Genomic DNA, 57,671 nt, shown 5'->3' with positions numbered 1-57,671 from the left:
GAGCGTTTCAACAAGCGCTTCCGTGAAGTATTCACAATTCCTGAAATTCGCATTCCAAAAGTAGGGGCTCGCGTTATGTCACTAACAGAACCTACGAAAAAAATGAGTAAATCTGATCCAAATCCAAAATCAATGATCAGCATGCTTGATGAACCAAAAACAATTGAAAAGAAAATTAAGAGTGCCGTAACTGATTCTGAAGGTATCGTGAAATTCGATAAAGAAAACAAACCTGGTATCTCTAACTTATTAACAATCTACTCTTCATTCTCTGGAAAAACAGTTGAAGACATCGAAGCAATGTACGAAGGCAAAGGATACGGAGACTTCAAAGGCGACCTAGCACAAGTAGTCGTAGAAGCAATTCGTCCAATCCAAGACAAATATAACGAACTAATCAGCTCACCAGAACTAGACGAAATTCTAGACAAAGGTGCCGAAAAAGCAAACCGCGTTGCATTCAAGCAACTACGCAAAGTAGAAAACGCAATGGGACTAAGCAGAAAACGGAGGTAATTTATAAAGCGGAAGCGGCTCGTTCAGAATGTAAGGGGGATGGAGCTCCTGACGTAGAGGCGGGGTTTGCCTCGCAGGAAGGCGCGAAGCCATCGAACATTCTTGCCGCTGGAGCTGGATTTCTATAAAAAGCGGAGGCGACTGCTTAGCCCTGACGGCTAAGGTTCTTTCCCACAGAAGGTGCTTTTTACCTTCTCGTGGGGAAGGTTCTTAGACGCGAAGGGCTAGGAGCCGGAGCTAAGTTGTACCAATTAAAAAAACCGCCAATTGGCGGTTTTTTTAATTTACCTTTTGCTCGTTTTCCATTTCCCATAACTTTTCAAAAAATGGCTGTCCTTTTACGAGACGCTCGCATAATTGTTCGTGCTTCTCAGACCAGCCTGTTTTCGCTTCATCATACAGTTTAGCCCAAATATCTTCAAATTCCATATGTTGTACCATTCCGTATGCTGATGGATCCCACTCTGTGAACCAATAGCGAATTTCTGCTGTGTTTTTCGTTGTATGTAATTGATCTAACGCCATAAATAATAATTGTTTAAGCTGTCTTTCTTTACGAGTTAAGCCATTCATAATGAAAGGTGATGGTGATAAAATATGATGTTCTTTTTCCATTTCTTCTACTTGGAACTCATACTTTTCTGCTTGTACGTTTTCTACCATCTCATATACCATCTGCTCTTGGCGCGGTATAAGTCTGCTCTTTCGAATTGGCACATTGTAACCAATTGTGTCGATCGCAATAATTCCTTTTCCATCTGTAACTACAAAGCAATACTCTTGCTGCAAACGTTCATGATTTTTACGAATATAAGCCTTATGATGTACGTCTTCCAACATTTTTTGCGGAAGCTCTAACAATTCGTCCTCGATGTAATGATATAATGTGGAATCTACTTTTAATAATGGCACTTGATCTAATAGTTCAATCGTATCATCTTTTCGCCATTCGTAAAAATGACAAACGTTATACCCATTCTCTTCACCTTCAAACCAATTTACCCATACATCATGTAGATATAACATTCACTACCCCTCACTTCACTACTGTTTGTATCAATCATTATGTTCAATTTTCCTTAACTTTATTCCACCTAAGGAAATATATTCTAATTATTATTTTTTCTTCTATTAATACGAAAAAAACAGGAAATAGAGCTCCTGTTTTTTATATATGAAATGTATTTGCTTTATTCAATATTTCTTTCGCATCTATAGATAATAAAGAAAGTGTATCTTCTCCTTCAAAAGCTACACAGTCTTTGACAATATGAAATCCAAGTGCATAGCCAAGCATCTTCGGGTAAGAATGAAGTCCATTTAATAAGATGTCGTGCTCCCTTGTTCCTCGTTTTATACTTATTCTTTCATGTACAACGTTTTTCCAATAATACATAGCCTCTTCCTTTGAAAGATACGTCGTCCACGGTGCATTGTATTTTTCTGAATATCTTTCCGTTACTGCTTGCTCAGCTAGCCCTTCCATAATCATCGTATCAAGCAATGTATATTCTGTTTCTTTCGTCTCAATTTGATGTAACCTGCATATGTGGTGATATTCATGCGCCAATAACACTTTTAATTCTTCTACCGAATTCCGTCCACATACGAATAAGAAAATAACGTGACGCATAGATAATCCAGCCCTGCCGTTATACTCTTCTTGTACAGTTCGATTATAAGAATCTGATAATAAAATAAAGACAGGGACATCTGGACCTTTTAACCAACTTTTTAGTTTCTCATACTCCGCACGTAACTCTTTCCAAATTTCCTTTTTCTCTAACTCTTTAATTTCCTGTTCTCCTCGCATAACCGGGCGATACATACCTTTAGAAATTAAAAAGCGATACAACCTTTCTTTTGGCAGCGGGATATACTTCGTAAACTTCTCACAAAGCTTTTCTGGCCGTCCATAATATAGATGTAACCACTCAGCTGTTTCAATAACCCCCATCTTTATCCCTCCTTTTTCTTATGTATATGCAAAAAGAGAAAAAGACGTAAAATAAATAAGGAGTTTTTTCGCAATATATTGCGAAAAAACTCCTTATTCCATCTATTATTTATACGATTTAAATACTAACACTGCGTTATGACCACCGAACCCTAGTGAGTTACTTAATACTGCATTTACTTCTTGTTGTCTCGCTTTATTCGGTACGTAATCTAAGTCACATTCTGGATCTGGCGTTTCATAGTTAATTGTTGGAGGGATTACTCCGTCTGTAATTGATTTAATCGAGAAAATCGCTTCAACAGCACCAGCCGCTCCTAATAAGTGACCTGTCATTGATTTCGTTGAGCTAATCGCTACTTTATACGCATGCTCACCGAACGTTTCTTTAATTGCCATCGTTTCATACTTTTCATTCGCATCCGTACTTGTACCATGCGCATTAATGTAATCGATATCTTCTGGCTGTAGACCTGCATCAGCTAACGCTTGACGCATTGCACGCACGCCTCCTTCACCACCAGGAGCCGGCATTGTAATATGGAATGCATCACCAGTTGCACCATAACCAGCAATTTCCGCGTAAATGTGAGCACCACGAGCTAATGCGTGCTCTAATTCTTCAAGAATTAAAATACCTGAACCTTCACCCATTACGAAACCGCTACGATTTTTATCAAATGGACGGCAAGCTGTTGCTGGATCTTCATTAAATGTTAATGCTTTCGCTGAGCTAAATCCTGCGAATGCCATACTTGTTAACGGCGCCTCTGCTCCGCCTGTAATCATTGCATCTGCATCACCGCGCTGAATTGCTTTAAATGCATCACCAATTGAGTTTGCACCAGATGCACAAGCCGTTACAGAACAAGTGTTAATTCCTTTTGCTCCTGTTGCAATCGATACTTGGCCTGCTGCCATATCTGGAATCATCATCGGTACGAAGAATGGGCTCACGCGGCGCGGGCCTTTCTCAGTAAAAATCTTAAATTGTTCTTCGTATGTTTCCATACCGCCAATACCCGAACCAATCCATACACCAATTCGAGGTCCGTTTTCTTCTGTAATTTCAAGCTTTGCATCTGCAACTGCCATTTTCGCTGCTGCTACTGCATATTGTGTAAAGCGGTCCATACGGCGCGCTTCTTTTTTATCAATATATTTCTCGACTTCAAAGTCGTTAATTTCTGCTGCTACTTTTGCTGGAAACAGTTCTGGATCAATTCTTGTAAGTCGTCCGATTCCAGATACACCCTTTTTAATGTTTTCCCATGCTGTTTCAACATCTGTACCGATCGGTGTAACAGCCCCTAGTCCTGTAATTACGACCCTCTTTTTTTCCATACAAAATACACTCCTTTTTTTCTCTCAGTCCTTATTTACCCCAACGAAGAGCGACTGCTCCCCATGTTAATCCACCGCCAAAACCAACCAATATAATTAAATCACCATCTTGAATACGTCCATTTTGCAATTCCTCTACCATTGCAATTGGAATTGAAGAAGCTGATGTATTACCGAACTTCTCAATTGTCATACTCATTTTTTCTTGTGGTAGATTTAATCTCTCTCTTGCGGATTCCATAATACGAATGTTCGCTTGATGTGGTACTAAGAAATCCACATCTTCTTTCGTAAGACCAGCTTTATCTAAAACGCGAAGGCAAGAATCACCAAGTTGACGCACGGCAAATTTAAAGACTTCTCTGCCATTCATCATAACATACTCGTCTTGATAAAGATGCTTACCGCCACTTCCGTCTGCTCCTAATTCAAAGGATAGAACGCCTTTACCTTCTGAAACAGCTCCCATTACGATAGCACCGGCTCCGTCCCCAAATAGTACTGCTGTATTTCGATCGTTCCAGTCTACAATTTTAGATAGTTTATCACTACCAACTACTAATACATTTTTATAAGTTCCCGTTTGAATAAATTGCTGTGCTGTAATCATTCCGTACATAAAACCAGCACATGCTGCACTTAAATCCATTGCAGCTGCATGCTTTGCGCCAATTGCTTCTTGAATGACACAAGCTACTGCTGGAAAAGCACGATCTGGCGTTACTGTTGCTACTAAAATAAGATCGATATCCTCTCCGCTAATCCCTGCGTTTTCAAGTGCTTTTTTAGAAGCCTCTACGGCCATATATGAAGTATCTATTGTATCATCGGCAATGCGTCTTTCTGCAATTCCCGTTCTCGTACGAATCCATTCATCGGATGTTTCCATTATTTTCTCTAAATCGTGATTTGTGACTACTTTTTCTGGCACATATCTTCCGATCCCTAAAATGCCCACGTTCACACCGCAGCCCTCCGTTTTATATCAATTATTATGACTTGGTACTAATTTTAAAACATAAATGTATTTTTGTCTAGAATATATTTCAGCTAAAACATAAAGCTAGCGCATTATTCACTTTATTGTTCATTAAAAGAAACAGAAAAATACCTTTCCCTGTCTTTTCAAAATATAAAAAGACCCGAACCGCTTATACTTACGGTTCGGGCCTCTCTCCCCTCAAAAAAGAAGGGTTTTATTCTTGATCTGCTTTCCCAAGCTCATATGCTTCGTTCATAACTTTCATCAATAACTCTAACACCGGCTGCGCTTTCTCCATATCAAGCGCAATTCCATTATCATCTAAAATGGCCTTTGCTTCTGGTAAATGCTTCATTGCGATTTGTAAAAATTGCATGCTTTTCTCATTCATATTACGTTCTTCCTCTCCATTAAAACTTTCACATACATAGTGTAACACGCTCGCTATCCTTCGTATAACTCTTTATATTTTTTCATATGTGCCAATTGTTTATTTAAACCGTATTCTAACGGGGTATTTCTTTTTATCGAAATAACCTCTACAGCTTCATCTCTTTCTTCCTTATTCTCTTTATTTACTTTATCCTCTGCACGTAAAAGGTTCATACCTTTTTTCCATAATGACTTTTTACCACTAATTAAATTGTATATGCCAAGATACTCCTCGTTCATTCCATTTTCCCATAAGTATTCACATACATCTTCAACGTATAGTAGATCACTTCCGTTTTCCTCACTCGCATAATGGCACTCTTTCTCACCAAGTTCTGATAAAATAAGCTGATGATACATCATAAAAGATGGTTGCCATGGTCCATATAATGTAGGAACTCGAAATACACTATATTGTACCTCTCCTTTTTTTAACCCTTCTTCCACTCTTGAAAATAGACGTTTATTTTCGGATTCATCTGCGTTTCCTACTTTAATAGAAGAAATTAGATTTAACTTCACTTTATGCTCTTCACACAGTCTTATAATTCGCTTTAAATACTGCAATATAACTCTTTCATTTCGAAAGCCGCTTTGTTGATTTGGTTCATACAAACAAAAGTAAACTGTATCGAACTTCTCTCCTTCTACTGATTTCCAGCCATCTTCATCTCTTATCGAATAATACGTAAATAACGCATTTCGCCCAATTAACAATAACTTCTCTTCATTAATTTTTTTCATATTCTCGAATTCATCAAAATCAAGACCGTACACTTCTACTTCTTCTGCAATCATTTTATTCACAAGGTGATAACCTACAAATGTAAGTGCACCTATAATTAGTACGCGCTCCATACCACCAACCCTTTCTCCTTGAAACAAATAGCTCCTCATTTATGTATATGGGAGCTTCACAATTCTTCTTCATATTTTTTAAAGAAATCAGTCGTTTGCCTAACCATTTTATATTTCACATCTTGCAGATGGAATAAGACAGAAGTATCGCATTGATTAAATTGCCTCATTTTCTCGTATTTACGTAACAGCTGTTTTCTTCCTCTTTTTTCTTGTGTTGATACGAAAACTTTAACAGGTACACAAGACGGAAGAAGCGTAAATGATTTCTTATTTATTTTTGATTCTAATTCTTCTTCTTTGGAATCATACGCCAAACTTAATTCCTTCACGAGCCTCTTGTAAAAAAACTTATGCTCTTTCTCAAACTCCACATACTCTGGTAAATCTAAACACGGATTTAACATAATGACAGAGCGTATACATTCAGGGTATTTGTTCATCATTTCAAGTGCTACAAGCGCACCCATACCATCTGCCATAATGTGCATTTTCGCATTTAATGTCTCTTTTCTCAATACAACATCATATAAGCGTTTTGCTAGACGAACAGATTGGTCGTTTCCCCAGTGTCTTCCGTATAAATTAGAAGAAAAGACCGTGTAGCCTTTCTCAATAAGGCCATTTAAAAAATAAGATCTACCCGCATGCTGTGTCCATAAACTTGTACCATTCTCAATAAAGTAGTTGTAATCACCAAGAAGCATGACAGAAAATCCATTCGGCTTCTCCGGTAAATAAATGACGCATGGTTCTTTTTCTAAGTAAAAAAAACGTTCCGTAATACTCATTTTTCCCCCGCCTTATTTTCTAAACGTATAAAAGTACTCTTTTATAATGTATGAACGGAATGCAAATTTGCGTTGAAAAATCTACAAATATTTTTCTATATTCTTTTTTCAATTGTGTTACAATAAGGACAGATTGAACGAATAGAGGTGTAAAATATGCGTTTCATTTGGGCATTAATTTGGTCGTTCTTGCTTGTACATATGATGAGCTATGTAATCGGCTCTATGACTGGCGGTACATACGATTTTAACCAAGCGTCTATTTTCTCAGTTGTTCTTGCGGTATTGGTACTAGCAATTGCAGCTGCAATTCCAAACGAGCCAGTAGAACAACACTAAAAAAAGAGTCCGGATTTTATCCGAACTCTTTTTTATTTTACTTCACATAAACGACTAACTCATTATTTGCTACATCAACAACTACATGACTATTGTCAGTAATCGTTCCTGCAATTAATTCTCGTGCTAATTTTGTCTCAACTTGACGCTGTACATATCGTTTTAACGGACGAGCTCCGTACATCGGATCAAAACCAGCTTCTACAACAAACTCTTTCGCAGCATCTGTTAATTCTACCGTAATGTGACGATCATCTAAACGACCTTGTAATTCTTTTACAATTTTATCAACAATACCTTTAATTTCATTCGCTGTAAGAGGCTTGAATAAAATAATTTCATCGACACGATTTAAAAACTCTGGTCGGAAATGCCCTCTTAATTGTCCCATGACAAGTTCTCTTGATTCCTCTTTAATTGAGCCATCTGCTTCTAGACCATCTAATAAATGAGCAGATCCAATGTTTGAAGTCATAATAATAACCGTGTTTTTAAAGTCTACTGTACGGCCCTGTGAATCTGTAATGCGTCCATCATCTAACATTTGTAATAAAATGTTGAATACTTCTGGATGTGCTTTTTCAATTTCATCTAACAAAATAACGGAATACGGTTTACGTCTTACTGCTTCTGTTAATTGACCGCCCTCTTCATATCCAACATATCCAGGAGGTGCACCAATTAAGCGTGACACAGCGTGTTTCTCCATATACTCAGACATATCAATACGAATCATTTGCTCTTCACTATCGAATAAAGACTGCGCTAATGTTTTTGCAAGTTCTGTTTTACCAACACCAGTCGGTCCTAAGAAGATGAAGGAACCAATTGGACGGTTCGGGTCTTTAATACCAGCACGCGCACGAAGAACTGCATCTGATACTAAGCTTACCGCTTCTTCTTGTCCGATTACACGCTCTGATAAAATTTGCTCTAGGCGTAATAATTTCTCGCGTTCACCTTCAACGAGTTTTGCGACAGGAATACCAGTCCAGCGTGAAACAATATCAGCAATCTCTTCTTCACTTACTTCCTCACGTAATAAACGATTTTCTTGTTTATTATGCGCGCCCATTTCTTCTGCTTCTTTTAACTCTTTTTCAATAGCAGGGATTTTCCCGTGACGAAGTTCCGCTGCTTTATTTAAATCGTAGTTACCTTCTGCTTCTTCTAATTCACGGCGCAGACGCTCCAAATGTTCACGTAAGTCACGAACTTTGTGAATATCTTCTTTTTCTTTCTCCCATTTCGCTCTCATACCACTTGCAACTTCTTTTAAATCCGATAATTCACGTTGCAATGTTTTTAGACGTTCTTGACTACCAAAGTCCTTTTCTTTTCCAAGAGCTGCTTCCTCAATTTCTAACTGCATAATGCGGCGCGTTACTTCATCTAATTCTGTTGGCATAGAATCAATTTCCGTACGAATTGTTGCGCATGCTTCATCAACAAGGTCAATCGCTTTATCTGGTAAGAATCGATCTGAAATATATCGATCTGATAAAACAGATGCTGCTACAATCGCGCGGTCATGAATATTTACACCGTGATAAATTTCAAAACGCTCTTTTAAACCACGTAAAATGGAAATTGTATCTTCAACAGTTGGTTCTTCTGCTAATACTTGTTGGAAACGTCTTTCTAGCGCTGGATCTTTCTCAATATATTTGCGATATTCATCTAGTGTTGTCGCCCCGATACAATGCAGTTCACCACGCGCAAGCATTGGTTTTAACATATTTCCTGCGTCCATTGCGCCTTCTGTTTTACCAGCGCCGACGATTGTGTGCAGTTCATCAATGAATAATAAAATGCGGCCTTCACTCTTTTTAATTTCATTTAATACAGCTTGCAGACGCTCTTCAAACTCACCGCGGAATTTCGCGCCAGCTACAAGTGCACTCATATCTAACGCAAAGATTGTTCTATCTTTTAATCCTTCCGGTACATCCTTTTTCACAATACGCTGCGCTAATCCTTCAACGATTGCTGTTTTACCAACACCTGGCTCACCAATTAAAACCGGGTTATTTTTCGTTTTACGTGAAAGGATACGAATGACGCGGCGAATTTCACTATCACGCCCGATAACAGGGTCAATTTTCCCCGCTCTTACTTCCGCCACTAAATCACGACCATATTTTTCTAACGCTTCATAAGTTGCTTCTGGATTTTGACTAGTCACTCTTTGATTCCCCCGAATTGTCATTAAAGACTGTAATAAGTTATCTTTCGTAATATGAAATCTTGTGAATAATTGGTTTATATCGCCTTTTTCTTCAGAAAAAGCAAGTAATACATGCTCGACTGAAATATAGTCATCTTGTAATTTCTCTGCTTCTTTTCCTGCTCTTACAAGTAGTTGTTGCAGAGCACCTGTTATATATAATTTGCCTGCTTCTGCACCGCTTCCCGTTACAGAAGGCTTTTTCTTAATTAAACTTTCGGCGCCTTGTTTTAACGCTTCTATATCGACATTCATTTTTTGAAAAATACGTACTGCTAACCCATCTTGCTCTTCTAATAATGTAAACAAGAGATGAACAGTATCTACTTCTTGATGATGATGAGATACCGCTAAAGATTGGGCACTCATAATCGCCTCTTGTGTTTTTGTTGTCATTTGATTTAAGTCCATCTTTACAGTCCTCCAAATGTTTGACTTTCTTTGACCTTTGATTTGATTATACGCCAACTGACTTTTTTATACAATAATTTTGATTATGTATTTTCAAACTTATTATTGGAAAAAGAAAAAGGGAGCATGCATGATACGACTGAAAAATATACGGTAAATGAAATTATAATGTGTGATGACAAAAAAGCCGCAATAACGATTGCGGCTTCTGTTACGGTTTTCTTTTATATGTCCACTGACGGTTATGATTCGTATTATCTGGAAACTTGTCACCGGCAGTTAACTTTACCATTTGCGGATCTTTCACCATACTTCCCGTTTCACCAATTTCTACGTAAATGCCATCATTCGGCGCTTTTTGTCCAGAACGAAACCTGCGATTTTGTCCCATTTCCATTCTCCTTCCATGACGTCTTTGCCTCATTAGTATATCCATTTTAAAAGAAAGCTTTTCTGTCATGTTTAGGAAACAAGTACTACATTTCGTTCTTGTACATATACATGAATGACACAAGCTTAAAGCAGGGATTCCCTTCCTATTTGTAGAAAAAAGAAACCAACCTACTATAGGCCAGTTTCAAAGGAGAGTCAAACATATACGAGAAGATTACATGTTCATTATAAGCATCATCATACGAGCAATGTAACCCTTCTCACAATTTATACATAATGAAAGAAACATTGTTTGAACTTTCTAAAAAGATGTTGACTTTTCTTAATTTCCAGCGAGAAATAGTAGACACCGCAGCACTTTGCGACGTAAGATGGATATATAGTGAACTTTCCATCTTTGGTGGTCTCACTCAGTCTAACCTCTTATTTCTGCATATTAAAAACGGAAATACAGATAAAAACAAAAAATTATTATAAGAGGTGAAATTATGAACAAACAACATTTAATCGCATTAGACTTAGACGGCACATTATTAACAGACAACAAAATAATTTCCACTCGAACGAAATATACAATTGCAAAGGCAAAGGAACAAGGACATATTGTCGTTATTTCAACAGGACGTCCATTCCGCGCTAGTTATGATTACTATAAAGAACTTGGTCTTAATACACCAATCGTAAACTTTAATGGCGCTTACGTACATCACCCTCTTGATTCAAAGTGGGGAACACATCACTCTCCTCTTGAGCTAGCAACAGCCCAAGAAATTGTCCGAGCTTGCTTTGATTTTGGTGTAAAAAATATATACGCTGAAGTAATGGACGATGTGTATGTTCGTGAAATTGATGAAGATAAAAAACATATTTTCGAATTCGGTTCTCCAAAGATTTTTACAGGAGACTTATTAAATATTTTAAACGATCATCCAACTTGCTTATTAATAGACGCACATGACGAGCATTCCAGTGCAATTCGTCAACACTTAACTGATATGCATGCTGAAGTAATTGACCATAGAAAATGGGGCGCACCTTGGCCGATTATTGAAATTGTAAAAAGTGGGTTAAATAAAGCTGTCGGATTACAAAAAATTTCTAGTCATTACAACATTCCACAAGAACGAATTATTGCTTTCGGTGATGAAGATAACGACTTTGAAATGATTGAATTTGCTGGTCACGGCATCGCAATGGGGAATGCAATTCCTGAATTAAAATCACTTGCAAACCATACGACGTTAACGAACGAAGAAGATGGTATTGCACTATATTTAGAAGAGGTTCTTGGGTTGTAATCTAAAAATTCCCTACTTATAGTTTCTCCCCAAAGGCACATACTATGATTAGACGCAAAAGTCAGCGCGTCGATTGTTTCAGCTAAATAAAGGGGGTTTTTCGAATGGGTAAAAAGAACAAATCAAAACGTTTTATCCAACAAGGAGCCGATGCTGTTATGAAGCATGATGCAAGATTCCCGTACCGTGGTACATTAGCTGAGGCAGAAAAAGCGAGAAGCAACTCTTCTTTTGGAGGGGTCTAAATGGGGAACTTACTATTCCAACAAGCTAGAGATGCTGTTGCAAATGCCGTATCTTGTTCAAGCGGTGCTGAGCAACAAGATCTCGTATACAGAGCCAAAAACGCTTTGCACTCTGCTTACGCAAACTCTTCAACAGCTGAAAAAGTTCAGCTACGCGAAATGCAGGAGCAGTTGCAAAATATTACGAATTTACATTAAAAAAGAGGACCAGCTTTGGTCCTCTTTAATCTTTTCGGAACAGTCCAAACACCCCAACAGTTTGCAGTACGTTTGTAAATGCACCTGGGTCCACTTGTTTAATAACCCTCTCTAATTCATACAGTTCATAACGCGTAATAACAATCATTAACATTTCCTTATTTTCATTTGTATAAGCACCTGTTGCCGGTATAGTTGTAATCCCCCTCACTAAGCGTGAGTGAATTGCCTTTCTTACATCTGCCCCATTCTTCGTAACAATTAATGCTGTAATCTTCACATGCCGCGTATGAATCGCATCGATGATTCGCGTTGACACATACAAAGTCACCAAAGTATATAATGCTTTTTCCCACCCATACACATAGCCAGCAGCAATAATGATCAGTGCATTAAAGAAGAAAAAATACGTACCGACAGGCTTATCTTTTATTTTGGATAAAATCATGGCGATAATATCTAAACCACCTGTAGAAGCCCCCCACTTTAACGCGATCCCTACTCCAATTGCCGAAATAAGCCCTCCAAAAATTGCATTCAAGATGATATCATTCGAAACAGCTCGAACTGGGATAATTTCTAAAAACAACGTCATAAATATAACGCACAAAAAACTAAAAAACGTAAAAGCTTTCCCAACCTTTTTCCACGCTAAAATAACGACAGGAATATTAAATAAGCTAAACAATACTCCTGTAGATATATGAATAGATAAAAAATCTCCTAGTATTTGTGATAATAATTGAGACAATCCAGCAAAACCACTCGCGTACACTTTCGCTGGTGTTAAAAATAAATTCATTCCAATCGCATTTAATAAACCTGCAATGATTACAACGATTAACTTCTTTATAAGTTCGGTATAATTCAACTTCAAATCCATTTCTAATCCACCTTTATTATTCATGAATGCACCACTATACATAGTCTTTACGAAAAAGGAAATGATAAACGTACAACGTTTAGAAATGGAGTTGATACATATGCCACATACGAGTGATAACGACAAAAAAGCACGCGATAATAATGCAAAACGCGCACAAAAAAATGAACAAGAACAAAAGAATATAGAGCAAGGTAAGCGTGCCTATTCCAAAAAGACCGATCACCTTTAATTCCATCGTACACCGACAATATTGTCGGTGTACTTTTTTTACATTTTACAGGAAAAAAACATTAAAAATTCACTTCATGTTCACTTCTATATTCTACAATAGCGATAACATATTCGGATGAGGTGTTAGCGTGAGAGGGAAACACATTTTCATTATTACTGCACTAATAAGTATATTAATGCTAGCTGCTTGCGGACAAAAAAATAGTTCAGCTACAGTCGCTACAGCAACAGACTCAACCATTACGAAGAGCGACTTCGAAAAGCAGTTGAAAGATCGTTACGGAAAAGACATGCTATACGAAATGATGGCACAAGACGTTATTACGAAAAAATATAAAGTATCTGATGATGATGTGGATAAAGAAGTACAAAAAGCGAAAAATCAATACGGCGATCAATTCACAGCAGTATTAGAAAACAATCGTTTAAAAGATGAAGCTGATTTCAAAAACCAAATTAAGTTCAAACTTGCTATGAATGAAGCAATTAAGAAAAGTGTTACAGAAAAAGACGTGAAAAATCACTATAAACCAGAAATTAAAGCGAGTCACATTTTAGTAAGTGACGAAAATGAAGCGAAAGAAATAAAGAAAAAATTAGATGCTGGTGCTTCATTCGAAGAATTAGCAAAACAAGAATCACAAGATCTACTATCAAAAGAGAAAGGCGGAGACCTCGGATACTTCAATTCAGGTACAATGACACCTGAATTTGAAACAGCTGCCTACAAACTAAAAATTGGTCAAATTAGCGATTCCGTCAAATCACCAAATGGCTATCACATTATTAAACTAACTGGTAAAAAAGATTTAAAACCTTACGATGAAGTGAAAGACTCCATCCGTAAAAACTTAGAAGCAGAACGTATTGCCGATCCTACATTTGGTCAAAAATTATTACAACAAGAATTAAAAAAGGCAAATATTAAAATAAACGATAGTGAGTTGGAAGATACGTTTACTCTTGCACATGAGCAAGGAAATTAAAAAAGCACCACCTTATATTTTACAAATATAAGGTGGTGCTTTTTATTTACTTTATTTCTTAAAGTACGTCCAACCTTCTTCTTGGTAAACCTTTTCTTCCTTCATCAACTTACCAAGTGCACGCTTAAATGCAGCTTTACTCATATTGAAACGTTCTTTAATATCTTCTGGGTGGCTCTTATCCCAAAACGGCATTGCTCCGCCTCGTTCTTCCATATATGCATAAATTACAGCAGCGTCATCTTCCATTCCTTCTTCTTTACGAGGAAGAAGTGAAATGTTAATTGTACCGTCATCTTTCACGTCAATAATACGGCCCGTTACACGCTCACCGATGCGGACTTGTTCTTTTCTTTCTGTATGGTGTAAGAAAGCACGGAAATGCTCATCCGTTAGTATGAATGAACCAACTTGAAGCGAACGATACACACGTCCATTTACGTTTTTATTACGCATAGATGGCGTCGCATCTACGATAATTTCTTGCATATCACTGTCTCTTGCCGGAAGAGCGATAAGGCGATCACGATTCGTTAATTTTAACGTACAATATAATTCGTCTCCAACCTCTGGCCATACTGGCATATAAATCGGGAACTCATCAGCTGGGATTAGTATATCTTTTGATACACCAATATCAACAAACACACCTAAACTAGGAATAACTTCTACAACCTTTACCCAGTTCCAATCAAAAGTTGTAATAAGCGGCTCCTTCATTGTTGCTGAAACACGATTTTGGTGATCAAGGTATAAGAATACATCAATCGTATCGCCTTCTGCAATTTCTCCAGCTACTTCGTTTTTATGTAGGAAAATTTCTTCTTCTTCATTCCCAACCATATATCCGATTTCCGTTTCGCGTAAAACAGTTACCTGTTCAATCGATCCTATTTGCAAATACATATTTTTTAATTCCCTTCTATATATATAAAATTATCTTTTTTATCATTCCAAACAAAAGTTAATTATAACACGATTCTTTCTTTATTTGTCCAACTGCCTAAAATTCACTATAATAAAATGAGGTTACATCATTATAAGTATGAAAACACTTAAGTCTAAGCTCGTTTTCAGCTATACTTTAGTATGTACAGTACATAAAAAGATTAGAAATTTATTTGGAGGTGCTAACTATGGCAAAAGACAGTTCTTTTGACATCGTTTCGAAAGTAGAATTACCTGAAGTAACAAACGCAATTAACATCGCATTAAAAGAAATCCAAAACCGATATGACTTTAAAGGAAGTAAAAGTGATATTAAATTAGAAAAAGAAGTACTTGTTTTAACTTCTGATGACGAGTTCAAATTAGACCAAGTAAAAGACGTTCTAATTTCTAAACTTGTAAAGCGTAACGTTCCAATTAAGAACTTAGATTACGGAAAAGTTGAGGCTGCTACTGGTAACACAGTTCGCCAACGCGCAACACTTCAACAAGGTATCGATAAAGATAATGCAAAAAAAATTAACAACATCATTAAAGAAATGAAATTAAAAGTAAAAACACAAGTACAAGATGATCAAGTACGTGTAACAGCGAAAAGCCGTGATGACTTACAAGCAGTTATCGCAGCAGTTCGCAGCGCTGATTTACCGATTGACGTACAATTTATTAACTACCGCTAAAAAGAAAAACTCCTCTAATTAGAGGAGTTTTTCTTTTTGTCATGTAGGAACAATATGACAAGGACAAGAGGGTATTTGCGGTGAAAATTGCTGAGCGAACAGAGTCTATTCATACGAATATCTTACAGGTGACCGCGTAGTTAGACTAGGTCTCATTGTAGAATTTTTTTATACATGGAATTGAGCATGCCCTTTTAAAAATAAGGAAAAGACTTCTTAGGACGTTTCCCTTCAACTTGAATCACTTTCCTTATCAATTGAATCCCAAACCAAAGTCACCACAACTACCTCCATAAACCAAAATCTCTCTCCCTAATCAAGCGTAACAATTTATGAGTATAAGAATATTTTCCACCCTTCAATGTAATGTAAAATTAATAAGGGATCTTATTTTGTGAAAAAAAGTTAATTATAAAAGAGTTAGAAGTGGTTATTTGAAGAAATTAATATTATGTTTTTTATTGGCTATATTCTCTCTAAATATTAAAGGATGTTCTAATAATATGACTACACTAAAGGATAAATCTAATTGCATTCACAAAGCTTGGTACAAAAAACCTATGTTATGTAATAATTTAAAGAAACACTAAATAGTTGATGATAAAGGTCATAAAAAAGACACTTTAAGTTGCCTTCCTCTTACTTGAACCATCTTAATTTTAATATGGAAGGAAAAGAAGTATAAAGTGTTAATAAGGATGCAGATTTCAAAATAGAAAGTACGTTAAGTAAACTTTCATTCGAAAATTCATATTAAGTAATAATATTTTAGCATCAAGTTTATAAAAAATATTAAGAGGTTTATAAGTGTAAAACCTACAGGAACTTTTCCTGTGGGTTTTATTGTACTATAAGTATTTATTTAGCAATTATGTTTTTCGAAATATTCTTCTTTAATTATTTGTAATTTTTTTTCGTTTTTTGTTAATTCAAATATAAATAACGCTTTTTTCATGTTATTAGCAACTTTTTCTTTATTAGATTGTTTAAGCTTTAATAAATTCGAACCTTTTTCATAGTATAGTTCACCCAATAAGTATAAAGTATTTAGATTAATAGCTAATTTGATACCCTTATCAATGTATTTTTTTGCTTCTTCGTATTGATATGTGTAACTTAAACATTTTGCTAAATTATAAATGATTTTTAATTTAATTTCTTTATCTCTAGGAAAATCTAGCTTATTAAAATTATTTAAACATCTTTTTAATATATTAATACTCTCTTTATATTCTTTATTTTCTGCATGAAATATAGCCATTGTCTGCATAATATCTATTTCTCTCTCTGTTAAAAAATCAATATTCGTTACAGTTATTTTTAATGCGTTATTTAAAAGAGTTAAAGCCGTTTTTACTGAGTTATTCACACGATATATAGCAATTGCTTCATGCCATATTAGAAATTGTTTATCCTCTTTTATTCGAAAATTATTTAAGTTTTTTTCTTTTGTTACTATTTCATAAAGCTCTTTATATTGATGTTGTCTTATGCAATCCTTCATTACACATTTTACATTTTCTATATATTTAAATTTTTTGTTTTGAGTTAGTGCAAATATATTATTTGGATCAATACCAAGTCTTTCTGATAATTGATATAACAATATGCTAGATGGATAAATCACACCTTTTTCGATCTTGCTAATTTGACTTTGTGAACATATTCCATGACATAATTCGGATTGTGATATATTTTTTTTAATTCTAAGTTCTTTAATGGTAATACCCAAATCGTAAAATTCCATTTTTCCTCCTACTATTTAGTACTGTATTAGTATAAGAGTATTCTCTAAATTTTAATGTAATGTAAAATTAATATAGTTGCAATGATTGTTTATTTCAAAGGTCTTTTCCTCCCACTATAAGAAGACTCTCCCTTCTCTTTTCCTATCGTTGTTGACAAAAAAACTGGCTAGGAAGAAGACTTTCTCCCTAACCTGGAAAACTTCTCTCATTAGAGAAGTTTTTAGATTTATTAAGAGCAACACCATATCGCTTTATCAAATGATTTTTCAGAAATGTATACTTTATCATTTTCGATTTTGTATTTAATATTATTTCTCTTTAGAATTGCTGTGTCAACAGAATGAACACTATCGCCCCACCGAACAAATTCCCCATCGTCACCGTTGTCCCAGAAATACAGAATTACGAATACGATAAGAAGACTCAAACATATAGCGAACAACTTCTTTCCCCTCAAACATCTCACCTCATCACGCACTTTTAATTGCACACAAAAGAGAATGTTCCCTTATTTCCGCCTCTTTTTAACCGCAATTAAAAAAGCAATAAACAATACGTTCACACCGACAATTAAAGAGATAAATAACCAATTCACACCTGTTTCTCCATTAACTTTATACACATTTGATTCTTCGCGCTTTAGAACGAGATAAAACTTTCCTTTTTCTTCTCTTATAATTTCATCTTCTAACAATCCTTTTAACTCTTGTTTTTCACCAATCACACTTACAGGTAAAGCAACTTTTTGTGTTTCTTTCGTATTATTAATCGCTACTAATGTCACTTCATCTTTATACTTCCGTTTCAGTATACTCATTCCATCTCTATCATATAAAAGTTCAAACGTACCACGCCTTAGAGATGGTCTCGTTTGTCTAAGTTCACCAAGTTTCGTTATGTGCTGCATAAATTTTTCATCTGATTTGAAATCCATTAATCGTCTATTATCTGGAGTATCCCCTCCATCTAATGCGATTTCAGTTCCGTAATAAAAATTCGGAATACCTGGTGATGTTAATACATATGTAAGAGCTAGTTTCAAACGAGATGGCGGATAATTCATATTTTCTTTTGCAATACGGGCAAATCTTTTTGTATCTTGATTATCTAAAAATGTAACAGATTCCCCTTCTTTTTTACTCACATCATATAAGGGTTTCACTGATACATCCGCTTTGGAAAACGATTCTACTATTTTTTCGTTATATTCACTATCTTCTTTTGTTATAACACGAAACTCTTTCTTTATCACTCGCATATCTTTTTGCACGTCATCCCAGAAAGCAGGTGACTTTTTTTCACTATGCATTACATAACTTGCATCTAAATCGGCTTCTTTGATCCACCATTTCATCGAGTCGATTACTTGTTGTTCGTTTTCTCTAAGCGGAAATTGAAATATAACTTTCATTCCCCTTGCATGAGCTTCTTTTACAAGTTCTTTCACATCATTTTCTGTTCCGAAATGTTCATTTACCTTTTGAAAATTGCGCACGTCTAACCCATCGTACTTTCCACTTTCAAAAAGGGGTGAAAGCATAACAGTGGTAAATCCCATTTCTTTTATGTAATCTAGTCTCTTGATAATCCCTCTTATATCTCCACCCTGATATCCTTCTAAATTTCCAACTTCTAACTGTTTGTCATTTTTAGGTTCTCCATTATTAAAGCGATCAATCATAATGGAATATATAACTTCGTCTCTCCACTCTCTTTTTTCGTCTGCAAACGTATGTATTGGTACAAATAAGACGACAGCTAAACAAACACAAATGAATAGTTTCCTAGTCCGTATTTTTCCCACACGCATCCCCCATGTTTTTTAATTGTAAGAATATTATACCAATTATCCGAACAAATCGCATATGTTGATTTCTTTCTCCTCAAAATAATTCATGTTAGATTTTCTAACATGAATTATAAAATTTTCTGAATTTTTAGTTGATTTTTATATTTATTTCGAATATGATATGAAACATAACAAATTGATGTTATTTTTTCTAACATTATAGGAGGAGAGAGAATGAATACGGGAGATACGGTTTTTATGTTTGTAGCGACAGTAATGGTCATGTTAATGACACCAGGATTGGCACTTTTTTACGGGGGCATGGTTCGCAGTAAAAATGTACTCAGTACAACAATGCATAGTTATAGTGCAATGGCTATCGTTTCAATTCAGTGGATTGTAATTGGTTATTCTTTATCATTCGGACCAGATTGGCACGGACTTATCGGTACACTCGATTGGTTCGCTTTAAACGGAGTTACCTACGCACCAAATCCAGACTACTCATCTACTATTCCTCACAATTTATTTATGATGTTTCAACTCATGTTCGCCATTTTAACTCCAGCTTTAATTTCAGGTGCATTCGCCGAGAGAATGCGATTTTCAGCTTTCCTTATTTTCATCCTTCTATGGACAACGATCGTTTACAATCCTGTTGCTCATTGGGTATGGGGTGTTGGCGGATGGCTAAGAGAACTTGGCGCGTTAGACTTCGCTGGTGGTAACGTCGTTCATATCACATCTGGTGTGGCCGGTCTTGTATTAGCTATTTTCCTCGGAAAACGAAAAAATATAAACGGTCCATCTCCTCATCATTTACCATTTACGATGCTTGGTGCTGGCTTACTATGGTTCGGTTGGTTCGGCTTTAACGTCGGAAGCGCATTATCTTTAAACGACGTAGCTTTAACTGCATTTATTAATACAAATATAGCCGCCGCTGCCTCAGCATTAACTTGGATGCTTTCAGAATGGTTCTTCCAATCAAAACCAACTGCGATGGGAGCTGCTTGCGGAGTTGTTTCCGGTCTAGTCGCAATTACACCAGCTTGCGGGTTCGTTACACCTTTCTCCGCCCTTCTTATCGGAGCAATCGGCGGTATATTATGCTTCGGAGCGGTCTTTTTCTTAAAAACAAAATTCGGATACGACGATACACTTGATGCTTTTGGATGCCATGGCATTGGAGGAACTTGGGGCGGTATTGCGACAGGACTATTCGCAACTACTACTGTAAACGGCGATGGTGCTAATGGATTATTTTACGGAAACGCTACTTTACTTTTTAAACAACTTGTAGCAATTGGAGCAACCTATGCATTTACAATCATAATGACGTACGCCATTATTAAAGCAATTAACTTCTTCCTCCCTGTTCGCGTCGATGAGCACGAGGAACATATGGGGCTTGATATTTCGATGCACGGCGAGAAGGCTTATGAGTATACAGAGCGAGTAAACTAAAAAAGAGATGCAATCTATTAGTAGTAGATTGCATCTCTTTTTACTAGACTTGTCGGCGGCATACCCTAGTTGGTATATTCGTGAATATATCAGCGATTATTTGGATATATCGACGATTTTTTAAATATATCAGCGATTCTTCCAATATATCGACGTTTCGACACAGGATATCGATTTACCAACAAATTCTGACATGACCTAAACGTAAAATACCCCCGAGTAACTTTACACACAAAAAAGACGACCGAAATCCGGTCGTCTTTCCCTATTTATTTCGGAGCATTTCCTACATATTGCGTAATATCAACATTTAACGCTTGCGCCAAACGCATACCGTACTCTTGATCTGCACGGAAGAAGTTACAAACAGCTAGTAATTTCGTGCGTTCATTTACGTCTTTTAAGTCATTTGTTAAGTTTGCAATTAAGTTTGCTTGCTCTTCTTTAGAGAATGAACGGTAACGCTCACCTGCTTGCTTGAAGTCATTTGGTTTGTCAATTTTTTCACGAGATACATAGCCTTCTACTTTCATAGTTGAATCGCGGTAAGTTGGGTCTTCAACTGGATTTTCAGTATGACGACTCGGTTCATAGTTGATTGTAGATGGGTTTTGATTCATTTGCATCGCACCATCACGTTGTTGGTTATGAACAGCTGCGTATGGGCAATTCACAGGAATTTGTAAGTAGTTTGCCCCAAGACGGTAACGCTGTGTATCTGGGTAAGAGAATAAACGACCTTGTAATAATTTATCTTCAGATGGTTCAATGCCATTTACAGTTGCGCTTGGAGAGAACGCAACTTGTTCTACTTCCGCAAAGAAGTTTTTCGGATTACGATTTAACGTCATTGTCCCTACTTCAATTAATGGGAAGCGATCTTCTGGCCATACTTTCGTTGGATCTAATGGATCGAAATCTAAAGAATCCGTTTCTTCTAGTTGCATCACTTGTACGTGTAAATCCCACTTCGGATAATTTCCTTTTTCAATTGCATCGAATAAATCGCGAGTTGCATGGTTGAAGTCTTTTCCTTGTACTTCTTGCACTTCTTTTGCGCTTAAATTACGCACATCTTGCTGCGGTTTCCAGTGGTATTTAATATAAACGATTTTGCCTTCTGCATTAATCCATTTGAATGAATGGACACCGAAACCTTCCATTTCACGATAACTTGCTGGTGTACCGTAATCAGAAAACACCCATGTCATCATATGTGTAGATTCTGGACTTAACGTCATGAAATCCCAGTAACGATCTGGCGTTTGAATATTTGTATCAGGTGCCGGTTTTAAAGAATGCACCATATCAGGGAATTTAATTGCATCACGAATGAAGAAGACCGGTAAATGGTTACCTACGATATCGTAATTTCCTTCTTCTGTATAAAATTTAACAGCGAACCCACGTGGGTCACGAGCTGTTTCCGGAGAACCTTGACCATGAATAACCGTTGAGAAACGAACGAATACAGGTGTTTCAGTTCCTTCATTTTGTAAAAATGCTGCCTTTGTATATTGCTTCATGCTATTTTTCGTTACGAATACACCGTGAGCACCTGCACCACGCGCATGCACAACGCGCTCTGGAATACGTTCACGATCAAAGTGAGCCAGTTTTTCTACCAAATGATAGTCTTCTAATAATACCGGTCCACGGCGACCAGCTGTGCGAGAATTTTGGTTATCTCCAACTGGAGCACCTTGGTTTGTTGTTAAGCGATTATTTGGATTCATCTAGGGGGGATCCTCCTCTTTATTTCATAGTAATTATTATTTATTTAAAATTATTATAAACTAATTATTATTCAAAACTAAATCTTTGTCAACTATTTCCTTCATTTTTTTGGAAACAATTTCAGCTAAGCATTCGATAAAAACAGATTGTGCATTCGGCATATTTGGTCTAAAATATTTGGCATTTAGTTCATCCGTTACAACTTTACATTCATAATCGTTGTCATATAAAACCTCTAAATGCTCTGCCACAAAGCCAACTGGACAATATATGAAAGATTCATATCCATGCTCTTTATATAAATCTTTTGTTAAATCTTGCACATCTGGTCCAATCCATGGATCTGGAGTATTTCCGGCACTTTGCCAACCAATTGTATAGTTTTGAATATTTGCAGCTGCTGCGATCAAATCCGCTGTATGCTGCAATTGCTCCACATAAGGATCACCTGCTGCAATAATTTTTTCTGGTAAACTATGTGCAGAAAAAATTACGACAGTCTTCTCTTTATCTACAATATTAGTAAACGTCTCTTTTATTTGATTTGCCCAATACAAAATAAATTTCGGTTCATCATACCATTGTTCAATTGGTTCAATAACAGGCCCACCGATTTCTTTTGAAAGACGAATAGCACGGTCATTATACGCTTTAATGCTAAAAGTAGAATAATGCGGCGCTAATACGATACTAATCGCCTGCCCAATTCCATCGCGCTTCATCTCTTCTACTGCATCTTCTATAAATGGAGCAACATGTTTTAAGCCTAAGTAACAAGTAAATTCATACTCTGTAAATATGTTATTCATTGCATCTGTTAATTTATGCGCTTGCTCTTTCGTAATTTTTGCAAGTGGTGAAATTCCGCCAATTGCTTTATAGCGACTAATTAAATCTTGGAGTGCTTCTTCAGATGGCTTACGCCCATGGCGAATATGTGTGTAATACGCTTCTACATCATCTAATGATTCTGGCGTCCCATACGCCATTACGAGTAAACCTATTTTTTTCTTTGTCATCTATATAGCACCTCAATTTTATAAATGAGAATCTTTTTCAAGAACATTCGTTTCCAATTATAACAACTAATAATAAGTACGTCAAAATAATTATTATAAATAAGTATTATTTCTAATATGATTTTAAATTTTATATGACAATTCATTTAATAAAAAGCGACTTACATAAATGTAAGTCGCTTTTCTCCTATTCTTTAATATTTACCCCGTATTCTTTAAACCAAACATGAATTTGCGCTAAATGAGCTAAAAGTTGCGGCCCAGTCATTAATTGACCAAACCAAGGCGTTTGAAATGCACTGCCGCTTGACTCAATTAATCCACTCAGCTGTTCCTTATCGAATAGTTCGTGTAAAATCGAGCCTTTATCTGTTAATAAATCTTGTAGCCATACTGTTACTGCTTTTGTGTAGTGTGGATTATGTGTTTTCGGATACGGGCTCTTCTTTCTATATAAGATGTCATTTGGAAGTAACCCTTCTAACGCTTTACGCAATAGACCTTTTTCGCGGTTTTTATACATTTTCATTTCCCAAGGAATATTCCATGCATATTCGACAAGTCGGTGATCCGCAAATGGAACGCGTACTTCTAAACTTGCACCCATACTCATACGGTCTTTTCTGTCTAATAATGTTGTCATAAACCATACCATATTTAAATAAAATAATTGTCTTCTTTTTGCTTCAATCGGGCTTTCTCCCTCTAAAATAGGAACTTCTTGAATGGATTCTTCATAGCGCTGTTGTACATATTGTTGTAAATTTAATTTATTTCTCCATTCTTTCTTTAGCAATTGTTCACGCGCTTCTGTAGAACGCATCCACGGAAATACACTCGATTGTAAATCATCTTCTCTATAAAACCACGGATATCCACCAAATATTTCGTCTGCACATTCCCCAGATAAACCGACGACAAAATCTTGTTTAATTTCGCGGCAAAACCATAATAATGACGAATCAATATCTGCCATACCAGGTAAATCACGAACGAGTACTGCTTCTGTTAAATACTGTGCTAATTGTTCATTTGAAATGACGCAGCGATGATGAATTGTTTGAAACGTTTCAGTCATCAAATTAATAAATGGTGCATCTGAATTTGGCTGAAACGTATTTGCTTTAAAGTATTTGTCATTATCTTCGTAATCAACCGAATACGTGTGTAATTGACCTTTTCCTGATCTTGCGTATTCTTTCGCAGCAATTGCTGTAATCGCGCTCGAGTCTACACCACCTGATAGAAAAGTGCACAGTGGTACATCAGAAACGAGCTGCCTTGTAATCGCATCTTGTAATAAAAAGCGTGTTTTTTCTACTGTTTCTTCAAAGGAGTCTTCATGCTTTTTACTTTCCACATTCCAATATCTCCATATACATAAACCGTTCTTTGAAAATGTCATCGCATGACCTGGACGTAATTCTTTTATACCAGCATAAATACCGTGACCAGGCGTTCTAGATGGTCCAAGACCGAATACTTCTGATAAACCTTCTAACGTTACTTCTGCCTTTACATCTGGATGTGCTAATATCGCTTTTAACTCTGAACCAAATAGTAATCGTCCACTATCGTATTTATAAAATAGCGGTTTTACACCTAATCGATCTCGTGCAATAAATACTTGTTCTTTCTGTTCATCCCATACCGCAAACGCATATATACCGTTTAAATGATCGACACATTCTTCTTTCCATTCAATATACGATGCTAATAGTACTTCCGTATCAGAATGACCTTTGAACGTATATCCTCTTCTTAAGAGTTCCTTTCGAATATCTTCCGTGTTATACAGTTCGCCGTTATAACAAATTGCATAATTCGTTTCGTCTTTTAAACAAGTCATCGGCTGTTTACCACCCTCAGGATCAACAACGATTAACCGTTTATGCCCAAATGCGACATTGCCTTTAATCCAAACTTTATTATCATCTGGGCCACGCTTCGCTAACGTCTCAGCCATCTTCGTAACGACGTCCCGTTCTCCTTCTAATGAGCGTTTATAATCCACCCATCCTGTAATCCCGCACATATAAATCATCCTTCCATCTTATTTCTTTTCTTGAACGTGCAGTAATCCCCACCCTAAGAGGTGCGGATCAAAAAATGAAAAACTTGACGATAACCTACTATCCACATATGGAATAGCATTTTCACTCAGTAAAACGTGTTTTATTGTATGCCCACCTATATCCAGATGTGTCTAGTTATAAAGAATGCACGAACTGTCTATAACAGGAATAACTACTTTTCATAAAGGAGAAATCGTGTATGATACAACGTAAACATATTTTGTATAACCAGCCTCGTGCTCATACGGTCGGTAATGTAGAATACATAAACAATGAATGGGTATTCTTTGATGATGAAAATGAGGAAGCATTTTTATTAGAAGATATTGCCGAAGATGGATTTGAGATTTTATATAACAATAACTGGCTACCAGCTCGTTTCTATGAACAAGATATATTACAAATCGCCAACGAACAGCACCATTTGCAAAATGGTGAAATGATACGTATTCGTAAAAAATTACTTCTTAGCTATACAGAATGGCTTGAAGAATTACCTGACTCTGTCTTTGCCTTATTAACAGAGGCATTGCAATCACTTCACTACTCTTTATATGATTGCATGTATTGTCATAATTATTTATCTTTCTTACCGAAAGAGGAAGCACGTGCAGGAGTAAATATTCTATTGTTCGATAATGAAGAAATGATTTGTACACTGCAGCACCATTTCGTTCGTCACGCTACGTCAAATAAAAATATGTTTCGTTTTACGAAAGTAAACGGAGAAGAGTTGCATATTGATGCGACATAAAAATAAAAACCACCTTATCTCCCAAACATTTGAGATCATAAGGTGGTTTTATTTTTATTTGAATACGTACCAGCCAATCGGTAATTTTAGTCCTAAGTATAATACCGCTACTAGCGCGACAATAAATAAGCCCCAAACCGCCCCTGTTGGTTTGTTTTTGCTCATTTTTACAAGAACCATTTCCATTCCACCGATAACTAAAATACCAGCTAACATTTTTAAGCCATACCACATGTGCGTGCTACCTGTTGCTGTCTTCACAATACTCATGTACAACATGAAGCCTGTCACAATAATGATAATGTACATTAGGCGAAGCCCCATATGTACACCTTTCCCTTTTCTCCCTGCTGAATAAAGTGAATACGCCACAAAGAATAAAATTAAACCTAACGCCCATGCTGTAATATGCATATGTACCATCGTATCCCTTACCTCCTCTTTTCACACTTTTTCACTCTATATGATAACATGTTCATTTATTTTCAGGAAATGTTTCGCTTTTTTACATTTAAATGATATAATATTTAGAGTATTTACAAACTTCTTGTAATAACAAAAGGGGGAACAATCATGATTCAAACTAAGGATATTATCGAACTTACAGACACATACGGAGCAAATAACTATCACCCACTTCCAATCGTTATTTCTAAAGCAGAAGGCGTTTGGGTAGAAGATCCTGAAGGAAACCGTTATATGGACTTATTAAGTGCATATTCTGCAGTAAACCAAGGTCATCGTCACCCAAAAATCATTAACGCTTTAATTGACCAAGCTAATCGTGTTACGTTAACTTCTCGTGCTTTCCATAGCGATCAATTAGGTCCTTGGTACGAAAAAGTTGCGAAACTAACTAATAAAGAAATGGTACTTCCAATGAATACAGGTGCAGAAGCTGTTGAAACTGCAATTAAAACAGCTCGCCGCTGGGCTTATGACGTGAAGAAAGTAGAAGCAAACCGTGCTGAAATCATCGTTTGTGAAGATAACTTCCACGGTCGTACGATGGGTGCTGTTTCTATGTCTTCAAACGAAGAGTACAAGCGTGGATTCGGCCCAATGCTTCCTGGCATTATCGTAATTCCTTACGGTGATTTAGAAGCATTAAAAGCTGCTATTACACCAAACACAGCTGCATTCATTTTAGAACCAATCCAAGGTGAAGCAGGAATTAATATCCCACCAGCTGGTTTCTTAAAAGAAGCTCTTGCAGTATGTAAAAAAGAAAACGTTTTATTCGTAGCAGATGAAATCCAAACAGGCTTAGGCCGTACTGGTAAAGTATTTGCTTGTGACTGGGACGGTATAACTCCTGATATGTACATACTTGGTAAAGCTCTTGGTGGCGGCGTATTCCCAATCTCTTGCGTAGCAGCAAACCGCGACATTTTAGGCGTATTTGAGCCAGGTTCTCACGGTTCTACATTCGGTGGTAACCCACTTGCATGTGCTGTTTCTATCGCAGCTCTTGAAGTGTTAGAAGAAGAAAAATTAACAGAGCGTTCTCTTCAATTAGGTGAAAAATTAGTTGGGCAATTAAAAGAAATTGATAACCCAATGATCACTGAAGTTCGCGGTAAAGGTTTATTCATCGGTATCGAATTAAACGAGCCAGCTCGTCCTTACTGTGAACAACTAAAAGCAGCTGGTCTTTTATGTAAAGAAACACACGAAAACGTAATTCGTATCGCACCACCTCTAGTAATCTCTGAAGAAGATTTAGAGTGGGCATTCCAAAAAATTAAAGCGGTATTATCGTAATAATAGAGAGGTTGTCCTACATGTTAGGACAACCTCTTTCTTTTTATATTGATTTATACTAAAATAAAATTGTAATTTTCTGTATTTACATTCTGTAAAGGAGGTACGATATATTGTTATTAAGATATGGCAAACATATTAACTATTTAGCTACGTCTTTTATTTTAGTTACATTCTTTGGCTTCCTACTTTCCACAACTTTGCTTAGTCACTACTTAACTTCTACTACATTCACACTACTGAAAGCATCATTTTGGACTGCTGTTATTCTTACTATTATTGGATTTGGCCGAGAAAAAAGCGCACTTACGGTTATACTATTGGGCATTTGCACGCTTGCATTTATTGGTCTTTACACTTTTTCCGTTATCGATTATCTCTATAACCCAAGACCATAAAAAAAGCTATCTTCGATAAGATAGCTCTTTTTTTCATTTCACTATATTTCGCAAAGTACCAATTCCTTCTACTGTAATGACCACTTCATCACCAGCATGCAAAAACTTCGGTGGTGTGAAACCTTTTCCGACACCAGCCGGCGTTCCTGTTGCGATAATATCTCCTGGTTCTAACGTCATTCCTTTACTTATCGTTGAAATAATTTCTTCTATTGAAAAAATCATTTTATTTGTATTTGAAGTTTGTCTTACTTCCCCATTTACTATCGTTTCAATGTGTAACGCATTCGGCTCACTAACCATTGATTTATGAATTAAATACGGTCCCATCGGACAAAATGTATCGAAACTTTTTCCAAGGAAAAATTGTTTATGCTTCCTTTGAATGTCGCGAGCAGTTATATCATTTATAATGGTATAACCAAAAACATGCTCAAGCGCTTTTTCTTTTTTTATTTGTTTCCCACGCTTACCAATGATGATAGCTAGTTCGCCTTCATAGTCTAGTTCATTTGTTGCGTGAGGATGACTATTAATTTTTTCATCCATTCCAATAACTGTCGTTGGCGCTTTCGTAAAGATCATTATATTTTCTGGAATTGACTCTACTCCGCCCATTTCTATCGCATGCTCACGATAATTTTTTCCAACGCAAAGAATATTCTTCCTTGGCCTTGGAATGGGTGCTAATATTTTCACCTCAGTTAACGGATAATACGCCGTTCCTTCATTTTCCTTCGCCCAATTTACAATATCACATATTTTTTCAAAACATTCGGTTCCTCTTTCAATACACTCTAACATTGTAATAGGAATTGTAACCTTTTCTCCCTTTTGCCTTTGCGCTTCCCTTAAGTGCAATACCTTTTCTCTCTCTTCATCTACAATACCTACAAATACCTTTTCTTCTTTTTTCGCCGTTACCAAACGCAATATTTCCACTCTCCATCCTAAAACTCATACCTTTTAATTGTATTCGCATCTGCAAGAAAAAAACCTTCTCATGCACGCTAATTTTCACAATATTCTTCTCATATTCTATTCGTTACTCCTTTATCATTTGGCATAAAATGTAGAAATTTTACTTTTTTTAGCGAAGACGTTTCTTTTTTATGGGATTTTTGTATAATATGTACTACATATATACTAAAAATTTCATTTAGAGATGGAGCCGATTTCAATGTTTGAGCAAGCGATTGAAAAAAAACGTGAAAAAATGATTTATTTTGCTGAACGCTATGGAATGACTTCTCAAAAAACAGTAGATTGTAGCCAAGAACTGGACAGGCTCTTAAATGCAATTTGGCATGTACATACGGATTTTAACACTAATCAAACACTCGATACACACACGCAATAACGTGTGTGTTTCTTTTATTTCAAAAAAATACACATTTTATTGAAAACGCCCATACAATAGTAGAAAAGAAAATTTTAAAAACGAAGGGTGTTTTGTATGCCAGCTATGGTCGGACATATTCGTATCGTCAATATTGGATCAAGTGGTATTTTTCATATTGGGGATGTATTTGCAATTAGGCCTATTAGTTATTCACGTGCTTTCGCCGGGGCCGGCTCTTTTAACGTTGGAGATAACGTTTCTGTCTACAATTATCAAAGCGCAACGACTGTTAATGATTCAGATATCGTTGATCAAGCGATAATTGGTTCAACTTAAAGGAGGCGATTGTGTTGAACTTTTATGTAAACCAAAGCATTATCATCAATAGCATTAAAATCGATAGTATTACAACCTCTTCTGTATTCCAAATTGGTACTGCTGGAAGTATTAAAGCTCTATCTAAATTCTCAAATACTGGCGGATTTACAGAGCCTCTTCGCCCATTACAGTCGAAAGGACAAATTATTTCTATCAAACCATCAACTAGTTCTTCTTAAGACATCCTTGTCATAAATATATAGCAGGAATATATTTACCCTCCCTATTGAAAAGGAGGTTTCACAAATGAATCAAGATATATATACTTACTTACACCAACTTCAGCAAGCTCTTCAAACACAACAAGCAGCCATCCTGAATTTAGAAGATCAAGTGCGCCTATTACAAGAAGAGCTTAATGAACTAAAAAATCGCCCCTCCTCTTCTGTAGGAAAAGTGGAATACAAATTCGATCAATTAAAAGTAGAAAATTTAAATGGTACTTTAAATATTGGTTTAAACCCGTTTTCAGCAAAAGGACAGCAAATTGAGGATTTTCAAGTTGATACAGAAACTTTGAAGGTCAATCCTGAAACTGACACAAATCCAGACTTTTACCAAGGAATTCTTCAAGAAATGCATCGTTACTTAGATGAAGAAGCATATAATCGAATTCTCCATTTTGAACAAGAAGAGAGAACGCCGCTCGATGAAATGTATCGACAAATGATGGTTGATGACATAAAAAAACAGATGGAGCATAGACTTCCTTATTATTTATCACAAGCGCAATCATATGAAGGAATTTCAACAGATCCAGATTATTTACGAGATATCATTATTCAGGCAATGAAACAAGATATCGATAAAGCCTTCCTCTCCTTTATTCAACACATACCGGGCAATTTCCGAAAGGAGTAAGTATGTATGAATGTTAATGTTGTAAATCGCGAGTTAAAAGTCGGACAGATTAAAATGAATGGTGTATCGTCGTCCGCACTCTTTTTAATTGGAGATGCCAATCTTCTCATTCTATCTTCTATTCTCGATACACCATTTGAAACTGTTACAGAGGGGCCATTTGTACCATTAGTAACAGATGTCCCTCCTACTCCAGGTTAAGGAGACTGAGAAATTATGTTGCATCATGTGTCTGTTGTCCAAAATGTTTCTATTATTTCTTTAGGGATTACTGCCGTGTTTCAAGTGGGAGACGCAAATCAAATGGAATTAAAAAGTAGGGCTCTTGCCGTCCACAGGGAATTTCCTTGCTATATAAAAGACGAAGGTCGCTTAGATGCATTTGAAATTTTTACAGATGAACACATCACAATCCCAAAACGTTCGACAGATGTAAAACTAAACATTGTAAATGAATGTCCCTTTATTGAAGTGAAGGATGTTGAATTACGAACACTTTTAAATTCCGGTTGCTTTCAAATCGGAAATGTTGATTATGCTTTCAATAACTCTCGTATTATGCAAATCCGCCAATATATTACGGATGAACCCTCCGCTCAATAATTCATATAGTAATTAAAAAGCTGAGTAAAGTAGGTGGATGGTATGCCTTCTGTTGTTGGAAATCTCGTCGTTCAAAACAGTAATGGCTCTTTCAATTTAGGAGATTTTTATAACGTGTCTCCGAAAGAAAACACGAAAGCGTATAATGGATCTGGAGCTTCTAACGTTGGATTTGTCGTAAATACGTTTAGTGGTGTTAGTGCAACAAATACGTTCGATTCTGATGTGGCCGATCAAGATCAGATTGGAACAGCATAAAAAAAGTAGGAGATATCTCCTACTTTTTTCTTCTTTCTACACGAAATTACAATTTTATTTAAATGATAATCCTTTTTCCTCTAGAACCGCTCTCAATTTAGGTAAAGATGCGGGTCCCATACCATGTAGTTTTAAAATTTCTTTCTCGCTATACTTTGAGAGTTCTTCTACAGTATAAATTCCGTGATGCTCTAGCGCCCTTCTTGCTGGCGCTGAAAGAAGAGAAAGAAAACCTTCTTTTGGCATTTTCTCTTTCTCACAGGTTGGGCAAGTTGGACAATCGCTACTTTTATAGTACTCATGTCCCTTTTCACAAGTTCTTAACGTTTTTTCCGTTGCCATTTGCAAGTCCCTCTATTCTTCAACTTTTATAACGTGATTGCCATCAAAGAAGTATAAACATTTCTCTTTCACAGGATGTTGTAAGCTTTTCTCGAGTGCTTTTGCATATAGCGAAAGCTGCACTTTATATCGCTCTTCTAAAATTGGTTTCGCTTGATCGAATCCACCTGGGAACTTCCCTTCAATCGTATCCGTTTTAAAGTCGATTAACGTGATGCCATCTTCCTCTTCAATCATACAGTCGATAACACCTTGGACAAGAATCGTTTCGTCGCTCTTCCCTTGCCAATCTTGATATGCTTCTTCTGCTGCAAGCATCATCGTAAAGGGTACTTCACGCTCAACACTTTTTGCTGCTAATACCCTTTTACCTAGGTCACTGTCAAAGAATGAAATGACTTTTTCAATCGTAATTTCTTCCGCCTGCTCAAATGTTAATAATTCCTTATTCACCATTCCAGCAATTTGCTCTTGAAGAACTTCAATCGTAATCGGCTTCTTCAAATCAACATGTTGCATAACAGCATGGACTGCTGTTCCGCGCTCTGCGTACGTTAGCCCTTTCTTCTCCATAAAGCGTGGACGTGTTTTAATTGGCGCACGTAGTTTTTTAATAAAGGCGTTATCGCTACCTTCTTCAGATTGATAATTTCTCTTTATTTCTGTAACAGATTGCTTCGCACGATGAGATGTCGCTTCCTCATATCCGTACTTCCACATTAATCTATCGTACACTTCTTCTTTCCGTTCACTTTCTAACGGAACAGCCTTTTTCTCACGAAGTGCTTCTAACAACTCTTGCTTCTCTTCTTGAACTGGCTCTGGTGCAAGTAACGTGTTACCGTCTACAACTTCTACTTTCCAGCTAGTGTCATACCCATAAACTTCATTTGGAATGCTTCCTTGTCCTAATTCAAGAAGCATTTCACTATCACGATGTCTATATAATGAAGGTGCAATCCAGTCTAAATAACAAGATGCTCCGGCACGTATATGATCTGGTAATAACCATTCACTATGCTCCCTCGCATCAAGCCATTTCTCCATTTCCTTAGTTGCATCTTTCACTGTTCCGATTAAAATTAACTTCTCTTTTGCACGCGTTAATGCTACGTATAATACGCGCATTTCTTCCGCGATTAATTCCATTTTCATTTTACGCTTAATTGCTAGTTGCGATAATGTCGTATATTTAATTCGTTTACGGGGATCAATGAACTGCGAACCGAAACCGAAGTCTTTATGCAGTAAGAAACGTTTCATTAAATCTTGTGTATTAAAACGACGACCAAGTCCAGCTACAAATACGACTGGGAACTCAAGTCCTTTACTTTTATGAATCGTCATAATGCGAACGACGTCTTCTTGTTCACCTAAAGCTCTCGCTGTACCCATATCATCACCGCGTTCTAAAATACGCTCAATAAAGCGTAAGAAGCGGAATAACCCTCTAAATGATGTTGCTTCATACTGTCTCGCGCGGTCATATAGTACACGCAGGTTTGCTTGCCTTTGCTTTCCAGCTGGTAAACCGCCAACGAAATCGTAATAACCTGTCTCACCGTACACTTTCCAAATCAAATCAGAAAGTGACTGTTGGCGCGCGAATTCACGCCATCCTTGCAGTAAGTTATAGAACCACTCTAATTTATCATGTAGTTCTTGCTCTTCTTCAAGTGGTGCCCCTTTTAAGAATGAGCTCATTACTTCATAAAACGAACCTTTCTTTCCGTGAGCACGAAGCGTCGCAAGTTCTTCATCATTTAATCCAACGATCGGTGAACGAAGCACTGCTGCAAGCGGAATATCTTGCATCGGATTATCGATAACGCGGAAGACGTTCATCATAATATTTACTTCTGTCGCTTCAAAGTAACCAGTCGCAAGATCAGCGTATACTGGAATTCCTTGCAGTTTTAATTCCTCCATAATTTGCGGCGCCCACGGCATGGAGCGAAGTAAAATAACGAAGTCGCGGTATTGTACAGGGCGCATACTATCCGTTTTACGATCATACACTTCATAACCTGAATCGACCATCGCTTTAATGCGCTGCGCCATAAGACGAGCTTCAAGCTGTGCCTTTTCTACTTCCGCACCTTCTTCACCGTCTAGTACTTCTTCTTCGGTTTGCTGAATACATAATAGCTCAGCCGCTACATCTTCACCTTCTGGGTAGCTAGCACCTAGCTTTAATTCAGCGTCAGCATCGTAATCGATTTCCCCAACTTCTTCGCCCATAATTTGTTTGAAGATGAAGTTCGTGCCTGCTAGCACTTCATGACGACTACGGAAGTTTTTCGCTAAATCAATTTTCATTCCGCCGTCCAATCCTTCTTGCGTGAAACGTTTATATTTTCCTAAGAATAGTCCTGGTTCTGCTAATCGGAAACGATAAATCGACTGCTTCACGTCACCTACCATGAACAAGTTTCCTTCACTCTCTGAATCTTTCGTTACGAATTTAATAATCGATTCTTGTACGAAGTTCGTATCTTGATATTCATCGACTAATACTTCAGCAAATTTATTACGATATTGAAGCGCTACTGCTGATGGCTTCATTTCACCATCTTCACTTTGTTCACTTAAAATTTGTAAACAGAAATGCTCTAAATCTGTGAAATCGACCATGCCTTTATCTCGCTTCATCGCTTGGAAACGCTCTGTAAATACTTTTACAAGCTGTACGAGTTTTTCTAATACAGGATGCATATCTTGAAAATCTCGTAAGAAACTTTCAGGTCTGCGGCTAAATAGCTCTTCTTGCAATTTCTTCACTTCATCTTTCGCTTTATTACGAAGAGAGTCTACTTGTTTTACAACATCCTCGTTGTAATCACTTTTCTTAATACGTTTTAACGTTTGCCACGATACACTTTGCATCGCTTCATACACACTTGTCCATGACTCACGAGCAGCTGATGATAACGTTCCAAGTAAAGCTAAGTCTGTTTGCAGGGTTTCAACGCGAGGTGCTGGACCGTCAGGAAGCATTGCAAGTTCAGTCGCTTTACGAATATGCGCTTCCGCCGTTTCAATCTGGAATTTCACATCTTCTAATAAATACGAAGCATATACTAAATCTTCAATTGTCTTTCCTTCCACATCGTATGCCTCTACTAATTTATCAAGCCATTTTTCCGGATTTGGATGTGCCCTTGATTCTGTATGAAGCGCTAAAATCATACGCTGTAAATCATCGTCACTACGGTCACTCGTATAACGATCAACGAGTTCAAAGAATATCGCATTATCTTCAATTCCATACTCTTCTTCTAATATGTCATCTAACACTTCTTCTTTTAATAATTCGTTTTCTGTTTGATTCGCAATGCGGAAACGAGGATCCACATCAAGCATGTAATAGTATCCTCTAATGACTTGTAAACAAAATGAATGGATCGTCGAAATAGAAGCTTTATTTAATAGGCTCAGCTGCTTTCTTACGTGCTGAGATCCTGGTTCATCAATTAATACTTTTTCTAATGCTTCTCCGATTCTATTTTTCATCTCTTGCGCCGCTGCATTTGTAAATGTTACAACGAGCAGGCGGTCGACATCGACTGGGTTTTCTTCGTTTATAATCTTTTTAATAATACGTTCAACTAATACTGCTGTTTTACCTGATCCGGCTGCTGCTGCGACTAAAATATCACGTCCGTTCGCTACAACGGCTTTCCACTGGTCATCTGTCCATTGACTTCCTTCTGGTTTTTTAGGCCAATTTTCTATCATTCTCCGCCAACCTCCTCTCTAATTTTCTCCATCGCTTCACTATCTTTCATATCTTTTAACGTACGGAATTGATTATCTTCAAGTGATTCATCGAACTGACAAACCGATTTGAAGTTACAGAACGTACACGCCGCTTTATTCCCCTTTTTGTAAGGAGCAATATCGATTACACCTTCTGTAATATCTTTTCCGATATTTTCAAACGTATGGTGTACGTATTTTTGGAGTACGTTAAACTCTTGTTCACTTGCAATGCTAGAACGCGCACTAAAGCTACCGTCTTTTTTCAAACCAGCAGAAATAATATCTGAGCTTCCTGTTGAAAGTTTGTTATCCATTAAACGAACAACGTCAGCATCTCCTAGTACGAGCCCTTTCATTTTGAATTTCTTTAAAATTTCCTTTTCAATTTCTGCTTCAGATGCGTCACCTTTCACCTCAACGATCGGGTTATGAATGTGGAAATACAATACACCAGCTGGTGATGCTGTGCCGCCTTTTTTCATCCACGTCTGTGCATTTGAAGTAACAACATCTAAATACGTTAACATTTGAAGAGCTAATCCGTAATACACTTCCGTTAAGTCTAACGCTTTTGAACTTGATTTATAGTCAATAATACGTAGGAATGTCCCGTTTTCGTCTTCTGCCTTATCAACACGGTCAATACGACCAACTACTTCCATCTTCACACCATTTGGTAATGAGAATTCCATCGGCGGAAGTGATCCTGTACCACCCATACCGAATGGCACTTCTAAATCAACTGGTACGAAACCGCTCGACTTCGCATGTTCACGCAGAATAATTGACGTACGGAAAATAATTTGTTGTAGTTTTTGTTTTAAATAGAAATGACGATTTGAACTTAATAAAATTTGTCTTTGTAATAACGGTGCAATTTCTTCTATTACTACAGCAGAAAGATGTTCACACTCTTTTATTGATAAATCCGCCCAAGTACGGTTCTCACGTAATAGCCTGTCTGCAATTCTCTTCAGCGCTGCATGGAATAATTCCCCGATATCCGGCGCATCCAATTTGAAAATATCACGCTCTCTTAATGATAAACCGTGCTGCGCGAAATGAGCGTACGCACAACGGTTAAATAGTTCCATACGAGAGACGCTTCCCTTAATTGTATCTCCGTATAAATCTCTACTTACAACTGTGCTTAATTTCTGCGCACGATTTCGGTAGAATAAACTTGATAGCACGCGGCTACTTTTTTGCTTCCATTCATCTGAAGTGACGTAGAAATTATATACATCCCACCAAAAGTCTAAATTCCCTTCAAATCCATATCGTTTCCACGTTTGAAGTTGCTGCATAACATATGACAACGTTACTTCTGGCGTTGCTACGTATGAAATTTGTTCCGAACGTGATAAATCATTTACGTCATTCGTAATAAACGATTCTTTCACATCAGGGAACATTCTTTTTATTTTCTTAATAAAGCTAGACGCAAGTAACGTCTTTCCTTCTTCGTCTGCGAGCGGACAGGAAATATATAATTTCTCAGTTGCTCTCGTTACCATTTGGTACATAACGAACTGTTCTTCTAATAAAGTTTGTCTCGTCGTTGGTGCTAATTCAATTCCTGCCGCACCAAGAACATCTCTTTCCTCATCAGAAAGCATACCTTCATCCATAGGTGCTGCTGGAATGACACCTTCATTTACCCCAATGACGAATGTTGCTTTCACATTTGATAACCTAGAACGATCAATGTTAGCAATTAACACTTGGTCTAATGACGGCGGAATGTTTGCGAATTGAAGCGCCTCAAGACCTGTCGACATAACGTCTGTGAACATAGAAAGTGACATTTTCTCTTCGCCAAGCATCTCAACAAACGTATCAAGAAGACTCATTACTTCTTCCCATACTTGCTCATGATCTGTCGCAAATAAGAAATCGCCGCTCTCTTCTGCACGAATACGTAATGCTTCTAGTTTTTTCGGAACATCCAGCTCTTCTAAAAATAAGTAAACAGCTTCACACATTTGCATAACTGTTCCCGCACGCTTCAGTCTTTTTTGCATACGAATAACAGGCGTTCTTACAACGTCGCGCAATCGATTTATTTTCTCTTCCATTTCACGTTCACTGTCTGTAATCATCCCATTCGTATCGTCAAGAGAACGATAGCGTCGGTACATCCACGGATCCTCAGAAGTCCATCTCTTCCCTTGTACACCGTACGCTAAACAGTAGTTTTCAAACTCATCCATCTCTTCGCGCATTGCTTCTTTTCTTACGTCTAATGGATATAAAAGCTCTGTTTTCACGCAGCGAAACACTGCATCATAACGCCAGTTCCCGCTAATAATCTCGAGTGCTGACCGAATGCATTCTACTAGCGGATGATGTGACATCGGTCGTTTTTCATCGATGAAGTGCGGGATATTATAATCTGTAAATAACGTTCGCATCACATCGTAATAACTTTCCCCGTTACGAAGAAGAACTGCAATATCACGGTAACGATAATCTTCGTCCGCCACAAGTCTACGAATTTCACGAGCAACACCTTCTACTTCAGCTCGTAAATTAGCTGCTGTACTAATCGTTACACTTGCTTCACCGTGAAACTTTTCATTTGGACGTGCTTCGTAATGCGTTTCTAAATGCGCTAATGCTTGCGAATGAAAACGCGGCTGTTCCATAAGCGGAATCGTTTTTTCAATTTCTATCTTCTCTTCACGTGCTACTTGTTTTATTTTTTCATACGTTAACGTCGTTTCATAAAATAGATCTAGTTCATTTACTGGCTGTGCTAACGTCTTTTCATCTATCGTTAACGTAATCGTAACTCTCGCTCCGCAAATCATAAGCTGTCTTACAATTTCTAGCTCTTGTGGTGAAAACGAATGAAATCCATCTATATAAATTTCAGCCTGATTTACATACTCAGACTGCGGAAGCTTTTCCACTAGTAATTGCAGGTAGTCTTCTGAATCTAAATACTTTCCAATTAAAGCACGTTCAAAATCATCATATAATAACTGTAAATCATACACTTTATTCGCTAATAGCTTTTGTTCTGCACTGCTACTATGTGCATCTAATTGTTGCCACATTTCATATACGTTAGATGGCGTCACATTATATCGTTTAAACTCCGCAATCATGCTGCCAAGATGTTCAAAAAAACCGTTTTGCTCCGCTGCTTTTTGGAACACCGATAATCCATCTTTACGAGACTCTACAATTTTACGAAGTAACATATGTACGCCCGCTTCATTAATGTGAAGACGACTCGCTCCACCAACTTCTTGCAATACCTTCCACGCTAACCGTGAAAAACTAAAAACTTGTGCCCGAATAGAACCTCTAACATCCTCACTACCAATTAACGCCTGCTGCGTTTGGAATGTCATCTGTTCTGGCACAAGATATAATATTGTTTTCCCTCTTGGACGCTGCTTTAACTCTTCTTGCACTTCGTGTAAACAAAGTGTACTTTTTCCACTTCCCGCTCTACCAATCACAAATCGAAGTGACATGTAACCCCACCTTTCACTTACATAACGAACGTTAGTTTGCTACTATAATTGTATTATAGGACACGAAAAAAGACAAACGGAGTAGTTTGTCTTTTTCTATACTTCTACCTATTATATCAACCTTTTGAAAAATTCGTTTGCACCTCTTGAAGTGGCCAATATCGTAAATCAACTTTACCGACAACTGTATCAGCTTTTACAAACCCAAAGTGTCTACTATCCCAACTCCCGAGACGATTATCACCTACTACAAAAATATATCCCGGTGGCACCGATTTTTCTTTCGTTAACTCTTCTAGTTTAAAATCACCTGTTAGTTGTCGTCCATCTATCTCTTTCTTATACGTTTCTAAATAAGGTTCATCCACGAATTGTCCGTTTATATATAGTTTATCATGCTTATATTCAATTTGATCCCCAGGTAAACCGATAATTCGTTTTACGTAATCCTCTTTTTTATTCGCATGAAACACAACAACATCAAACCTATTCAAGTCCCCCACTTGATAACTCACCTTATTTACAACGAGCATATTGCCATCTTGTAATGTCGGCATCATTGACTTCCCCTCTACAACGTACGTTGAAAAGAAAAACGTTCGAAAAAATACAGCTAATAATACACCAATTAAAATTGTTCGTATCCACTCTATGCCTTCTTTTTTCAAAGTTTTCTTCATCCGCTTCTCCCCTTATCCTTTAATCATGAAGCTTTCCTTTACAAAGAAGACTATTCTTAATGTAGTTCTAACTTTACTTCAATTTTCTTACCGACATACCACAAAATAAAAATACCAATTGCTACAATAACTGATTTCAGCGGATTATGAATAAATGACATTAAATCATGACCGATATACGTTAAAATAAAAATCATCACAAGCTTTCCGAACGCAAGCGCGAGGCCAAACTGCTTTACACTTATGCGAGATAAACCAGCGACAACGTTTATAAGCGCAGACGGTGTAAACGGAAAACAAAATATGACGAAAATCGGTGCGAACCCTTTCCTTTCAATCCATCCCATTGCCTTTCGTACTCTCTCATGCTTATTTACAAAAGAAAAGAAACGACTTCGGCCAAAATGGCGAATAATGAAAAAGACAAGTAAGGCACCCATTACTGATCCAAGCCATGAATAAAGAAAACCGAGCCAAAATCCAAATGCAACAGCATTCGCCAATACAAATACGATAAGTGGCAATGCCGGAATTAGCGCCTCTATCATCGGTAAGCCAATACCAAGAAGTGGTCCGAACGCTTTATAACTTTCAACAATATAATCCATATTTTCTGGTGAAAAATACTCTTTGATTGTCTGAAAATCCATTCTACACTTTACCCCTTTACTCTAAGTACTACCTCTACTGTATCATTGCTTATATGAAAGAGGAAATGGTAGATACGACATATGGAGATGTAATTATTAAGTTTCCATACCTTTCATAAGAATTCCTTCATTATTATGCTATGATAATCTATCAATATTCGACAGGACGTGTCGTACGTTTTGTTATTTAGGGAATGGCAGTTTTTTTGCATGTGCGATTTCTCCAATATATCGACTTACTAACAAATAAAAAGGATGGGAGTTCCCCATCCTCTCACACCTCGTCTTCTTTCACAAAATACACTTTCTCATATGCTGGTCTTAATCTAGATTCTTCATTTTTATCAATCTCTTTAAAACAAGGATTCCCTTGTTTTTTTCTACGATCTTCATATTCAGTACGCAATTTTGCTGTACGATTTTGTTGATTTTCAAAACTAGTTTTAGATATCTCTAACTTCACCGCAAAGCCATTTATAAATCTAATAATAAGGTTTCCATCTTTTAATTCTTTATTACTTTCAATATAAAAGTGCGACAACCACGAGCACTCTTTTCTAGAATAAGAATAGGTAGGGAAAAAATATAGTTGATCGGTCGGACTAATGGCAATCGGCGCTTTATGTGTAATATGAGTTAACTCTTTCGTTCCTTCTTTTCTGCCTAAAAAACTAGAACCATGCTTGCGGCAACTTCTTTCTATAATATCTAGAGGCTTTTGAAATACGAAAAAAGAGTCTTGCACTTCAACAACTCGCGTAACAATTTTCTTTTCACTGAGAATTACAGGAAGTAAGGCCATTGTATTTTTATTAACAACGTAGTTTTCGACATAGCGTTCCACTTTACTTTCCATATTCCACTATCTCCTTTTTTCCATTTATTTTAGCAGCTGCATATATAATTTTAGCATCTATGAAAAGGAAATGGCTTACAGATTCCACTTTTTTACAATACTTTATCATTTATCAAATTTCTTTTAAATTATAAAAAATAAATATAGTGATTAAATAATAAAAATCCACATAAAATGTATTTATACTATTAATAAATATTTACAATTGCTTCCTCATTTCGTATCATTACGACAATTAACTTTGCTATAATTAAAAGAAAAATCCAATATATGGAGGTCCACTATGGAAGAAAAAGAAATTCAACCCACGATTCAAATGAAAAATAGTAGCATAGTGATTGTGAAAAACTCAGCTAGTATTATTTTCGGCTTATTTTTCATACTACTATTCTTTGCAAAACCTTTTCGTAAATCGAAATGCTCTGAATGTAAAAAACGCGAGAAGAAAAAAGTTGAAAAAGAAGAGTAAAAGGCCTTCCATTTTTGGAAGACCTTTTACTCTTCTTCATCCTCAAAAAAACCGACGATTTTTTCTTCTTCATATTCATATTTTCTTCCAAGATTCTCTGTATCTCTTTTAATTTGTAAGAGAACTATATATCGCTCCTCATCCAAAACAGAAGAATGCGATTTCTTCAAATCAATTAAGGTCACTTTATCATGTTCATACGTTTTCGCATATGCTTTTATCTCTTCAATCGTATTGTGTAAGTCTTCTTTATTTCCCCTGCGAACATCGAGTATTACTTCATTTGTATACCTCTCGATCATATATATCCCCCGTTTTCTCCTAATATAATCATTATGCTCGTATATGACAACAAAAAAAAGGATGGCAGCAGCCATCCTTTTTTCCATAATAAACTATAAAATTATAGTTTGATTACGTTTTTAGCTTGAGGTCCACGGTTACCTTCTTCGATTTCGAAGCTAACTTTTTGACCTTCTTCTAGAGATTTGAAACCTTCAGTTTCGATTGCAGAGAAATGTACGAATACGTCGTTTTCGCCTGGAACTTCGATGAAACCGAAGCCTTTTTCGTTGTTAAACCATTTTACTTGTCCTGTTACTGCCATGATTATTTCCTCCTAAGAAAATACATTTTTAATTTTTTTTAGTTTTCCTATCTAAAAAAAGAATCCACACATTATCAAATACGAAACATAAACTAGTTCTCACATACTTTTTCTCGTTCGTTTTCAGCACTTGATAATATATGGATTGCTTAATTTAACTATTCAACTGACATTATCATAGCATATTTAAAATGAAATGTACAATCTTTTTTAAAAATAGAATTTCTAATTTTTAGTATTTCTTTTAAAATATAATCATCTCTATTCCAAATAAGGAGGAATTCATGACAGCCAAAATCACTAAAAAAACATTAAAGAAAATTGAAGAGGATATTGAAAATAATAATCTTGGTAAGGCAAGAGATAGACTACATGGCCTCATCTCTACATATCCAAATGAATTATATCTTCGAAAACAACTCGGAGACATTTATTATAAATTGCAATATCCAGAAATGGCTGGACGTTACTGGTATTTAGAGGAACATAAAACAGACATTATGCATGAATCATGTTTATTATTTGAAAAATCAATGGGAAATGATCCTTATCATATTTCACGTGCTTTAAAATTCAAAGGAGATTCTATCCATATAAAGGGGTTAGATAAAGATCAAAATTTATCTTTAGTACAGAAAACAGTAGTAGAAGAATTAGTTTATGAGTATCAGGAAACATGGCAAGATAGGTTAGTCCCACTTAGCTGTCTAGTATTTCTTGCTTTCCTTCTTTTTTCTGCCATTGTTGGTATATTCACTATATGGAATTGGATTTTTTAATTATAGGAGGAATTTTCACATGTCAAACTACGCTAACGAAGAAAAACTAACTGGCGGAAACGTCTCAAACGTATATCGTTCTGAAAATACTGTGAGGCGAGAATTGAAGCCAGACAGTGCAAAAATTCATAAGTTATTACAGCATCTAGAAAACAAAGGTTTTTATCATGCTCCAAAGTTTTTAGGTATAGATGAGAAAAATAGAGAGATTTTATCTTTTATTGAAGGAGAAGCTGGGAATTATCCTTTAAAAGAATACATGCGGTCTAATGATACGTTAAAAGAAATAGCAAAGATGCTTCGCCTTTATCATGATGCTGTAAGTGACTTCCCGTTATCCAATGATTGGAAAACGATGGATCATACCCCAAATAACATTGAGGTTTTATGCCATAACGATTTTGCCATATACAATATTATTTTTAATCAAGAAAAACCAGTAGGCATTATTGATTTCGATGTTGCTGCTCCTGGACCAAGAATTTGGGATATCGCTTATACGCTGTATACTTGTGTACCTTTAAGTAGAGTGTATTATACAGAATCGGGTGAGGCAGTTCATTATGAATCGGCACAACATGCTGACTCTATAAAAGAAAGAGTGAAATTATTTGTCCAGTCCTACGGTAAAAGTATGAACGAAGATTACTTAGGAATGGTGCTACTACGTCTAGAAGCGTTATGTACATATATGAAAGGAAAAGCACAAGAAGGCGACTTAAATTTCAAAAGAATGATTGATGAAGGACATCTGGAGCATTATGAAAAAGATATGCAGTTTATTCGTGAGCATAGAGCTGAGTGGATTTGATACTATTGTCTTTTTTGTCGGTAAGTCGATATATTAGAAAAATCGTTGATATCATTTCATTTACTCTCGCATCTCAAACAAAATAACAAGAGGCACCCATTCAAAAGGTGCCCCTTCCTTTTATTTCGTAAACTGTGCTTCTTCGGTAGATCCTTTTAATGCTGTCGTTGATGAAGTACCGCCTGTAATAACTTGTGCTACTTCATCAAAGTAACCTGTTCCTACTTCTCGTTGATGACGAGTTGCAGAGTAGCCATGTTTTTCTGCTGCGAATTCTGCCTGCTGTAGTTCAGAGTACGCTGCCATGCCGCGCTCTTTATAGCCTCGTGCTAATTCGAACATGCCGTAGTTTAATGAGTGGAATCCAGCAAGTGTTACGAACTGGAACTTATAACCGTAAGATGCGATTTCTTTTTGGAAGCTCGCAATTGTTTTCTCATCTAGTTTTTGTTTCCAGTTAAATGAAGGTGAACAGTTGTATGCAAGCAATTTCCCTGGATGCTCTTTATGAATTGCGTCCGCAAATCGTTTTGCATCTTCTAAATTTGGTTCAGATGTTTCACACCAAACGAGGTCTGCATAAGGAGCGTATGCTAAACCACGTGCAATCGCTTGATCAAGACCTGCTTTCGTACGGTAAAATCCTTCTGGTGTTCTTTCTCCTGTAATAAACGCTTTATCAACAGGATCTATATCGCTCGTAATTAAATCTGCCGCATCCGCATCTGTTCTTGCAACGATAATTGTCGGCACTCCCATTACATCTGCAGCAAGGCGTGCAGAAATTAAATTACGCACCGCTGTTTGCGTTGGTAGTAATACTTTTCCGCCTAAATGACCGCATTTCTTCTCTGAAGATAATTGATCTTCAAAGTGCACACCAGATGCACCTGCTTCAATCATACCTTTCATCAGTTCAAATACATTTAATTGTCCGCCAAATCCAGCTTCTGCATCTGCTACAATCGGCACGAAATAATCTGTATCACCGCTTCCTTCCATATGCTGAATTTGGTCCGCACGTTGAAGCGTTTGATTAATTCGTTTTACTACAGCAGGTACACTGTTCGCTGGATATAAACTTTGGTCTGGATACATATGGCCAGAAAGATTTGCATCAGCCGCTACTTGCCAGCCACTTAAATAAATTGCTTTTAACCCAGCTTTTACTTGTTGCATCGCTTGGTTTCCTGTTAATGCACCAAGTGCGTTAATGTAATCTTCCGTATGAAGCGACGCCCAAAGCTTTTCAGCACCGCGGCGCGCTAACGTATGTTCAATATCAATTGACCCGCGCAGGCGAATTACATCTTCTGCCGAATATGGACGTGTGATCCCTTTCCAGCGATTATCTAGTTCCCAGCTCTCTTGTAATTTCTCGATTCTTTCGTTTTTCATTTGTTCCATCCCCTTTTCACTTTTTATAAAATTTCATAACCCGGTAATGTTAAAAATGGTACGAATTCATCATTCCGAACGAGATTTGTAAACAACGTTGTCGCCTCTTGGAATCTCCCTTTCTTAAAGGCTTCTTTACCAATCTCTCTTTCTATTTTTGCTAATTCTTCTTCTTTTAGCTCTTCCACTAGTTCAAGCGTAATATTACGGCCATCATTTAGTTTTCCACCTTCATGACGAATCCATTGCCATACTTGTGCCCTAGAAATTTCCGCTGTTGCCGCATCTTCCATTAAATTATAAATGGGTGCTGCTCCCCGTCCGCTTAACCAAGATGCAACATATTGAATGCCTACACTAATATTCATACGAAGGCCTTCTTCTGTAATCGTTCCCACTGGCACTTCTAGTAAATCTTTTTCTGTTACATGTATTTCTTCTCGTTTTCTAAAAATTTGGTTCGGTGTTTTCATAATGTGATTAAATACTTCCATTGCGACTGGTACAAGTCCCGGGTGGGCAACCCAAGTCCCGTCATGACCATCTAAAGCTTCACGTTCCTTATCAGCACGCACTTTTTCAAAAGCAGCTTCATTTGCTTCCGGATTATTTTTAATCGGAATTTGCGCTGCCATTCCTCCAATAGCTGGTGCATTACGACGATGACACGTTTGAATTACTTTCAAAGAATACGCGCGCATAAACGGCGCCGTCATCGTGACTTGCGCTCTATCTGGAAGTAAAAAGTCGTTATGATTACGGAATCCCTTTAGAAAGCTAAAAATATAATCCCATCTTCCGCAATTTAATCCAGCAGAATGATCTTTAAGCTCATACAAAATTTCATCCATTTCAAACGAAGCGTGAATCGTTTCCAGTAATACCGTTGCTTTAATCGTTCCGTTTGGAATACCGATATATTTTTGAGCAAATACGAAAACATCATTCCATAACCTTGCTTCTAAATAGCTTTCCATTTTCGGTAAGTAAAAGTATGGCCCGCTTCCTTTTGCTAAAAGAGCTTTCGCATTATGGAAAAAATAAAGTCCGAAATCTACTAAGCTACCAGACATATTCTTCCCATCAACTTGCATATGTTTTTCTTCTAAATGCCATCCTCTTGGGCGCACAATTAATACTGCTGTTTTACTATTTAAACGATATTCTTTTCCGTTTTCATTTTTATGTGAAATCGTTCCCTTTACTGCATCTCGTAAGTTTATTTGACCTTCAATCGCATTTTCCCAAGTTGGTGAATTCGAATCTTCAAAATCCGCCATAAAAAGATGTGCTCCTGAATTTAAAGCGTTAATAACCATCTTTCTATCTACTGGTCCAGTAATCTCTACGCGGCGATCCTCTAAATCTTTTGGCAATTTAGCAATTGTCCAATCCGCTTCACGTATGCGCTTTGTTTCTTCTAAAAACTTCGGAAACTCTCCTGCATCAATTCTCTTTTGTTTCTCCGCACGCTTTTGTAAAAGTTCTATGCGGCGCTCATTGAAATTTTCATGTAGTTCCTTTAAAAAACTAAGCGCCTCAGGTGTCAATATTTCGTTGTACGCTGATAACATTTCTCCGACGAGTGTAACCCGTGAAGTTTGCGTCGACATATTAGCATCCCCTTCTTAAACTGTTTTATAACAGATTTGATTTTATGTTTTATATTATATAACAAATCTTCAGAAAAGGAAGTTTTTTTTGAAAATTTAATTGATTTTTTATAAAACTGTATTCTGCCACCGGCATTACACATAAAAAAAAGGCCAGTGTTATACAACACTGACCCCTGTTTATTAAAGCGCTCTAAATAAGAACTGCGCATATTGTTCACGTGTTACTTTCATATTCGGAGCGAAGTTACCATTCCCATCTCCTACTGAAATACCATTTGAACCTACTGCATTAATTGCATTTTCTGCCCAATGTCCCTTTGGTACATCTTTAAATCCTGCTGGTCCTTGTACCTTTAATCCAAATGCTCTCGTAAGAACTTGCGCCATTTCTGCACGTGTTAACGTATCTTTTGGTCTGAAGTTTCCTTTCTCGTCACCTGTAAAGATACCTAATTCTGTTACTGCTAACACTTCGAAAGGAAACATCGTTGAGTTATCATCAACAATATCATTATACGGGCTTTCTAATTCCTCATCTTCACCAAATTCTTCATCAAGATCCAGTGCACGATAAATTAAAGCGGCTACCTGTTCACGAGTTACGTTATGTCCAAAACCGAACACACCATTTCCATAACCAAGCATAATTTCTTGTTCTGCTAAAGTTTGAATTGCTTCATAAGACCAATGTCCTGCTGGTACATCCTTAAAGATTGCTTGACTTGCTTGTTGTGGCTTTGCAGCTAATTCAGCTTTTGCTGTAGTCCCTTCAGCACTAAATGCTATTCCACCCATAATTGTTAAAGCTGTTGCTACTTTTAAAATTTTTTTCTTCAAAGTACTCTCTCCCTAAAAACATATTTTTTTCTAATATAAAGAATTAACGAAAGCGTAACAATACAATTCCCATGTGATTTTTGTCTAATTTATGAACTATATTTCATATACTTTTATTTACACTCTATTAATAATAAAGTTACTAAATCGCATATTTAAGCAAGAAAAAGTTACTTTATTCAATCTCTTCTTATCCACTAAATTCCAACAAATAAATTATGAACAGAACATCGATATACTTATAAATAATATAAAACAAGAAAAAAGCGTGGGATTCCCGCGCTTTTTTCTTGTTTTATATTATATTGATATAATTTAAACGTCCTTATATTTTAACTTTCATTCATAATCTTCATCTTTTACAGGAAAATAAAAAACAGCTCTATTTAAAAACGTTGCATATTGCTCACGCGTTACAACTTTACTCGGTTCAAAATTCCCATTTCCTGTCCCTACTATGACATGATTAGACTGCAGTGCACTAATCGCATTTTTTGCCCAATGATTATTTGGTACATCTTTAAATGTATGGTTCTTCTTCATCTCAAATGTAAATGCGTTTGTAAGAATTTGCGCCATTTCTGCGCGTGTCACTGGTGCGGCTGGTCTAAAGTTTCCTTTTTCATCACCTTTAAAAATACCATGCTTTGTCAATACTAAAATTTCATCTAAAAACATTGTTGCCCTCTCAGAAATATCTTTGTATGGATTTTTTAAAGGTCCTTCTTTTTTCAAATTCAATGTACGATACAGTACTGCTGCTACTTGTTCTCTTGTTACATTATCACCTACACCAAACTTACCATTTCCATAGCCTAACATTACTTTATTGTATACTACGTCCATTATATCGTCATATGCCCAGTGGTTTACTGGAACATCATCAAAAACAATCATTTCTGGATATTCTTCTGCTTTTACGTTTGGAACATTTGTACTTACAAACAAGCCGCCCATAATAGTTACCGTTGCCATTATACGTAACATGTTCTTCTTCATTGCCCTCTCCCCTTTATCTCCATTTGAAAAAACGGAAAATAATAGACTGAAATCCTTTCCAATATTACATATGTTGCCTTTGCACCATTTATGCAATATATTACATTTAAAAAATCTATTATTGTGAAAATCACTACTAAAGGAGAGCCAATTCGCTCTCAATTTCAATTTTTATACCGAATTGTACGCAAATCATTTCCCTTTCCTATGGTCATTTAAAGGTGTTTCTATACATTAAATATTCTACTTTTTTCAAAAGAAATCCTTCACATTTTAAAAGTTCATTTTCTAGACAAAAAACGCAAATATATGTTGTTACTCCCTATATATCGACGTTTCGATAAAGGATATCAACTTAGCTGCAAAATAAGAAAATAATAACCTATCTACTAATAAAAGCTCATAATAAGCGGAAGATATCTCTTCTACACATTATGAGCTTTCTCTTTATCTATTCCATTTTCCCTGTAGCATTATCAATTGATCGTTGTAAAAACTTCGCAAATTGCCCACGTGTAACGAGCATTTCAGGCTGGAACTTGCCATCTCCCGTTCCTACCGCTACTTTATTAGACTGTAATGCGCTAATTGCATCCCTTGCCCAATGGTTTTCTGGTATATCTGTAAATGTATGCGGACTCTTCGCTTTCAACTCATATGCTTTCGTTAAAATTTGTGCTAATTCTGCACGAGTCAGTGTATCTTTCGGACGGAAGTTTCCATTTTCGTCGCCTTTAAAAATACCGATATTTGTTAAATGTAAAATTTCGTAAGGAAACATTGTTGACTTCCCGCTAATATCCCCATATGGATTCGCATCAAATACACTTCTTTTTAAACCAAGTGCACGATGTAGTACTGCCGCTGCCTGTTCGCGTGTTATATTATCTTCTGTCCCAAACTTACCATTCCCATAGCCATACATAATGCGATGATATACTAAATTCGTAATTTCATCATATGCCCAATGATCTGTTGTTACATCATCAAATTCTATCATAATATTAGGACCAGATTTTTCGATAACATCTGTATTTGCAGACACACCATTTGCACCTACAAATATTCCTCCCATTAAAGTTAACGATGTCGCTACCTTTACTAGCTTTTTCATCTCTCTCATCTACCTTTTCCTTTATTTTCCTATCTTTTATATTGTACAAAAAATAAGAAAATTATCAATAGAATATGATCTAATTATTTACAATTATGAATACATTTTTTCTTTCAACGCTATTTTTTCATCCTTCGTTTTCCGAAAAGTAAAGGCCATTCCTACAAATATAAGGATAATCCCTACTACTTGCATACTAGTCGGTCTAAATCCGGTAAAGACTGTATCTAATAGTATCGCAACAGCAGGATCCAAAAATACTAATACAGAGATCATTCTAGTCGATAAATCTCTTAAACTGTCAAAAAATAAGTAATATACAAATCCAGTATGTATAAGACCTGTCGCTGTAATCATCATCCAGTTCATCTCTGTTAATCCTTGAAACTTGCCAAAATCTACGAATGGTAGCAATAAAAATATACCTAAAAATGTTTGTAAAAATGTCATCGCATATGCGCTCGTATGCTGAATTCCTTTTCCTAATAAAGTGGTAAAAGCATAAAATAATGCTGCAAGAAGTGCCCATACCATTCCAGACGACATCATTTTTTCGAGCGATAGACTTCCATCTACTCCAGCTACTAAAACGGTACCGATAAAACAAATGACAATGGACATAACCGCAAATACTGTAAGTCTCTCTTTAAATACGATACTACCAATCATTAATACAATAATGGGTGCAAGATGATAAACTGAAATCGCAATTGTAATCGACATAACTTCAAACGCTTTAAATAGAAATACCCAGTTGAAAACGAGAAATACACCGCATGCTAATATTTGTACAACTTCTTTTTTATTCCATTGCTCACTTTTATACTGCCCTGTTACGAGCCAACATAATGCTAAAAATATAGTCGCACAAATGCAACGAACGAATACTAATTCAAAAGACGGTAAACCCGTTTGAACAGAAAAGAATCCAATTGACCCGAAAATAGACATTGAAAGGATCATTTTTATAGCCGGCATTGATTTTGAATGAAACAAAATATTAACCTCCTAAATATTTCACTGAATATTCCATATATTATACACTATAATTTTCCAAAACTCGAATACCCCATAAAAAAAAGAAGCAGTACACTACTGCTTCTTTTCTTTTTCATATTGTTCAAACGTATGAATTCTTTCGAAAATTGGTGGATGTGTGTATAAGAAAAACTTCACTAACGCAGGCGGATTTACTTGGCTTAAACTCGTTTTTGATAAATATTGAAACGTCTTTACACCAGATTTCCCGTCTTTCGTCATGTCTAAAGCATATTGATCTGCCGCTCGTTCTTCTATACGAGAAACATAGTTTGTTGCTGGCTGTGATGCAAAAGAGAGTACAGAAGAAATTAAGAAAAATAAAGGTAAAATTGAGAAACATGCTACTTTTGAAATTTGCAGCGTATCTCCCCATTTTCGAATACACATATTTATAATACGACTAATGAAATACATCCCTATAAACGATAGCAACACATAACTCGCCACGCCCCAATATATATGTTTCATAACATAATGCCCCATTTCATGAGCCATTATAAATAAAATCTCTTTATCTTTTAATTGCTTAAGCGTTGTATCCCACATTACAATACGCGAGTTAAGTCCTATTCCTGTTACATATGCATTTAACGCATTCGTTTTTTCCGACATATTTACTTCATATACATGTTTAGCCGGAATATCGGCTTTGTCTGCCATCTCTAAAATTTTCGTTTCTAATTCTTTATTTTTCAGCGTCGAGAAGTCGTTATAAAGTGGATCAATAACGACAGGCTGTATGAATGTTAAAAAGATTGTAAATGGAACAGAGAGTGCCCACCCTGCTAGCCACCATCTCTTTGGGAATTTACGGATAAGCCATAACAGAACGGTAACTACGATTAACATAGTCGCATAACTCTCCCAAAAACCGATAACATGATCTTTTATCCAGCTTTGTGTACTTTGCGTTGAAATGCCGTAATCAACGGATACTTTTCGGCTAATCCATTGCATTGGCAGGGCAAGAACTGTTGTAAGTAATGATAAATAAAAGAAATAAATCGCAACTTGCAGGACACTTATTTTCGTCGTTTCCTTCGACCATTTCTCAAACTTCTTTGAAATACCGAGCACAAGCACAAATAATAAAATAATCCATTCAAGAGGCGTCGCTAAAAAATACAGTAAATTTTTCACGCGCGAATAATCTTGGCTTAGCGTAAGCTCTCTTGCATTCATAAACGTTTCTGGATCTGCACTCGTTCCTTTATACATGTCCGGAATAAGTTCATGACTCCATCCAAATAAATACCAGTATATAAGCAATGCAAACCCAACGTACAAAAAAAGCGACCACCCAATAACCTTCCTCACGCTATTCCCTCCTCTATGCTGCCTGTCTATTATTATTGTAAGTTCGTACATGCTAAATTAGAACAAGCTTATTACGCGAATTGCTCGAGAGCCTTCTAGTTATATAAAAAAACTCTTCTACAAAAAGAAGAGTTTTACCTACCTTTAGACACTTTCTTCGGTTCATAATCTGGGATAAGAAACGTACTTACAACCCAACATATTAAACCAGCGCCTTTTATATAGCGTATATATTCATAGTCTTGAAAAAATAAAGTCGTTACAATAAGCGTAAAAAATCCAATTAAAACTAGTACGTATCCTATTTGCTTCTTAGATAACATAACGCGCCCCCTTAAGGAAGTACATCCACTAATAAACTAAAATCTTGTAAAGAAAAAGTACTATATTTCATAATACCTTGTACAGCTAATAGTAAAATAAGACCGGTCACACACATATAATTAATACTTTCTTCACTCTTTTTTTCAGCAACTATTCCGCCACTTATACATAAAATCCCTAATAAATGGAGCGCTAAATACATGAAGAAATAAGCTTCCTCCCAGCGAAGAATAACATTGACTGTCGTTATCAGCACAATACTAAGCAAAATCAAATAAAAAAACTTATTTGATGATATTGTTTCATTCATATAATTTTATACATCCCTTTCAAATTTAGAATTAATGATGTTTCAAAGCTATAAAGTAAATGATTGTTTTCATACTATAAAACAAAAGGAAAGCCACTATTACTTTCACGAATACTTTATGAACCCACATATACTTCTCTTCATTTTTTCTGAAGATGCGCTTCATCATTTCTTCTACAATTAGACCAAATATTAGTAAAACCCCTAACACAATAAGAAGAGAAATAATATTTTCTTTTAAATGAGTACTAGAAAATAAGTAATACTCTGAAAACACAATCGTATCTACTACAGGTTGAAGCCAATGGCAAACGTTTCTATCACATATATCTGTAATAGACGTAGAATCTATAATGTCTTTCAATATTTTTCAATCGTCTTCTTCATCTCATTTACTCCCCACTACGTCTGAAAAGCTTTTTTCCTGCTCTACATATATAGCTGGCATTTCTTTACTCCAATATTTGCGGTTAACAAATAAGAAGATGAGTACTAAGTTTAATCCTGTTATAAAAATAATAAGTCCTGGAAAGAACGTCGTATAATTTGAGAAATCTGCAAAACTCATTATCTCTTCTTTATTTATTAGAAAAGAAACACCGATTACAAATGCATTGTTTAACATGTGAATAGCAATTGGCATGAGTAAGCTATTCGTACGAATATATACGATTGATAGTACAACGCTAAATACAACTGCGCCTAGGAAATCAACATGTAACAACGCAAACAACATCGCTACTACAATGATCGCTATACTCGTTCCCCATTTTGCTGCAAAGCGTTGCAGTAAAAATCCCCGAAAAACAAATTCACCAATAATTGGTGCGATGAATACGACCATAATAATTTGATATACATATCCCCCGGTACTATCTATAATCGGTTCACGTAATGCATTCATAATAAATGCTGGTGTAATCCATGCAAAACTATACATGTACAAAATAAGATATCCATAACTAAACACGCATAACATAATCGTAATGTATAAAACTTGCACCAGGTTAAATGTTTCATTTTTATTAATAAATAATGAAAATGAAACACTGTGTTTTCTATACTCAAAAAAAATCCATGTAATCGGAAGGATATAGAATATAAGAATATTTATAAAAGTAGAATTTTGCATATGAAATGTATTTTCTATCAATGCATTACTGGCTCTTGCAACTAACGTTAATAGTGCAAATACAATTAAAAAATATCTAGCTCGCATCGTTTGAAACGGATTCACACTCATCTCCTCCCCTATGTTACTTTTATCATATCATCTGATTCTTAATTTTTTGAGAAAGAAAACCTTAAAATTTCCTTAAAAATTCCATAAGTTACAGAAAGATGATATGATATTCGAGAAAATTAGGAGGGATTTTTTATGTATCAAGCAAATATTTTGCTCGTTGATGATGAAACAGCAATTTTACAATTACTAACTACCATTCTTGAAAAAGAAGGTTTTTCTCATATTACAACTGCAACATCGGCTGAAATAGCATTATCTCTCACTGAGCAAAATGATTACGATTTAATTCTTTTAGATGTCATGCTTCCTGGACAATCTGGTTTTGATATTTGTCCAATCATTCGCCAAAAAACAGATTGCCCTATCTTCTTCCTCACAGCTAAAACATCTGATTTAGATAAAATATCTGGATTTTCACACGGTGCAGATGATTATATTACAAAGCCATTTAATCCACTTGAAGTAGTAGCTCGTATGAAAGCACAACTCCGAAGACATATGAAACAAGCAGTACCACACGAACAAAAAGCACACTCCAGTTCATTTGGCAGATTTGCAATTGATCAACATTCCGCAGAACTTACAGTAAATGGACGTATTGTCGAATGTTCCGCCCAGCTATTTCAGCTATTACTCTTCTTTTGCGAGAATCCGAACTACGTATTTTCGAAAGAAGAAATATACGAAAAAGTTTGGGGAGCACCTGCCTATAATGGCGATGATAATACCGTAATGGTCCACATTCGAAAACTACGTGAAAAAATTGAACAAGATCCAAGTAAACCAGAATATATAAAAACCGTTCGCGGACTTGGCTATAAATTCATTACAAAGTAGGGTGACGATATGAACTTTAATAAACGACTTATTATCCAGTTTATCCTGCAACACGTATTTGTTTTAGTTACATTACTAATTGCTGTAGTAGCTGCTTTCACTTATTTAATTTTTCTTGTTACTAGCACTTCATATGAACCGAACATTCCAGATTCCGATAATTTTATGATTGCAAGATACATCTCTTCAGAAGATGGCGATATTTCGTTAAAAGCTGAAGTAAAAGACTTAATTAAAGAAAAAAATGATTGGATTCAAGTTGTGGAGGAAAACGGAAAAGTTCTCTATCACTTTAATACGCCAAGTGACGTACCAACATCTTACACGAAAGCATCTTTATTCTCATATATACAGAATCATATAGAAAACCCTTATACATTTACATATTGGGAAATTGAATTAGAAGAAAAGAACGTACTCGTTATTTACGGCGGTATGTTAAAAAGCAATGCATTACTGAAAACAATCAAGAAAGAGCACCCTTCTGTATCTACGGATTCGTTCACATTAACAGAAGAAGAACAGCAATTACTTTCTAAAGAAAAAGCAACACTTCAAATTTTTAATAGTAAGGGCGATGAAGTATTCTCCTATCCAAATGGAAAGAAAAAAACATTTTCTGTTATACAAGCCGCTCTTAATGAAAAAGAACCGTGGAATCATAAAGAAAACACGTCTAGCTTTTACGACACAAATAGTAATCATCTTCTTGTTGTAACTGCTAAAAATGAGCACTACTACCCAGATGATGAAATAGACGATGTATTTACTAAAAAGTTTCTAATCGGATGCGGATTAATCCTTCTTATCGTATTTGTTTATTTAGTCATTCTTTCTATTTGGTACGGTAATAAATTCGGAAAACCGTTATTACATGCAATGCGCTGGCTTAAAAACATCGCTGGTGGAAAGTACGAAGAGCCTGTTAGTAAAAAAGGGAAACCTATTAGGTTCAGGAAATCTGGTAAAGAAAAATGGTCATTCCGCTTATTTAGTGATGTTACAAATTCACTAGAGCATCTTTCTATTACACTCAAAAAAAATGATGCAATGAGGCAAGTACTACAGCAAACACGTGAAGAATGGATTACTGGTCTAACGCACGATTTAAAAACACCACTTAGTTCTATATACGGCTACGCATTATTACTAGAATCCAATCAGTACAAATGGACCGATCGTGACATTCAGCAATTCGGCAGCGTTATGAAAGAAAAATCTCAATATATGACTACATTAATTGATGACTTAAGCTTAACGTATCAATTAAAAAATAACAGTCTTCCTGGGCAGCACGTGAACATTGAAATGAATCAATTCGTCCAAAAAGTATTATTACAATTTATTAATAACCCGACACTTGAAAATCAAAATATTGAATTCGTACCAAGCTCAAACAAAATTCAATATTTCATTGAAGAAAAATGGTTCCAGCGTATTATCGAAAACTTACTCGTAAACGCTGTAAAACATAATAATGAAACGACTAATGTCATGGTAAAACTTTCGCAAAACGCTACTTCATTTTCACTCTCTATTTCAGATAACGGAAAAGGAATGGATGATAAAACAAAAGAGCTTCTATTTGAAAGGTATTACCGAGGAACAAATACAGAAGAAAGCAACGTCGGAACTGGACTTGGCCTCGCCATTACGAAACAGCTCGTTCATGCTCATAACGGAACGATTTCTATCGATAGCGAACTTGGAAAAGGAACGACAATTATACTTGTGTTCCCGTTTCGTTCGTAGAAAAGGCGCTATATGGCGTCTTTTCTTTTTCTTTTCTGGGAGAGTTCAGCGGTAAATGAAATTATATCGGCGATTTTCTGAATATATCGGCGCAACTCGAATTATATCAGCGATTTTTCAAATATATCAGCGCAAATCAAAATATATCAGCGATTTTCAAGATATATCAACTTACCAACAAAAATCGACAATACTAACCTACTTCCCCTGCTATACAAATTAAAAATAACCTTCCATAACTCACTATGAAAGGTCACTCCATATTTCAGCTATTTCCCTACTAACACAAATACATTCTCATCAGGCGCTTCCATTTCTGTATAAAAAGAAACTGACCTTTCTATATCCTTCGTATGTATAGATACACATTCTAATTTTTTGAACATCTTCCTATTTCCCCCTATATAAAAAAGCGAACCATCTCCCAATGATTCGCTCTTATCCTATTACTTCCTCTTCACCGGTATCCAAAGTTCTACTTGAGCAAACTCACTCTTATCTTCATGGCAACGCTCATCATA

At 36.3% G+C, this 57,671-nt stretch carries 63 protein-coding genes (2 of these 63 cut by a window edge); 24 read left to right on the top strand and 39 right to left on the bottom strand.

The features are described 5' to 3' along the window. A protein-coding gene (trpS, locus tag ACYVEC_RS08215; RefSeq protein WP_098557372.1) for a tryptophan--tRNA ligase crosses the window boundary here: on the top strand, positions 1-516 show its 3' portion. 474 nt of this gene lie to the left of the window's left edge; 516 of the gene's 990 nt are visible here — the last part of the coding sequence; its start codon lies off the left edge, out of view; its stop codon occupies positions 514-516. A 279-nt stretch (positions 517-795) separates the two neighbouring features. Here trpS and ACYVEC_RS08210 read toward each other — a convergent pair whose 3' ends face one another. From ACYVEC_RS08210 to ACYVEC_RS08180, 7 genes are all read right to left on the bottom strand, one after another. Next, positions 796-1,542, bottom strand: a complete 747-nt coding sequence (locus ACYVEC_RS08210; RefSeq protein WP_063260232.1) for a YjbA family protein — start codon at positions 1,540-1,542, stop codon at positions 796-798. Between the two features lie 142 nt (positions 1,543-1,684). Continuing rightward, complete coding sequence (locus tag ACYVEC_RS08205; RefSeq protein ID WP_199677684.1) at positions 1,685-2,473, bottom strand: DUF2268 domain-containing putative Zn-dependent protease; 789 nt, start codon at positions 2,471-2,473, stop codon at positions 1,685-1,687. Between the two features lie 105 nt (positions 2,474-2,578). After that, positions 2,579-3,817 (bottom strand): beta-ketoacyl-ACP synthase II, encoded by a 1,239-nt coding sequence (gene fabF / locus ACYVEC_RS08200; protein WP_000412643.1) that lies wholly within the window; start codon positions 3,815-3,817, stop codon positions 2,579-2,581. Between the two features lie 31 nt (positions 3,818-3,848). Then, entirely contained in the window at positions 3,849-4,781 is a 933-nt protein-coding gene (gene fabH / locus ACYVEC_RS08195; RefSeq protein ID WP_063224620.1) for a beta-ketoacyl-ACP synthase III, read from the bottom strand. Positions 4,782-5,013: 232 nt separating this feature from the next. Then, complete coding sequence (locus tag ACYVEC_RS08190) at positions 5,014-5,190, bottom strand: ComZ family protein (RefSeq protein ID WP_009879752.1); 177 nt, start codon at positions 5,188-5,190, stop codon at positions 5,014-5,016. Positions 5,191-5,243: 53 nt separating this feature from the next. Further along, positions 5,244-6,116, bottom strand: a complete 873-nt coding sequence (locus tag ACYVEC_RS08185; RefSeq protein WP_142332908.1) for an NAD-dependent epimerase/dehydratase family protein — start codon at positions 6,114-6,116, stop codon at positions 5,244-5,246. 29 nt (positions 6,117-6,145) lie between these two features. Then, positions 6,146-6,880 carry a lipase family protein gene (locus tag ACYVEC_RS08180; protein ID WP_063224621.1) on the bottom strand — a complete coding sequence of 245 codons (735 nt, stop codon included), beginning with the start codon at positions 6,878-6,880 and terminating at the stop codon, positions 6,146-6,148. A gap of 156 nt (positions 6,881-7,036) precedes the next feature. Here ACYVEC_RS08180 and ACYVEC_RS08175 point away from each other — a divergent pair, with 156 nt between their 5' ends. Then, positions 7,037-7,219, top strand: a complete 183-nt coding sequence (locus ACYVEC_RS08175; protein ID WP_063224622.1) for a YjzD family protein — start codon at positions 7,037-7,039, stop codon at positions 7,217-7,219. A gap of 37 nt (positions 7,220-7,256) precedes the next feature. Here the strand turns inward: ACYVEC_RS08175 and clpB are convergent, their stop codons facing one another. After that, positions 7,257-9,857, bottom strand: coding sequence for an ATP-dependent chaperone ClpB (clpB, locus tag ACYVEC_RS08170; protein ID WP_063224623.1), 2,601 nt, complete (start codon positions 9,855-9,857; stop codon positions 7,257-7,259). 211 nt (positions 9,858-10,068) lie between these two features. Beyond that, the gene (locus ACYVEC_RS08165) at positions 10,069-10,248 is read right to left on the bottom strand and encodes a YjzC family protein (protein ID WP_000531418.1); all 180 of its coding nucleotides are present in this window, start codon (positions 10,246-10,248) and stop codon (positions 10,069-10,071) included. A gap of 490 nt (positions 10,249-10,738) precedes the next feature. Here ACYVEC_RS08165 and ACYVEC_RS08160 point away from each other — a divergent pair, with 490 nt between their 5' ends. The 3 genes from ACYVEC_RS08160 (at position 10,739) to ACYVEC_RS08150 (ending at position 11,991) form a co-directional block, all read left to right on the top strand. Continuing rightward, on the top strand, positions 10,739-11,548 hold the full coding sequence (locus tag ACYVEC_RS08160) for a Cof-type HAD-IIB family hydrolase (RefSeq protein ID WP_063224624.1): 810 nt from the start codon (positions 10,739-10,741) through the stop codon (positions 11,546-11,548). A 104-nt stretch (positions 11,549-11,652) separates the two neighbouring features. Continuing rightward, complete coding sequence (locus ACYVEC_RS08155; RefSeq protein WP_000516816.1) at positions 11,653-11,793, top strand: hypothetical protein; 141 nt, start codon at positions 11,653-11,655, stop codon at positions 11,791-11,793. Continuing rightward, complete coding sequence (locus ACYVEC_RS08150; protein ID WP_000527393.1) at positions 11,794-11,991, top strand: DUF3813 domain-containing protein; 198 nt, start codon at positions 11,794-11,796, stop codon at positions 11,989-11,991. Between the two features lie 25 nt (positions 11,992-12,016). On the opposite strand, the gene ACYVEC_RS08145 is transcribed toward ACYVEC_RS08150, so the two are convergent. Beyond that, entirely contained in the window at positions 12,017-12,874 is an 858-nt protein-coding gene (locus tag ACYVEC_RS08145; RefSeq protein WP_000364442.1) for a YitT family protein, read from the bottom strand. Between the two features lie 100 nt (positions 12,875-12,974). Here ACYVEC_RS08145 and ACYVEC_RS08140 point away from each other — a divergent pair, with 100 nt between their 5' ends. Both ACYVEC_RS08140 and prsA read left to right on the top strand, forming a co-directional pair. Continuing rightward, entirely contained in the window at positions 12,975-13,106 is a 132-nt protein-coding gene (locus ACYVEC_RS08140; RefSeq protein ID WP_001120845.1) for a DUF3941 domain-containing protein, read from the top strand. A 130-nt stretch (positions 13,107-13,236) separates the two neighbouring features. Beyond that, positions 13,237-14,094, top strand: a complete 858-nt coding sequence (gene prsA / locus ACYVEC_RS08135) for a peptidylprolyl isomerase PrsA (RefSeq protein ID WP_063224625.1) — start codon at positions 13,237-13,239, stop codon at positions 14,092-14,094. Positions 14,095-14,145: 51 nt separating this feature from the next. Here prsA and ACYVEC_RS08130 read toward each other — a convergent pair whose 3' ends face one another. Further along, positions 14,146-15,000, bottom strand: a complete 855-nt coding sequence (locus ACYVEC_RS08130) for a CvfB family protein (protein ID WP_063224626.1) — start codon at positions 14,998-15,000, stop codon at positions 14,146-14,148. A 230-nt stretch (positions 15,001-15,230) separates the two neighbouring features. Between ACYVEC_RS08130 and ACYVEC_RS08125 the strand changes: the two genes are divergently transcribed. After that, on the top strand, positions 15,231-15,722 hold the full coding sequence (locus tag ACYVEC_RS08125; protein WP_001040146.1) for a YajQ family cyclic di-GMP-binding protein: 492 nt from the start codon (positions 15,231-15,233) through the stop codon (positions 15,720-15,722). Between the two features lie 862 nt (positions 15,723-16,584). Here ACYVEC_RS08125 and ACYVEC_RS08120 read toward each other — a convergent pair. The 3 genes from ACYVEC_RS08120 to ACYVEC_RS08110 all read right to left on the bottom strand — a co-directional run bounded on the left by ACYVEC_RS08120 (position 16,585) and on the right by ACYVEC_RS08110 (position 19,280). Next, complete coding sequence (locus tag ACYVEC_RS08120) at positions 16,585-17,469, bottom strand: helix-turn-helix domain-containing protein (protein WP_063224627.1); 885 nt, start codon at positions 17,467-17,469, stop codon at positions 16,585-16,587. A gap of 230 nt (positions 17,470-17,699) precedes the next feature. Further along, positions 17,700-17,927 carry a hypothetical protein gene (locus tag ACYVEC_RS08115; RefSeq protein WP_063224628.1) on the bottom strand — a complete coding sequence of 76 codons (228 nt, stop codon included), beginning with the start codon at positions 17,925-17,927 and terminating at the stop codon, positions 17,700-17,702. Positions 17,928-17,978: 51 nt separating this feature from the next. Beyond that, the gene (locus ACYVEC_RS08110; protein ID WP_063224629.1) at positions 17,979-19,280 is read right to left on the bottom strand and encodes an alpha-amylase family glycosyl hydrolase; all 1,302 of its coding nucleotides are present in this window, start codon (positions 19,278-19,280) and stop codon (positions 17,979-17,981) included. A 213-nt stretch (positions 19,281-19,493) separates the two neighbouring features. Here ACYVEC_RS08110 and ACYVEC_RS08105 point away from each other — a divergent pair, with 213 nt between their 5' ends. Next, positions 19,494-20,726, top strand: a complete 1,233-nt coding sequence (locus ACYVEC_RS08105) for an ammonium transporter (protein ID WP_063224630.1) — start codon at positions 19,494-19,496, stop codon at positions 20,724-20,726. A gap of 269 nt (positions 20,727-20,995) precedes the next feature. Here the strand turns inward: ACYVEC_RS08105 and katB are convergent, their stop codons facing one another. From katB to asnB, 3 genes are all read right to left on the bottom strand, one after another. After that, positions 20,996-22,462, bottom strand: coding sequence for a catalase KatB (katB, locus tag ACYVEC_RS08100; protein ID WP_063224631.1), 1,467 nt, complete (start codon positions 22,460-22,462; stop codon positions 20,996-20,998). A gap of 60 nt (positions 22,463-22,522) precedes the next feature. Next, a complete protein-coding gene (gene hemH, locus ACYVEC_RS08095; RefSeq protein WP_242250963.1) occupies positions 22,523-23,482 on the bottom strand; it encodes a ferrochelatase in 960 nt (319 codons plus the stop codon). Between the two features lie 187 nt (positions 23,483-23,669). Then, complete coding sequence (gene asnB / locus ACYVEC_RS08090) at positions 23,670-25,517, bottom strand: asparagine synthase (glutamine-hydrolyzing) (protein ID WP_460506112.1); 1,848 nt, start codon at positions 25,515-25,517, stop codon at positions 23,670-23,672. A gap of 239 nt (positions 25,518-25,756) precedes the next feature. Here asnB and ACYVEC_RS08085 point away from each other — a divergent pair, with 239 nt between their 5' ends. Further along, complete coding sequence (locus tag ACYVEC_RS08085) at positions 25,757-26,311, top strand: DUF2777 domain-containing protein (RefSeq protein WP_098556345.1); 555 nt, start codon at positions 25,757-25,759, stop codon at positions 26,309-26,311. Between the two features lie 54 nt (positions 26,312-26,365). Here ACYVEC_RS08085 and ACYVEC_RS08080 read toward each other — a convergent pair whose 3' ends face one another. Further along, positions 26,366-26,734 (bottom strand): YisL family protein, encoded by a 369-nt coding sequence (locus ACYVEC_RS08080; protein WP_063224634.1) that lies wholly within the window; start codon positions 26,732-26,734, stop codon positions 26,366-26,368. A 150-nt stretch (positions 26,735-26,884) separates the two neighbouring features. On the opposite strand from ACYVEC_RS08080, the gene rocD reads away from it, so the two are divergent. After that, positions 26,885-28,075 carry an ornithine aminotransferase gene (rocD, locus tag ACYVEC_RS08075; protein ID WP_063224635.1) on the top strand — a complete coding sequence of 397 codons (1,191 nt, stop codon included), beginning with the start codon at positions 26,885-26,887 and terminating at the stop codon, positions 28,073-28,075. A gap of 113 nt (positions 28,076-28,188) precedes the next feature. Continuing rightward, positions 28,189-28,473 carry a hypothetical protein gene (locus tag ACYVEC_RS08070; RefSeq protein WP_063224636.1) on the top strand — a complete coding sequence of 95 codons (285 nt, stop codon included), beginning with the start codon at positions 28,189-28,191 and terminating at the stop codon, positions 28,471-28,473. 33 nt (positions 28,474-28,506) lie between these two features. Here ACYVEC_RS08070 and ACYVEC_RS08065 read toward each other — a convergent pair whose 3' ends face one another. Continuing rightward, entirely contained in the window at positions 28,507-29,406 is a 900-nt protein-coding gene (locus ACYVEC_RS08065; protein ID WP_063224637.1) for a fumarylacetoacetate hydrolase family protein, read from the bottom strand. 247 nt (positions 29,407-29,653) lie between these two features. Here ACYVEC_RS08065 and ACYVEC_RS08060 point away from each other — a divergent pair, with 247 nt between their 5' ends. The 7 genes from ACYVEC_RS08060 (at position 29,654) to gerPF (ending at position 31,915) form a co-directional block, all read left to right on the top strand. Then, on the top strand, positions 29,654-29,833 hold the full coding sequence (locus tag ACYVEC_RS08060; RefSeq protein ID WP_063224638.1) for an aspartyl-phosphate phosphatase Spo0E family protein: 180 nt from the start codon (positions 29,654-29,656) through the stop codon (positions 29,831-29,833). Positions 29,834-29,929: 96 nt separating this feature from the next. Continuing rightward, a complete protein-coding gene (gene gerPA / locus ACYVEC_RS08055; RefSeq protein ID WP_001111186.1) occupies positions 29,930-30,151 on the top strand; it encodes a spore germination protein GerPA in 222 nt (73 codons plus the stop codon). A 14-nt stretch (positions 30,152-30,165) separates the two neighbouring features. Then, the gene (gene gerPB, locus ACYVEC_RS08050; RefSeq protein WP_063224639.1) at positions 30,166-30,372 is read left to right on the top strand and encodes a spore germination protein GerPB; all 207 of its coding nucleotides are present in this window, start codon (positions 30,166-30,168) and stop codon (positions 30,370-30,372) included. Between the two features lie 67 nt (positions 30,373-30,439). Then, the gene (gene gerPC, locus ACYVEC_RS08045; protein ID WP_063224640.1) at positions 30,440-31,054 is read left to right on the top strand and encodes a spore germination protein GerPC; all 615 of its coding nucleotides are present in this window, start codon (positions 30,440-30,442) and stop codon (positions 31,052-31,054) included. A gap of 6 nt (positions 31,055-31,060) precedes the next feature. After that, positions 31,061-31,255: a spore germination protein GerPD gene (gene gerPD / locus ACYVEC_RS08040; RefSeq protein ID WP_001102342.1), complete on the top strand. Its 195-nt coding sequence runs from the start codon at positions 31,061-31,063 to the stop codon at positions 31,253-31,255. Positions 31,256-31,270: 15 nt separating this feature from the next. Beyond that, complete coding sequence (locus ACYVEC_RS08035) at positions 31,271-31,657, top strand: spore germination protein GerPE (protein ID WP_063224641.1); 387 nt, start codon at positions 31,271-31,273, stop codon at positions 31,655-31,657. 42 nt (positions 31,658-31,699) lie between these two features. Further along, complete coding sequence (gerPF, locus tag ACYVEC_RS08030) at positions 31,700-31,915, top strand: spore germination protein GerPF (RefSeq protein WP_001141570.1); 216 nt, start codon at positions 31,700-31,702, stop codon at positions 31,913-31,915. A 54-nt stretch (positions 31,916-31,969) separates the two neighbouring features. Here the strand turns inward: gerPF and ACYVEC_RS08025 are convergent, their stop codons facing one another. The 6 genes from ACYVEC_RS08025 to ACYVEC_RS08000 form a co-directional block, all read right to left on the bottom strand. Beyond that, on the bottom strand, positions 31,970-32,257 hold the full coding sequence (locus ACYVEC_RS08025; RefSeq protein WP_063224642.1) for an RNA polymerase alpha subunit C-terminal domain-containing protein: 288 nt from the start codon (positions 32,255-32,257) through the stop codon (positions 31,970-31,972). A 12-nt stretch (positions 32,258-32,269) separates the two neighbouring features. Further along, positions 32,270-35,995, bottom strand: coding sequence for a helicase-exonuclease AddAB subunit AddA (gene addA, locus ACYVEC_RS08020; protein WP_199677687.1), 3,726 nt, complete (start codon positions 35,993-35,995; stop codon positions 32,270-32,272). Then, complete coding sequence (addB, locus tag ACYVEC_RS08015) at positions 35,992-39,507, bottom strand: helicase-exonuclease AddAB subunit AddB (protein ID WP_063224644.1); 3,516 nt, start codon at positions 39,505-39,507, stop codon at positions 35,992-35,994. The genes addA and addB overlap by 4 nt, the downstream gene beginning before the upstream one ends. 116 nt (positions 39,508-39,623) lie before the next feature. Further along, entirely contained in the window at positions 39,624-40,187 is a 564-nt protein-coding gene (lepB, locus tag ACYVEC_RS08010; protein WP_063224645.1) for a signal peptidase I, read from the bottom strand. 56 nt (positions 40,188-40,243) lie between these two features. After that, positions 40,244-40,837 (bottom strand): TVP38/TMEM64 family protein, encoded by a 594-nt coding sequence (locus tag ACYVEC_RS08005; protein WP_063224646.1) that lies wholly within the window; start codon positions 40,835-40,837, stop codon positions 40,244-40,246. A 274-nt stretch (positions 40,838-41,111) separates the two neighbouring features. Further along, positions 41,112-41,693, bottom strand: coding sequence for a competence protein ComK (locus ACYVEC_RS08000; protein ID WP_063224647.1), 582 nt, complete (start codon positions 41,691-41,693; stop codon positions 41,112-41,114). Between the two features lie 283 nt (positions 41,694-41,976). Between ACYVEC_RS08000 and ACYVEC_RS07995 the strand changes: the two genes are divergently transcribed. Further along, positions 41,977-42,162 carry a hypothetical protein gene (locus tag ACYVEC_RS07995; protein ID WP_063224648.1) on the top strand — a complete coding sequence of 62 codons (186 nt, stop codon included), beginning with the start codon at positions 41,977-41,979 and terminating at the stop codon, positions 42,160-42,162. A gap of 26 nt (positions 42,163-42,188) precedes the next feature. On the opposite strand, the gene ACYVEC_RS07990 is transcribed toward ACYVEC_RS07995, so the two are convergent. Next, positions 42,189-42,464, bottom strand: coding sequence for a hypothetical protein (locus ACYVEC_RS07990; RefSeq protein WP_063224649.1), 276 nt, complete (start codon positions 42,462-42,464; stop codon positions 42,189-42,191). A 101-nt stretch (positions 42,465-42,565) separates the two neighbouring features. Beyond that, a complete protein-coding gene (gene cspA, locus ACYVEC_RS07985; protein ID WP_000301522.1) occupies positions 42,566-42,769 on the bottom strand; it encodes an RNA chaperone/antiterminator CspA in 204 nt (67 codons plus the stop codon). Between the two features lie 284 nt (positions 42,770-43,053). On the opposite strand from cspA, the gene ACYVEC_RS07980 reads away from it, so the two are divergent. Together ACYVEC_RS07980 and ACYVEC_RS07975 are read left to right on the top strand one after the other, a co-directional pair. Continuing rightward, the gene (locus ACYVEC_RS07980) at positions 43,054-43,548 is read left to right on the top strand and encodes a DUF6584 family protein (protein WP_063224650.1); all 495 of its coding nucleotides are present in this window, start codon (positions 43,054-43,056) and stop codon (positions 43,546-43,548) included. Positions 43,549-43,567: 19 nt separating this feature from the next. After that, positions 43,568-44,359 carry a phosphotransferase gene (locus ACYVEC_RS07975; RefSeq protein WP_063224651.1) on the top strand — a complete coding sequence of 264 codons (792 nt, stop codon included), beginning with the start codon at positions 43,568-43,570 and terminating at the stop codon, positions 44,357-44,359. A gap of 120 nt (positions 44,360-44,479) precedes the next feature. Here ACYVEC_RS07975 and aceA read toward each other — a convergent pair whose 3' ends face one another. The 11 genes from aceA to ACYVEC_RS07920 form a co-directional block, all read right to left on the bottom strand. Then, a complete protein-coding gene (aceA, locus tag ACYVEC_RS07970; RefSeq protein ID WP_060629908.1) occupies positions 44,480-45,757 on the bottom strand; it encodes an isocitrate lyase in 1,278 nt (425 codons plus the stop codon). A gap of 23 nt (positions 45,758-45,780) precedes the next feature. Further along, on the bottom strand, positions 45,781-47,370 hold the full coding sequence (aceB, locus tag ACYVEC_RS07965; RefSeq protein ID WP_063224653.1) for a malate synthase A: 1,590 nt from the start codon (positions 47,368-47,370) through the stop codon (positions 45,781-45,783). Between the two features lie 183 nt (positions 47,371-47,553). After that, positions 47,554-48,210, bottom strand: a complete 657-nt coding sequence (locus ACYVEC_RS07960; RefSeq protein WP_063224654.1) for an S-layer homology domain-containing protein — start codon at positions 48,208-48,210, stop codon at positions 47,554-47,556. A 339-nt stretch (positions 48,211-48,549) separates the two neighbouring features. Further along, positions 48,550-49,209: an S-layer homology domain-containing protein gene (locus tag ACYVEC_RS07955; protein WP_063224655.1), complete on the bottom strand. Its 660-nt coding sequence runs from the start codon at positions 49,207-49,209 to the stop codon at positions 48,550-48,552. 451 nt (positions 49,210-49,660) lie between these two features. Continuing rightward, a complete protein-coding gene (locus ACYVEC_RS07950) occupies positions 49,661-50,332 on the bottom strand; it encodes an S-layer homology domain-containing protein (protein WP_063224656.1) in 672 nt (223 codons plus the stop codon). Positions 50,333-50,416: 84 nt separating this feature from the next. Then, on the bottom strand, positions 50,417-51,319 hold the full coding sequence (locus ACYVEC_RS07945; RefSeq protein ID WP_063224657.1) for a DMT family transporter: 903 nt from the start codon (positions 51,317-51,319) through the stop codon (positions 50,417-50,419). 96 nt (positions 51,320-51,415) lie between these two features. Then, positions 51,416-52,681, bottom strand: a complete 1,266-nt coding sequence (locus ACYVEC_RS07940) for a M48 family metallopeptidase (protein WP_063224658.1) — start codon at positions 52,679-52,681, stop codon at positions 51,416-51,418. 134 nt (positions 52,682-52,815) lie between these two features. Beyond that, entirely contained in the window at positions 52,816-53,004 is a 189-nt protein-coding gene (locus ACYVEC_RS07935) for a hypothetical protein (RefSeq protein WP_063224659.1), read from the bottom strand. Positions 53,005-53,015: 11 nt separating this feature from the next. After that, the gene (locus ACYVEC_RS07930; RefSeq protein ID WP_001006045.1) at positions 53,016-53,315 is read right to left on the bottom strand and encodes a hypothetical protein; all 300 of its coding nucleotides are present in this window, start codon (positions 53,313-53,315) and stop codon (positions 53,016-53,018) included. A gap of 31 nt (positions 53,316-53,346) precedes the next feature. After that, positions 53,347-53,679, bottom strand: coding sequence for a hypothetical protein (locus ACYVEC_RS07925; RefSeq protein ID WP_063224660.1), 333 nt, complete (start codon positions 53,677-53,679; stop codon positions 53,347-53,349). Positions 53,680-53,703: 24 nt separating this feature from the next. Beyond that, on the bottom strand, positions 53,704-54,552 hold the full coding sequence (locus tag ACYVEC_RS07920) for a CPBP family intramembrane glutamic endopeptidase (RefSeq protein ID WP_063224661.1): 849 nt from the start codon (positions 54,550-54,552) through the stop codon (positions 53,704-53,706). Between the two features lie 141 nt (positions 54,553-54,693). Here ACYVEC_RS07920 and ACYVEC_RS07915 point away from each other — a divergent pair, with 141 nt between their 5' ends. Continuing rightward, positions 54,694-55,398, top strand: coding sequence for a response regulator transcription factor (locus ACYVEC_RS07915; protein ID WP_063224662.1), 705 nt, complete (start codon positions 54,694-54,696; stop codon positions 55,396-55,398). 9 nt (positions 55,399-55,407) lie between these two features. Continuing rightward, positions 55,408-57,150 carry a sensor histidine kinase gene (locus tag ACYVEC_RS07910; RefSeq protein WP_063224663.1) on the top strand — a complete coding sequence of 581 codons (1,743 nt, stop codon included), beginning with the start codon at positions 55,408-55,410 and terminating at the stop codon, positions 57,148-57,150. 446 nt (positions 57,151-57,596) lie between these two features. On the opposite strand, the gene ACYVEC_RS07905 is transcribed toward ACYVEC_RS07910, so the two are convergent. Beyond that, positions 57,597-57,671 carry the final stretch of an AraC family transcriptional regulator gene (locus ACYVEC_RS07905; protein WP_199677688.1) on the bottom strand. 828 nt of this gene lie beyond the right edge of the window, so 75 of the gene's 903 nt are visible here — the last part of the coding sequence; its start codon lies off the right edge, out of view; the stop codon is at positions 57,597-57,599.

Source organism: Bacillus sp. MN7755 (genome assembly GCF_054771475.1).
The sequence above is the reverse complement of the archived record's forward strand: the minus strand, read 5'-3'. Positions and strand labels throughout refer to the sequence as shown.

Bases quoted from the DNA above. Each gene is read 5' to 3' on its own strand.
- ACYVEC_RS08210 (WP_063260232.1), bottom strand. From the start codon at position 1,542: ATGTTATATCTACATGATGTATGGGTAAATTGGTTTGAAGGTGAAGAG.
- ACYVEC_RS08205 (WP_199677684.1), bottom strand. From the start codon at position 2,473: ATGGGGGTTATTGAAACAGCTGAGTGGTTACATCTATATTATGGACGG.
- fabF (WP_000412643.1), bottom strand. From the start codon at position 3,817: ATGGAAAAAAAGAGGGTCGTAATTACAGGACTAGGGGCTGTTACACCG.
- ACYVEC_RS08190 (WP_009879752.1), bottom strand. From the start codon at position 5,190: ATGAATGAGAAAAGCATGCAATTTTTACAAATCGCAATGAAGCATTTA.
- ACYVEC_RS08180 (WP_063224621.1), bottom strand. From the start codon at position 6,880: ATGAGTATTACGGAACGTTTTTTTTACTTAGAAAAAGAACCATGCGTC.
- ACYVEC_RS08175 (WP_063224622.1), top strand. From the start codon at position 7,037: ATGCGTTTCATTTGGGCATTAATTTGGTCGTTCTTGCTTGTACATATG.
- clpB (WP_063224623.1), bottom strand. From the start codon at position 9,857: ATGGACTTAAATCAAATGACAACAAAAACACAAGAGGCGATTATGAGT.
- ACYVEC_RS08165 (WP_000531418.1), bottom strand. From the start codon at position 10,248: ATGGGACAAAATCGCAGGTTTCGTTCTGGACAAAAAGCGCCGAATGAT.
- ACYVEC_RS08160 (WP_063224624.1), top strand. From the start codon at position 10,739: ATGAACAAACAACATTTAATCGCATTAGACTTAGACGGCACATTATTA.
- ACYVEC_RS08155 (WP_000516816.1), top strand. From the start codon at position 11,653: ATGGGTAAAAAGAACAAATCAAAACGTTTTATCCAACAAGGAGCCGAT.
- ACYVEC_RS08150 (WP_000527393.1), top strand. From the start codon at position 11,794: ATGGGGAACTTACTATTCCAACAAGCTAGAGATGCTGTTGCAAATGCC.
- ACYVEC_RS08145 (WP_000364442.1), bottom strand. From the start codon at position 12,874: ATGGATTTGAAGTTGAATTATACCGAACTTATAAAGAAGTTAATCGTT.
- ACYVEC_RS08140 (WP_001120845.1), top strand. From the start codon at position 12,975: ATGCCACATACGAGTGATAACGACAAAAAAGCACGCGATAATAATGCA.
- ACYVEC_RS08130 (WP_063224626.1), bottom strand. From the start codon at position 15,000: ATGTATTTGCAAATAGGATCGATTGAACAGGTAACTGTTTTACGCGAA.
- ACYVEC_RS08125 (WP_001040146.1), top strand. From the start codon at position 15,231: ATGGCAAAAGACAGTTCTTTTGACATCGTTTCGAAAGTAGAATTACCT.
- ACYVEC_RS08120 (WP_063224627.1), bottom strand. From the start codon at position 17,469: ATGGAATTTTACGATTTGGGTATTACCATTAAAGAACTTAGAATTAAA.
- ACYVEC_RS08110 (WP_063224629.1), bottom strand. From the start codon at position 19,280: ATGCGTGTGGGAAAAATACGGACTAGGAAACTATTCATTTGTGTTTGT.
- ACYVEC_RS08105 (WP_063224630.1), top strand. From the start codon at position 19,494: ATGAATACGGGAGATACGGTTTTTATGTTTGTAGCGACAGTAATGGTC.
- katB (WP_063224631.1), bottom strand. From the start codon at position 22,462: ATGAATCCAAATAATCGCTTAACAACAAACCAAGGTGCTCCAGTTGGA.
- hemH (WP_242250963.1), bottom strand. From the start codon at position 23,482: ATGACAAAGAAAAAAATAGGTTTACTCGTAATGGCGTATGGGACGCCA.
- asnB (WP_460506112.1), bottom strand. From the start codon at position 25,517: ATGTGCGGGATTACAGGATGGGTGGATTATAAACGCTCATTAGAAGGA.
- ACYVEC_RS08085 (WP_098556345.1), top strand. From the start codon at position 25,757: ATGATACAACGTAAACATATTTTGTATAACCAGCCTCGTGCTCATACG.
- ACYVEC_RS08080 (WP_063224634.1), bottom strand. From the start codon at position 26,734: ATGGTACATATGCATATTACAGCATGGGCGTTAGGTTTAATTTTATTC.
- rocD (WP_063224635.1), top strand. From the start codon at position 26,885: ATGATTCAAACTAAGGATATTATCGAACTTACAGACACATACGGAGCA.
- ACYVEC_RS08060 (WP_063224638.1), top strand. From the start codon at position 29,654: ATGTTTGAGCAAGCGATTGAAAAAAAACGTGAAAAAATGATTTATTTT.
- gerPA (WP_001111186.1), top strand. From the start codon at position 29,930: ATGCCAGCTATGGTCGGACATATTCGTATCGTCAATATTGGATCAAGT.
- gerPC (WP_063224640.1), top strand. From the start codon at position 30,440: ATGAATCAAGATATATATACTTACTTACACCAACTTCAGCAAGCTCTT.
- gerPD (WP_001102342.1), top strand. From the start codon at position 31,061: ATGAATGTTAATGTTGTAAATCGCGAGTTAAAAGTCGGACAGATTAAA.
- ACYVEC_RS08035 (WP_063224641.1), top strand. From the start codon at position 31,271: ATGTTGCATCATGTGTCTGTTGTCCAAAATGTTTCTATTATTTCTTTA.
- gerPF (WP_001141570.1), top strand. From the start codon at position 31,700: ATGCCTTCTGTTGTTGGAAATCTCGTCGTTCAAAACAGTAATGGCTCT.
- ACYVEC_RS08025 (WP_063224642.1), bottom strand. From the start codon at position 32,257: ATGGCAACGGAAAAAACGTTAAGAACTTGTGAAAAGGGACATGAGTAC.
- addA (WP_199677687.1), bottom strand. From the start codon at position 35,995: ATGATAGAAAATTGGCCTAAAAAACCAGAAGGAAGTCAATGGACAGAT.
- addB (WP_063224644.1), bottom strand. From the start codon at position 39,507: ATGTCACTTCGATTTGTGATTGGTAGAGCGGGAAGTGGAAAAAGTACA.
- lepB (WP_063224645.1), bottom strand. From the start codon at position 40,187: ATGAAGAAAACTTTGAAAAAAGAAGGCATAGAGTGGATACGAACAATT.
- ACYVEC_RS08005 (WP_063224646.1), bottom strand. From the start codon at position 40,837: ATGGATTTTCAGACAATCAAAGAGTATTTTTCACCAGAAAATATGGAT.
- ACYVEC_RS08000 (WP_063224647.1), bottom strand. From the start codon at position 41,693: ATGGAAAGTAAAGTGGAACGCTATGTCGAAAACTACGTTGTTAATAAA.
- ACYVEC_RS07995 (WP_063224648.1), top strand. From the start codon at position 41,977: ATGGAAGAAAAAGAAATTCAACCCACGATTCAAATGAAAAATAGTAGC.
- ACYVEC_RS07990 (WP_063224649.1), bottom strand. From the start codon at position 42,464: ATGATCGAGAGGTATACAAATGAAGTAATACTCGATGTTCGCAGGGGA.
- cspA (WP_000301522.1), bottom strand. From the start codon at position 42,769: ATGGCAGTAACAGGACAAGTAAAATGGTTTAACAACGAAAAAGGCTTC.
- ACYVEC_RS07980 (WP_063224650.1), top strand. From the start codon at position 43,054: ATGACAGCCAAAATCACTAAAAAAACATTAAAGAAAATTGAAGAGGAT.
- ACYVEC_RS07975 (WP_063224651.1), top strand. From the start codon at position 43,568: ATGTCAAACTACGCTAACGAAGAAAAACTAACTGGCGGAAACGTCTCA.
- aceA (WP_060629908.1), bottom strand. From the start codon at position 45,757: ATGAAAAACGAAAGAATCGAGAAATTACAAGAGAGCTGGGAACTAGAT.
- aceB (WP_063224653.1), bottom strand. From the start codon at position 47,370: ATGTCGACGCAAACTTCACGGGTTACACTCGTCGGAGAAATGTTATCA.
- ACYVEC_RS07955 (WP_063224655.1), bottom strand. From the start codon at position 49,209: ATGAAGAAGAACATGTTACGTATAATGGCAACGGTAACTATTATGGGC.
- ACYVEC_RS07950 (WP_063224656.1), bottom strand. From the start codon at position 50,332: ATGAGAGAGATGAAAAAGCTAGTAAAGGTAGCGACATCGTTAACTTTA.
- ACYVEC_RS07935 (WP_063224659.1), bottom strand. From the start codon at position 53,004: ATGTTATCTAAGAAGCAAATAGGATACGTACTAGTTTTAATTGGATTT.
- ACYVEC_RS07930 (WP_001006045.1), bottom strand. From the start codon at position 53,315: ATGAATGAAACAATATCATCAAATAAGTTTTTTTATTTGATTTTGCTT.
- ACYVEC_RS07915 (WP_063224662.1), top strand. From the start codon at position 54,694: ATGTATCAAGCAAATATTTTGCTCGTTGATGATGAAACAGCAATTTTA.
- ACYVEC_RS07910 (WP_063224663.1), top strand. From the start codon at position 55,408: ATGAACTTTAATAAACGACTTATTATCCAGTTTATCCTGCAACACGTA.